The sequence below is a fragment of the Streptomyces sp. NPDC002574 genome (assembly GCF_042889545.1).
In the GTDB taxonomy this organism is placed as follows: domain Bacteria; phylum Actinomycetota; class Actinomycetes; order Streptomycetales; family Streptomycetaceae; genus Actinacidiphila.
In genome coordinates this window covers 584278-641948 of record NZ_JBIARB010000003.1, presented here as the reverse complement: position 1 = coordinate 641948, position 57671 = coordinate 584278, and the positions used below count along the sequence as shown (strand labels likewise).

The window sequence follows — 57671 nt, the reverse complement described above, 5'->3', positions numbered from 1 at the left end:
AGACCCTCGAAGAAGCCCGTGTCGGGCGCGTTGTCGTTGGCCTTGCGCAGCCGGTCGGCGATGCCCCGCGCGTCGGACTGGTGGTGCTCCAGGAGCTCCTCGGCCCGCTTGATGATGCCGTCCAGCTCGTCCTGGGCCTTCTGCAATTCCTTGCCCGCGGTGTCCAGCTCCCTGCCGGCCCGGTCGAGCCGGCCGCTCGCCGCGTCGATCCTCGCCTGTGCGTCGGCGAGTTCGCTCTGCGTCGCGTAGTACTGCCCCGCCAGCCGGAGCGCCGGATCGGACGCCGCCTGGTTGTAGGCCGACGTCGCACGGTCGTAGGCGCCCTGGCCGGTCTTCTCCCGCTCCTTGGCCGCCCTGGCCTCCGCCTCGTACTCCCGCGCCTTCTGCTGGTACTCGGCCAGCCTCGCGCGCCAGGACGCCAGTTGGGTCGCTGCCTCACGCAGCGCGTCACGGCTGTCGCCCACGTACTTCGGCAGGTCGCCGACCTTCTCGGCGAAGGCGCTCGCCGCCTCGCCCTCCCAGGTCTTGCCCCCATGGGTGATGCCGTTCAGCGTCGTGTAGGCGTTGTCCAGGCCCGTCGCGGCGCGCGTGAGCTTGGTGTTGAGGTCGTCGACGCTCTCCAGCTTCCCCGGGGCCGGGTCGAAACCTATGGAGGGGTACTCGGCCACCGTCATCGCGCACCCGCCGTGGGCCGGGCCCCGGGCGACGGCGCGGGCGTGGGCTGCGGCGCGGCACCCTGGGTCATCGCGTCGCGTATCGCCTGCTCGGTGGCCTCGTAGTTGTCCTTCGTGGCCTTGAGCTTGTCCTCGATCTGCTGCGTGCCGTCGGCGATCTTCCCGATCGCGTCGTCCCAGCTGTCGTGGAACTCGTCGCACGCGTTGTCCAGCGCCTCACTGCCCGTGCTCTTCGGACCCACGTCCTTGAGCGCGTTCAGCGCCTTGCGCATGTCGTCCTGACTCTCGTGCAGTTGCTTCAGCAGCCGGTCGAGGTCCTGGACCTCGACCGTGAAGTGATCACCCATGTGCGTCCCCCGCTTGGGTCGCCCGCCGCGTCTTCGACGCCAGGAGCAGTGGTTTCGGCCGACACACCGAGGCTACAGCTCGCCCACCAGCCGCTTCACCCCCAACCGGAAGGTGCGTCACGAGGGGAGCAGGTTGCTCCCAGAACGGAGAACGGCCTGGGCATAGGCGACCCGGACATCCAGGCGCCGTGGATCGAGGTCGTACACCGAGGTGTTGACGCCCCGCCGGTCGAGCGCGGTGCCCGCACCCGCCGTACGCCACCTCGTGCGCTGCGGGCCGTCGAGGTCCACCGGATCCGAGCCGTCGACCAGCGAGTACACCAGTTGCACGAGCCACAGGGGGAACCAGATCGGAGCGAGGAGCAGGTAGAACGTCCACGCGTACCAGGAGCCCGCCTTGCCGACGGCCGCCGGCGACCCGTCGACGGGCCGGATCGTCCACCGGACACGCCGTGGCCAGGGCAGGACGCGCCCGGAACGGCGGATGATCCGTGCGAGCGGGGCGCCCTCGGGGGTGCAGACCTCGTACTCCGCACGGCCGGCCGGGCGCACGACGCCCAGCGGGCCTCCGTCCGCCCCGCCGTGGATCCACAGCGCGGTCGACGGGACCGCGCCCGGGTTCCGGGGCCCTGCGGAGTCGTAGACGTACGCCAGGGCCGCGGTGTCACGTCGGGTCCCCGGCTGCCTGATCGCCAGGACCAGCCGGGATCCCTGCCTCTCCGGGTCGGCGGGACCGGGCGGGGAGACCTGGAACACCTGCCGGGACGCGGGCGCGGGGAACGGTGTCTGATGAGCCGGGGCCGACCACCCCGGGTGACTGTTGCTCACGGCTATCCGAAGGGGTTGAGGGTGTCGACGATCCGACCGGCCGTGGAACGGGCCTGGTCGATACTTTCATGGACCTTGTCCGACGTGTACTGCACGTCCTCGGTCACGTGGCGTACGCCCTCCTTGTAAAGGTCCTTCGCGCCCATGGCGGCCTCGTAGCCGCGTGCCGTCCACGACCGCGGGTCGATGTACTTCCCGACGACGGTGCCCGCATCGTCGACGACCGGCCGGACGGAGTCCGCGAGAGCGGGGATGCGCGACAACGGCGTGCGCTCGATCAGCTCCGGCATGATCTTCCGGAACGGGGCGTCGAGAAGGGACGTCCCCGCCCGGTACAGCGTGGAGTCGCCGAACTCCTTGGCGACGGCGAGCGCGAACCGGTCCGCGAACTTGTCCGCGGTGACGTGGATGGCGTGCGCCTTGTTGCCGAGGGAACTCCAGTTGCGGGCGACCCACTTCTCGGCGTCGTCACCGAACTTGGCGGTTCCGCCGACCGCGTCGATCAGATCGCCGGCGCGTTTCCACGAATCCGCCGCCTTCGCGCCGAAGTCGAGGACGTTCATCGGGATCTTGACGCCCTTGAGCGCGCCCAGGGCGACCTTGCCACCGCGTGCGAAGTCGCCGAACGGCACAAACCCGACGATGTCGAGGCCGATGTCCAACCACGACCCGTCCTTGGCTCCCAGAGCCCAGCCACCGGCGTGGAAGGCGAGCGCTCCGGCGTTCAGGGCCATGCCGATGGCCTCGAAGACCACGGCGCCGACGACGGTCTCCGAGAAGACGACCGCCAGGACGTCGCACGCCGCACTCGCGTAGCCGAGCCAGTCGCCGATCTTGTAGAGCAGGTCCGCGTGGTTCTTCAGCCAGTCCAGGACGTCGGCGGCGAGATCCTTGATTCGGTCGCCCAGGTCCTTCAGGGAATCGAGGAAGCGGTCGAAGAGACCGGGCTCGTCCGGTGCCCGTTCGGCTGCCTTGCGAACCGCCTCGGCCGCGGCACGGGCCGCCGCCTCGTGGTCGCTCAGCAGGTCCTGGGCCTTCTTGATGACGGTGTTCAAGCCGTCCGTGGCCTCGTCGACCTGCTTGACGGCGAAGTCGAGGCGCTTTTGGGCGTCCTGCAGCGCAGCGTCGGTGTCGAAGGTGCGCCCCGCCAGTTGGAGGTCCGGGGCGGACTGCGCCGAGGCAAGAGCCCGGCGGGCCTGCTCGGCCTCCGCCTCGTAGCGGACCGCGAGGGTCTGGAAGTCCGTCAGCTGTGACTGCCACCCGTGCAGGGCGTGAGCAGCGTCGATCAACGAGCCGTACCCGTCGATCAGATATTTCGGCAGTTCGCCGACCTTCTTGGCGAAGCCGTCCGCCGCGTCGCCCTCCCAGATACCGTCGCTCTTGCCCAGCCGGCTCAGCGTGCCGTGCGCCTCGTTCAGCTGATTGCCGACCTTGCTCAGGGTGGTGACGAGCTGGGCCACGGACGCCGGGACCCCGGGCGCCGGGTCAAAACCGAGGGCGTCGTATGTCTGCGTGGTCATGCGTACGCCGTCCTCTCCCGAGTGTTCGCGGCGGCCGCCGACGGAGCCTCGGCGCTGTCACCGGTGCCGTCCTCCGTGCCCGTGAAGGTGAGGGTGTCGGCGATGTCCGCGAGAACCGCCTGGTAGTGGAACAGGTCCTGGGCGTCGGACGTGCTCAGACAGCACAGGAGCAACCGGTCCTCCCGCGGGAACGGCAACCAGAGCTCGATCCGGACGAAGAACCTCTCCTGTTCGCCGTCCGGGAGTGTCCACACGGCGCGCGACCCCGCGACATTCACCACGGCGGGTCCTGCGGGAAGGGCGACGAGCTGGGCCTCGCCCCCGTCGTTGGTGCGCGCGAGCGTCTCCACGATGCCGGCGGCGACAAGCGCGGGATCCGGATTGTCCAACTCCCGCACGCTGATCAACAGCGTGCAACGGCTGACCCGTTCGGGTGCCTGCGTGCCGTCGGCCGTTCCCCCGATGGGGAAGACCCCGAGTGCCTGGTAGACGACACCGTCGGCGGCGAGCTGCTGTGTGTTCGCCGCGTGCACGGCCGTGAACATCCTGCGCAGCGGCTCCCAGTCCTCACGGTCGCCCCAGTAGTCGCGGGCGTACGCCCGCATCCGCTCCGTGAACGTCTCTTCATCCAGCCCGATACCGAGCGGTATCTCGTGGAACTCGGGCTGCACCTGGAACCGGAACGCGGCGCCGCCGTCCTCCGGCCCCCCCTCGGGCGCCGATGTCACGTGGTCTCCCCCTTGCCCGACGGCTTGAAGGAGGCCGCGACCTGCTGCTCCAGGGTCTCGTACACCTTCCGGGTATCGGCCAGGCCCTTGGTGACGCCGCCCGTCGCGTCCGCGATCAGCCCGATCCCGTAGCCCCAGGCGTCCTGGAACTCGTCGCAGGCCGCCTCAAGATCGGCGAAGCCGGAGCCCTTCGGGCCGATGTCCTTCAGGACCTTCATCGCGGAGCGCATCTCCTCGGCGCAGTTCCCCAACTGCGTGCCGAGCTCAGCGAGCGCGTCGAGTTCCACCTTGTAGTAGCCGGCCATGGCCGATGTCTTCTCCCCGTTGAGTGCGTTGACGTGCGACGGCTGTTCCCTACTGGCGCCCCGGCCCCCACGACGGCGGCGGGCTCTGCTGCTGCCCGTCGTACGGGTTCTGCGCGTACGGATTGCCCTGCTGCTGCGGCTGGGGCTGGTACTGCTGCGGAGCCTGCGGCCGGCCGTACTGCGGGTACCCGCCACCGGGCGCACCGGGACCACCCGGGCCGCGACGGTTGTCGTCGCCCTTGTTGCGGCGGGCGACCTTGACGATCACGAAGACGATCAGGGCGAGCACGAGGAGGCCGAGCACGCCGATCACGCTGAACGCGATGACCTGCTTGCGGTCCGCGGCCGCCTGCTCGTCGTCGCTCATCGCGCCGCCGGTGACGTTCGGCGCGGAGGCCGAGGGGGCGTCCGTCGCACCCTGACCGGCGCTGCTCTGCCCGGCCTTGAGCGACTCCGGCACCGCGAGCGGGCCGTACTCCGGCCCCGCCGGGATGTCCCGGGTCAGGGCGGCGAGCGGCTGGATGAAGCCGTAGCCGTAGCGCTTGTCCGGGAGGGCGATGCCCTTGGCCGACGCGGGGAGCCCTGCGGTCTTGGTCAGACGGTTGACGATCTGGCCCGCGGTCAGGTCCGGGAACTTGGCGCGGAGGAGGGCCGCGGCCGCGGAGACGAACGCGCTTGAGTCAGAGGTTCCGGTGCCCGAGCGGTACGCTGCGTTGGCCTTGCCACCAGCGCTCACGATGAACGTTCCGGGTCCCGTAAGCAGCACCTGGAAACCGTAATTCGAGTTCTCCCAGATCTGCCCGTTGTTCTTGACGCCACCTACCGCAACCGCGCCGGGATGGCCTGCCGGGAAACTCACCTCGCCGCCCTCGTTACCCGAGGCCGCGACTACGACGACGTCCTTCTTGAGTGCGTACGCGACGGCATCCGCTTCCGCGTCGACCCTGACCCCGCCTCCCGACGAGACGTTGATCACCGACGCTCCGTGATCAACGGCGTAACGAATCGAATCGGCAAAGCCGCCGTCGCGATGTCCGTCATCGCGGATATCGAGAATTTTGGCCTCGGGAGCAAGCCCCATGACCCCGTCGGCACCACCGGGCCCGTGGCCGTGGCCCGCGATGATCGAGGCCATGGCCGTGCCGTGGTCATCGCCCGGCTCCGGGGCTGTCGAGCCCCCGTCGATGAAGTCCTTGCCTTCGATCACATTGCCGCTGAGGTCGACGTGATCGGCGTTGACACCGGAGTCGATGACCGCGACGGTGACGCCCTTGCCCTTCGAAATCTTCCAGATGGATGCTGCCTCGAAGGCCTTCAGCGGCCACTGGTCTTCTCTCGTCTGGTCCGCTGAAGCAACCGGTGCAGCGGCGAGGATCAGCGCGCCTGCGAGCACAACGCCGCCCACTGTGCGCAGCGTCGGTTTGAAGGCCATTCCATGTCCTCTCATAGGCACTGTGGGGGCTCCGGCTTGGCTGGCCGAGCCCCCACACTGTTCTACAGGCTGCTGTGCGCCGCTACTCGATGACCCGGGGAGCGTTGTTGCGTTCCGGCGTCCAGGTCTCCTCGTCCTCGACCAGGTAGTCGGGACGCTCTCCCTCGCGCCGCTCTTCCTCTTCCGTCCGGTCGGTCGAGCCGCGACCCATCATGCGGTTCGCGCCCTTGCCGGTGTTGCCGCTGCCTGCGCCGGCAGCGCCGCGGCTCTTGTGCAGGCCCGAACCGCCCGGTGTACCGCGCGTGCCCGATCCGGTGCCCTTGGCGGCACCCACGACTCCGCCACCGCGGCGGGCGAGGCTGCCGCCACGTCCGGCGGTCGCACCGCCCCTGCCGCCGGCACCGGCGCCCGTACCGCCGGCGCCGGGCATTCCGCCCCGTCCGCCGGCGCCCGCACGCCCGGCGCCACCTGCACCGGAGCCGCCCGCCCTGCCGCCACGTCCACCGACGCCACCCAACGCGCCCGGTAGACCCGCACCGGCCCCACCGACGCCGGCAGTGCCACCGGCACCGGGGCCACCGACTCCACCGACGCCGCCACCGATGCCCGCGCTGCCGCCGCCGTAGCCACCCGCACCGGTCGTGCCCCCGCCGATGCCGTCGATGGCGGTGCCGACCTGAGGCTTCGTACTGGCGGGCGGCTTCTGCACCCCGCCGGTGATACCGCTCTCCCGGGGCGGCTTCACTTCCCTGACGGTCGGCGACACCGTGCCTGTCGACGTCCGTCCCGTCGGGCGGTTCGACGCGCTCGTGTTGGGCTGTGTGATCTCAGGGGGCACCACGACCGGGACGGGTGCGACACCGCCCGGGTCACCGGGGTAGTCCTCGGAGTCGTCGTAGCGCCCAGGCGTCGGCTTCTTCGTCCACGAACCCATCGCCCTGGACTGCGCGTTGTACCCCGCGCCCAGCTGCTCCATCTTCACGGCCATCTCGAGCTGCGCTTCCTTGCCCGCCGACAGCGACCCGCGGTTGCGGTCCAGCGCGGACTGCGTGTCCATGCCGTTGTTGAGGTCGGTGTGCAGCTGCGCGTCGCTGCGGTCGAAGCCGTCGCCGAGGGCGTCGCCCCAGCTCGACAGCGTGCCGGGCTTCTCCATCGCGTCGACCTGCGGCTTGACCGTCTTGAGGACGGACGCCGCGTTGGTCATCGCCTGCGAGGTGTACTTGGCGTAGGTGGAGCAGTCCGTGATCATCTTGCTGATGATCTTGGCCTGCTCGCGGAACCCCTCCGCCGCGTCACCGTCCCAGTGCTGGGTGATGTGCTCGACCGCGGCGTCGAAGACGAACTTGGCGCTGCCGGACCCGGTGACCAACTGGTCGTGGACCTGCAGCCAGCCCTGGGCACAGGACTCGACCTCCACGTGATCGGCGTTGGCGAGCATGCCCTTCATCTGGTCCATGTCCTTCGCGCCGGCGAAGTTCGTGGTGTGCTCCCCGGCATAACACTGCGTCGGGGCCTGGTACTCGTAGTACGTTCCCTCGTCAGCCATGATTCCTAACCCCCTTGGCGACCGGCACGACGTTCATCGATCCGCGCATGATGTGTTCACTTACCGCTGCCGGACATGCCGCCCTGCGCGTCGTATTCGGCGTCCGAATAGTGACCGTGCACCTTCTTGGTCTTGCCGCCGAAGTCGTTCATGACGCCATGGATGTAGGTCACAACCGACTCGATGTGCGTCTTCATGTCCTCGTGCGCACGGGACAGTTCCTCGGCTTCCGAGAATCCGGATCCGAGCGCGCCGGGCGGCAGGTAAGTGTCGTTCTTGGCGCAGACGTTGGCGACGCCCAATTGGCTGATCACGCCGTTGAGCTTGGTGATCGTGTCCTCCAGCTCACTCAGATCGACCTTGTACTGGTCACTCATCGTGTCGCTTCCCCGTTCCTACTCATGTGGTGATCCCTCGCTTGCGACGCCAGTCGCCGAGGACGACCCCGCCTCCCACCAGCAGGGCGATGCCCGCGGCCGCGCCGCCGACCGTGTAGACGGCGTAGCGCTCGGTGCGTTGCTGGGGGGTCTCGCCGAGGACGACCGTGGCGGCCTCGATCTTCTCGTGGCCACCGGGGTTGACGACCGGGTCGGGCGTCGGGGCGGCCTGGGGGGTGGTCGCGTCGTCGTTCACCGCGGCGACGGGGTCGACGACGCCCCAGCCGACGAAGTCGTCGCGGCCGGGCTTGCCTCTGTCGGCGGTCTGCTCGATCTGGGTGATGACCTGGCGGTAGCCCCAGTCGGGGTGCTTGGCCCGGATGAGGGCGGCGACGCCCGCGACGTACGGCGCGGAGAAGCTGGTGCCCTGATCGATGCAGTGGCCGCCGAAGGGGACGGTGGAGACCATGTCCACGCCGGGGGCCGCGACGCCCACGAACGGGCCCGGCTGGGAGAAGTTGGCGCGGGCGTTGTCGCGGTCGGAGGCGCCGACCGCGAGGACGCCGTCGTAGGAGGCGGGGTAGGTCAGCTTGACCTTGCCGTCGGCGCCGTCGTTGCCCGCGGAGGCGACGATGAGGACGTCGTGGTCCTTGGCGTAGTCGACGGCCTGCTCCAGCGCCGAGTCGGGCGGCATCGTGGACGCGGTGTCCTGCGAGATGTTGATGACCTTGGCGCCGCTGCGCACCGCGTATCGGATCGCCTCGGTCATCGTCCTGACCGTGCCGCCGCCCTGGTTGTCGTTCTGCCGGATGGCGAGGATGGACGCGCGCGGGGCGATGCCGACGAAGCCGGTGTCCGGGGCGGGGCGGGCGGCGATGATGCCGGCGACCTTGGTGCCGTGGCCGACGTCGTCCTTGGTGCCGTCACCGTGGATGTCGAAGAAGTCCTTGCCGGCGCGCGCCTTGTGGGCGCCGCTGCCGACCTCGCGTGCGATGGCCGGGGCGAGTTGCTTGTTCGTGTCGTCGACTCCGGTGTCGATGACGGCGACGATCACACCGAGGCCCTGGGTGTCCTGCCAGAGCTGGTCCAGGACGATGCGCTGCAGCGACCAGGGCGTGCCCGCGATCGGGTCGGACGGGAAGGAGCACTGGGTGTCGTCGATCTGGAAGCGTTCCCCCAGGTCTCCGCCGTCGGCGAGGACGGTCCGTACGCCGTCGCCCGAGGCGTCCGCCCCGGCGGCGGCCCCGGAGACCGGCAGGCCGAAGGCGGTGATCGCCGCGGCTGCGGCGATTGCGGCGGTGCGCCTCACGGCGTGCGATCCCACTGGTGTTCCGTCCTCCCGTTGTGTGCGGTTCGTGGGCCGAACCGCCGATGAGGGCGAGCACGTACGTCGTCCGTACACACCCGCCCTCATCGCGCTTGGCGCGGCCAGGCGCGCAATCAGCCCCAGATCTGCCGGTTCTTGTTCTCGGTGTCCTGGTAGTTCTGCGCCGCGGTGTCGAGCGCGCGGGCGATGGCCTCCAGGGTCTGGTGCATGGAGGCGGCGCGCTGGTCCCACTCGGTCTGCTTGGCGCGGTAGGCCTCCTGCGCGGAGCCCTCCCACGTGGCGGCGATCTTCTTGACGCCGGACTCGAGGTCGTCGAGCTGGCGCTTGATGTTGTTGGCCGTCGTACGGACGTCCGTCGCGGCCTGGGAGATGGTCTGGAAGTTGACCAGGATCTGCCCGGACATGTGGTGTCTCCTCAGATGTTGGATTCGGACGTGGCCGGCATGCGCTGCGTGTGCGGCCGCGCGCTCGCGCCGAGAGGCGGACGGCGGGCACCGGCGCACGGGGCCGGTCATCCGAACGGGTTGCCACCCTGGGACGAGATGTTCTGGATGGACGCGCGCTGCTCCTCCTCGGAGGCGGAGTAGTTCCGGGTGCTCGCGTCGACGGCTTCCTTGATGTCGCCCAGGATCTGGTTGATCTTGTTGGCGTCTTCGTTCACCTGCGTCTGCAGGTTGTTGTACGCCGTGGCAGCGGAGCCCTTCCAGCCCGAGGTGATCGTGTCGATCACGGTCTGGAGGCGGCGAATCTCGCCCTGAATCGAGGAGTTGACCGTGGAGATACGGCTGCTGAACGCAACCATCTCCTCCTCGGTCATGGTGAACTGCTGTCCAGCCATGTGTGGCGTCCCCCATGAGACGTAGAAGATCCGGTATCCGATCGACAACGGTTGGGTGTCGTCGGTCTTCAACTCTAGCCAATACCCGTGACAAGGCGAACAGGTAACCGGTTCCGTATCGGGATCCTGACCGTCATCACCAAACCCTCACGTTACTAACGGCGTTGAGGGGGCGTCGACAGTATTGTTCCGGCCTTGATCAGGAACCCTGTGCCTGCTTGGCGGCGCCTTCGTCGAGCGTCGGACCGGTCGCCAGGAGATCGGACCAGATCTTCGGCACGGGCACCGGGGAGTTCTTCCCATACCCCAATTTGGTCTGCACGACACCGACTTCCGCGTCCTGCTTGGCGGCCCCGCCGGCGTCGCTGTCCCCGGTCGTGGGCACCGAGTAGCGCAGGCCGGTGTCGGTGACCAGGTAGATGGACCCGATGCGCTTGTCGGTGCCGTCGTACGCCTTGTAGAACAGGCCGCTGCCCGGGGAGACGTAGGTGTTGGTACCGCTCTGCGCGACGTCCCGGGGGAACTTGCGGCCGGCCCACATCGTCATCGCCGGCTGCTTGGTGAGCTTGTCGTCCGTGCCGCTGTACACGCTGCAGGAGACCCGGCGGCCGGCCTTCTCGTCCTGGGTGTTGGCCTGGGTGACGGCCTTCTCGGGCCAGCCCAGGTTGTTCAGGTAGGTCTCGCTCGCCTGCGCCGAGGCGACCTCGCCGATGCCGACGGACGCGGGCTCCGGCGAACCGCTGTACAGCGACGCCGCCCGAGGGATGTTGAGCAGCAGCTTCGCCACGAAGTCCGTGACCCGCACGACCCGGTCCTGCTGCACCACGTACTGGTCGCTGTTGGCCTTGAGGACCAGGCCGACCTTCGCGTGCTCGGGGCTCAGGCCGGGGGCGGTGGAGGGGGCGCCGAGGTCCGCGACGGGCGGGAAGTAGAGGGCGCCGTTCCTGCTGTTGAGCGTCGACAGGAAGGCGGCGTCCACCTTCTGCGGCTGCGCGGAGGCGCCGAAGACGACCTGGCGCAGGAGGTTCACCGTGACCGGGTCCTGCTTGCCGTCGGGGTCGCCCAGCAGGTAGGCGTTGCCCTTGTCCGTCACGAGGTACTGCGCGCCGCCGGGCACCTCGATGTACATGGCCTCGTCGGCGCGCAGCTGGTTCCGGCCGCCGACGAGCGCGGCCTCCTTGGGCTTCTGCTGGTTGATGACGAACACCGCGCGCTGCGTGGCGGCGTTGGTGCCGCCGCCCGGTGACTCGCACAGCGCCCAGGTCTTGGCCTTGCCGGCGTCGTCGGCGCCCGGCAGCCGGTCGGGGGCGTACGGGATGCCGATGGTGGTGCCCAGCGTCATGCCGCTGTTGTCCAGCACCGACTCCTTGACCTTGATGACCCCGAACTTCTGCGGGTCCAAAAGCAGCCGGGCGGAGGCGAGGTTCAGCACGGGGTGCAACTGCGCCTCGCCGTTGGTCTTCAGCACCACGTAGCGGGTGGTCGACTCGTCGCCGACGATGACCTTCTCGGCCGGCTTGTTCCAGCCGGTCGGCGCGGCGGGCTTGAGTATCCCCCAGAAGCCGAAGGCGACGACGATCAGCAGGCCCACGACGAGACTCGGGGCGACGGTCTTGAGCGGGCGCGGGGCCGCTTCCTCGGAACCGTGCGGCGAGGGCTGGAGAAACGCGGCCACCGTGCGCTTGCGTGCGAACGAATAGGCGTTCAGCTCATCCCTGCGTGTCGCCATCCTTGCGTCAACTCCCCGTTTTTCGCTGCTGTGTTGTCGTGCCCGGCGCCGGGGCCCGCACCGCCGCGATGACGGCGGGGGCCAATGGGACCCCTACTATGCCGTGTGACGATCGCACCGTACGGTACGGGGTAGGGTGATCGGCCCGCCAGCCGCCGGGAGCGTCCCGCGGGACGACCGCGGCAAAGGCCCCCAGGGCGGACGCGGCCAGGCGGAGCAGGCGTACGAAGCAGACGTACGAACGGCAGCAGAAGGGTTGTACGGGGGATGACCACCGCGACCAGGTCCGGGCGCACGTCCGGGAACCAGCCACCACCCGCGCACTCCGTGCCGCCCGGGACATCCGGCGGCGGCGCCCCCCGCGGCCCGCGGGCCCGGGCAGCGGCCCCGGCGATGACCCGACGGCCGGGCAGCATAGGCCCGGTGCGGGTGCAGCAGCTCGTGCTGATCGAGCTGGCCCTCGCACTTCTGCTGGGCGGTTTCCTGATCCACAAGGTGATGGGCACCGCCGTGGCCGCCGTCGTCGCGCTGCCGCTGGTGCTCTTCGGCCTGCTGCGCAAGCGCGGCCGCCCGATGCCCGAATGGATGTCCGCGGCCCGGGCGCTGAAGGCCCGCCAGCGGCGCAACGCCGCCCCGGTGCCCCCGGGCACCGACCCCGGCTTCGTGCCCGCCGTCGAGTGCGACCCGGCGCTGCGCACCTACGGCTTCACCGACGAGCGCGAGCAGCGCGAGATCGGGATGGTCGGCGACGGCACCTTCCTGACCGCCGTGGTGCAGGTGCAGGCGGTCGACGAACCGCTGCGGCCGGCGCGCGGCACACGCTCGCTGCCGCTCGACCTGCTGCACGACCTGCTGGAGGTGGACGACATCCGCCTGGCGTCCGTGCAGGTCGTCCAGCACACCCAGCCCGCGCCCGCACCGCACCTGCCGCCGCAGGCGGTGGCCGCGCGGTCGTACGCGCCCTTGCAGGCGCAGTCGCGCACCCCGGGGCTCCGGTTGACCTGGGTCGCCCTCAAGCTCGACCCGGAGCTGTGCCCGGAGGCCGTCAAGGCCCGCGGCGGCGGCATCGCCGGCGCCCGCCGGGCGCTGCTGCGCGCCGCCGACCATCTGACGAGCCGGCTGGTCGGTGCCGGACTGCAGGCCCGTGTGCTGACCGAGCCGGAGATCATCGCCGCGGTGTCGACGTCGAGTTGTGTCAATCCGCTGGCCACCACCGGCGGCGCCGCCCTGGACGGCAGCCGCCAGGCGCGCCGCACCTCGGAGAGCCCGCGCGCCTGGCGCTGCGACGACCGCTGGCACACCACGTACTGGGTGAGCCGCTGGCCCCAGCTGGGCGCACAGGCGACCGGACTGCCCGACCTGGTCGGGCTGCTGACCTCCTCTCCCGCGCTGGCGAGCACCTTCTCGCTGGTCGTCACCCCGGGCGGGAGCCGGGCGTCGCTGCTGTCCGGCTACGTGCGGCTGACCGGCCGCAGCGAGAACGAACTCGTCGAGGCCCGCGCCCAGTTGGAGCGCCGGGCGACCGCGTCCAAGGTGGGCCTGGCGCGGCTGGACCGTGAGCAGGTGCCCGGCATCCTCGCCACTCTGCCCCTGGGAGGTACCCGCTGATGTCGGCCCCGACCGTTCCCGCCTTCGGCGGACAGCGCCCCGGCGCCGGCTCCGGGTTCCCCGGTGGCGTCGAACCGCGCCCCTCGCATCTGCCGCTCGGCGCCGACCGCGGCGGCGCGGCGGGCGAGGGCGCCGCGCGGCGCACCCTGCGCGCGGCCTTCGGGCTCCTCGGCCCGCGCCGCGACCGGCACACGATGTCCGCCGAGCAGTTGTCCGGCTTGTCCCTTCCGATCGGTGACGACGGTGTCGTCATCGGCGTCGACGCCGGCAACCAGCCCGCGGTGCTGGCCCTGAGCCGGCCGGCCCGGCTGGACGTCCTGCTCATCGGCAGCATGTGGCTGGCGCAGGTGCTGTCGCTGCGCGCCGCCGCGACCGGGGCACGAGTGGCGGTGGAGACCGCCCGCCCGCAGTCCTGGGCGCCCATGGCACAGGCGGCGGGCGGCGGCCAGCAGTGCGTGACGGTGCACGAGGTCGGCCGGATCGCGCCGCAGGGCCCGTCCGTGCAGAGCCCGGTGGTCATCGTGCGCGACTGCGGCGCCCGCCCGCCGCGCAGCCGGGTCGCCGCGCAGTCCTGGCAGTCCGTCATGACGCTGCTCCCCTACCTCGGCCCGACCGCGCCGCGTCTGCTCAGCAGCGCGGACGTGGTCGGGCTGCAGCGGGTGTCCCCGCAGGAGGCCGAGGTGATCGGCCAGGTGATGGGACTGGCGGACGCCGACGTCGCGGCGCTGCCGACCCTCGGCGACAACGTGACGATGTGGTGCACGCGCAAGCACCGGCAGTTCGTCATGACGCAGCCGACGGACGCGGAATCGGGTCTGCTGGGCCCGGCCCGCCGCGTCGACTAGCCGCGGCCGCACGGTCCCCTGGCCGGGCGGCGGTCCGCCGCCGCCGCTCGTCAACGGCCGGTGACGCGAGCGTTTCCCGGCCCCGGTGGCGGGCATGGGGCACGGGGGCCCGGTGCGCGTACCGGGGCGTCGACTCGCCGGGGGGAGCGCGGCGACCGGACGGGACAAAGCGGTCATCGCGTCATGGTGCGGACCGTCAGGTCAACGGCACTTGCCGTCCGTGCCGGGCGAGTGATTAGGCTCTTCCGGCGAGCCGCGAAAAGCTTGCCGCGGAACTCCGTGACGGGGGAAGCGTGTCCGTTCCCGACGGGCCGGGCGCGTACATCAGTTGACCAGGAGGCACAGTGAGCAGCGATCAGGACGACATCCGCGCGGGCGGGGCCGCCCCGGACGGGGATCAGTCCGACGCGGACCTCACGGGCGAGTTCCAGATCGACTACGCGCCGCCGTCCTGGTACACGCAGCAGGCGGGCGGCGGCTCCACGCCCGCCGCGTCCAGCACTCCGCAGCCGCCGGTGGGACCGCCCGTCGGCCCGCCCGTGACGACTCCCCCGGCCACCGAACCGTCCTGGAACGACGGCCCGCGGCAGGCGCCGCCCGCGCCCCCTGTCCGCGAGGCCGCCGCGGCGGTACCGGCGCAGCCGGCGCGGGAGCAGGCGCCCGCGGACCCCGAGCCGGACGCGGAACCGGCGCCCGAGCAGGGCCAGGAGGCCCGCGAACCCCAGGCGGCCGCCGAGCCCGCACCGCCCGCGGCCGAGCCGTCGGCCCCGACCCCGGCTCCGGCGCCGCAGTCCCACGTACCGCCCCTGCCGCCGGAGTACCAGCCCGCGCAGGCCCAGCCGCAACCCCCGCAGCCCCAGCAGGGTTACGGCTATCCGCAGCCCGCCGAGGGCGCGCCCTGGCCCGGCCCCAACGCTCAGCAGCCCCAACAGCCCCAGCCCCCGTACGGCTACGGCTATCCGCCGCCCGCGCAGGGCGGTTACGGCTATCCGCAGCCCGCCCAGGGGACGCCGTGGGGCGACCCGAACGCGCCCCAGCCGCCGCAGCCCCAGCAGGGCTACGGCTATCCCCAGCCGCCGGCACCGCAGCCGCATCCGCAGCAGATGCCGTACCCGCAGGCCCCCGGCCCGGCTCAGCCCATGCCGCCGCAGGCCGGCCCCAACCCGCCCGCCCCGCAGCAGGGTTACGGCTACCCGCAGCCTCCGGCACCGCAGCCGCACCAGCCGCCGCAGGCCCAGCCGGAGACGGAGGCGCAGCCGCCGCACCCGCAGCCCCCGGTAGATCCGCGGATCGCGGCCGGCTGGGGAGGCCCCGGTCCCGGCCACGACCAGGACCAGCAGCGCGTCATGCACGGCGCCCCGCTCGGTTACAACGCGGCCGTGGAGCTGTCCTCGGACCGCCTGCTGCGCCAGCAGCCCAAGGCACGCAAGAACAACAACCAGCCGTCCCGCTTCAAGATCGGCGCCAAGAAGGAGGAGCAGGAGCGCCAGCGCAAGCTGCACCTCATCCGCACCCCGGTGCTGTCCTGCTACCGCATCGCGGTGATCAGCCTCAAGGGCGGCGTGGGCAAGACGACGACGACCACGGCACTCGGCGCCACGCTCGCCTCCGAGCGGCAGGACAAGATCCTCGCCATCGACGCCAACCCGGACGCCGGCACCCTGGGCCGCCGGGTGCGCCGCGAGACCGGCGCGACCATCCGCGACCTGGTCCAGGCGCTGCCGCACCTCAACAGCTACATGGACATCCGCCGCTTCACCTCGCAGGCGCCCTCCGGTCTGGAGATCATCGCCAACGACGTGGACCCGGCCGTGTCCACGACCTTCAACGACCAGGACTACCGGCGCGCCGTGGGCCTGCTCGGCCAGCAGTACCCGATCATCCTCACCGACTCGGGCACCGGCCTGCTCTACAGCGCCATGCGCGGCGTGCTGGACCTCGCGGACCAGCTGATCATCGTCTCCACCCCGTCCGTGGACGGCGCCAGCAGTGCCAGCACGACGCTGGACTGGCTCTCCGCGCACGGCTACGCCGACCTGGTGCAGCGCAGTCTCACCGTCATCTCGGGGGTCCGCGAGACCGGCAAGATGATCAAGGTGGACGACATCGTGGCGCACTTCGAGACCCGCTGCCGCGGCGTCGCCGTGGTGCCCTTCGACGAGCACCTGGCCGCCGGCGCCGAGGTCGACCTCGACATGATGCGGCCCAAGACCCGCGACGCGTACTTCCACCTGGCGGCCCTGGTCGCCGAGGACTTCATGCGCGCGCAGCAGGCGCAGGGCCTCTACCCGGCCCAGCAGCCGATGCCGCAGCAGGGGGGCTACCCGCCGCCGCAGGCCGGGCAGCCCTACCCGGGCCCGCCGATGCCGCCGCAGCAGCAGGGCGGCTACCCGCCGCCGCACCAGCAGCCGTACGGGCAGCCGGCCCCGCCGCCCCCGCCCGGCCAGGGGGGCATGCCGCAGGGCTGGACCCAGCAGCCGCCCCCGCCGCCGCAGGCCCAGCAGCCCCAGCAGGCGCCGCACCAGCAGCCCGAGGAACCCGAGCAGCCGGGTCAGCAGGGCACGCCGGGGCCGATCCCGCCGGGCTGGACGCACCAGCAGTAGGACGACGAAAGGCCGAGGGCCCGCCCCGCCGTGACGGCGGTGGCGGGCCCTCGGCCTTTCACGCTCCGCTCACTCGGAGCCGTGCGTGTCCACGATCTCCCGGGCGCGCTTGACGTCGTCCGCCATGCGCTCCAGCAGCGCGTCGATGGTGTCGAACTTCTCCATCCCGCGCAGGTACGCGAGGAAGTCCACGGCCACGTGCAGTCCGTACAGGTCCAGGCCGACGCGGTCGATGGCGTACGCCTCGACCGTGCGCGCGGTGCCGTCGAAGGTGGGGTTGGTGCCGACGGAGATCGCGGCGGGCATGGCCTCGTCACCGACGTGCAGCCAGCCCGCGTACACGCCGTCCGCCGGGATCGCGGTGTGCGGCACGGTCTCCACGTTCGCGGTGGGGTAGCCCAGGTCGCGGCCGCGCTGCGCGCCGCGGACCACGACGCCCTCGACACGGTGCGGGCGGCCGAGGATCTCCATGGCGCCGGCCACGTCGCCCTCGGCGATCAGGCGCCGGGTCATCGTGGACGAGAAGGGCTGGCCGTCGCCCGCCGCGCCGGTCAGGTACAGGTCGACGACGTCGACCTCGTAGTCGTACTTCAGGCCCATCGCCGAGAGGAACTCCACGTCCCCGGCCGCCTTGTGCCCGAAACGGAAATTGGGGCCCTCGATGACGGTCCGCGCGTGCAGCGCCTCGACCAGCACCGTACGGATGAAGTCGCCGGGCGAGAGCCGGGAGAACTCGGAGGTGAAGGGGAGGATCAGCAGCGCGTCGACGCCGAGCTCCGCCATCAGCTCGGCGCGGCGGTGGTGGGCCGCCAGCAGCGGCGGGTGGCTGCCGGGCCGCACGACCTCGCTGGGGTGCGGGTCGAAGGTGACGACGACGGAGGCCGCACCGAGCTCCCGGGCGCGCTCCACGGCGCGGCCGATGATCAGCTGGTGCCCACGGTGCACGCCGTCGTAGGAGCCGATGGTGACGACGCTGCGTCCCCAGTCCCCCGGGACGTCCTCCAAGCCTCGCCAGCGCTGCACTGTGACCGCTCCTCGACCGCTGTTGGTTGTCCGTTTGCAGGTCCAAGACTGCCATGCCGGGACCCCCACCGGCGCGGCGCCCCCACGGACGCGGCGGGCCGGACCCGCACCGGCGCCGCCTCGTGCCCTGATCAGAGGACCAGGGCCGTCGCCTCCGGCGCCCGGGCGGGCCGGGTGTCCGCCGCCGGCTGGTCGAAGGCCCGCCGGGCGCTCGGGCCGACGAGCGTGTCCCACACCCCGGCGCCGCCGTCCGCGGTGAGCCAGCCGCGCACCTGCCGGGCGAAGCCCGGATGGGCGGCGGCCAGCTGCACCAGCCGGCGGTCGAAGAGCGTCGCCCCCTCCGGGGACCGGCAGAGCAGGACGCCGACGCGGTGCACCAGATCCCGGGTCATCGGCGCGGGCCGCAGCGCACAGCCCCCGGCGGCCGCCGTGAGCAGGGCGTCGAGGACTCCGTGGTCGCGTTCGCGTTCCAGCAGGGCGTCCAGGAGTTCCTGGCGCAGCGGCCGTGAGCTGTGGCCGCCGGGTGCGGCCAGCACGGGCGCCAGGGCGCGCCGTACCTCGGGCGGGTGCTCCCGCAGCAGCCCCACGGTCAGCGGGAGCAGCACGGCCCGTACGCCGGGACCGTCCTCGAGGCGGCGGTCGAGGTACTCAGCGACGTGCGCGGCGCCCTCGGGACGGTGCTCCAGGTGGTCGCGGACGAGGACGGCGGCGCGGCGGGCCAGTGACTGGTCGCCGATCTCCGCCAGGGCGCGCAGCACCTCGGCGCCGCCCCCGCCCGGCTCGCGCAGGCGGGTGCGGAAGGCGGCGAGGACCGGATCCGGATGGGTGTCCAGGGCGGTGGCCAGCGCGTCGGCGGGCAGCCGGGGGTCACCCGCGGCGAAGCGCTCCAGGGCGGCGGGCAGATGGAAGGACCGGGTGGCCGGATCACGTACCAGGACGGCGAGTGCGGCACCGTGCAGCGTGCAGTCGGCGGGGCGGGCGAGGATCGCCAGCGCCGCGTAGCGCAGCAGGCGGCGGTCGGCGGGCACGGTGACGTACGGGGCCGTGCGCAAGCCGTACGCGGCGGCGGCCACATGGCGTTCCGGCCGGCCGTCGTGGGCCCAGCGGTCGACGGCCCGGCAGACGGCGGCCGGTTCGTCCTCGGCGAGCGCGGCCAGCAGCTCGTCGGCCCGCGGGTGGGCGGCGGCGACCAGGGTCTCGGTGAGATCGTCCACGGCGCGGTGCCGGTGGGTGTGCAGCAGGGCCTGCGCGGCGGTGGCCACGGTCGGGCGCGGTCCGCCGGGGGCCGACTGCAGCGGCCGCTCGTCGGCGAACCAGGCGCGGACGGCGGGCAGCGCCTCGCGGGGCGCCGCGGCCAGCTCCTCCCCCGCGGCGGTCAGGAAGCGCTCCTCGTCCCCGCCCTGCGGCGGCGCGTCGGCGGGGAGCAACTGCCGTAGCAGCGCGAGTCGTTCGTCGAGCGGCAACCGCAGCCGGCGCCAGAACCACGGGCCGAACCGGCCGAGCCCCGGGCCCTCCCGGAATCCCCCGGCCTCGATCGACCGGGCCGTGATCCGCTCGGCCAGCAGTCGCAGCACGCCCCGGTACGGCATCGCGTCCGGCACGCGCAGCAGCGCCTCGCCGAGCAGGTGCGCGGCCCACCACACGGCGTCCGCCCGGCGTGCCCGCTCCCATTCCTCCGGACCGGGCGCCTGACTCGCCCCGCTGCGCTCCCGCGGGCGCGGCACCCCGTCGAGCAACGGTCGCCCGGAGCCGCCGCGTACGGCGGGCGGGGCCGCCCAGCCGTCGAGCGTCAGCACCAACTCCTCCAGCCTGCGGACGAGTTCGGCTGCTCCGGACCGGCGGGCGGTCAGCAGCAGCGACTGCACGACCGGCCCGATGCGGTGCCGGGGTACCGGCAGCGAACGCGGTGCGGACGGCGGCGCCAGCGGCGGCGCGGGCGGCACCGGCGGCATACCGCCCCGTCGCGCGGCGGCCGGGGGCCGCGGCGGCAGACGTACGGGGGCCTCCGCCGTGCCGCCCTGCGGGGCCGCGGCCGACCAGCGGTGCACCAGCGCGTACAGCGCCTGGTCCAGCTCCAGATGCCCGCCCTGGAGCCAGTCCGCGAACTCCTCGTGGGCGAAGCGGTATCCGGCCCCCGCGGGGACCACGAGGCCCTCGGTGAGCACCGCCGAGGCCCAGCCCGTACGCCACGGGAACAGCTCCTCGAACGACTCGCGGTCCAGCTCCCCCTGCCCCGGTCCCAGGCAGCACCGGGCCGCCTCGTGGGCCCGGCCCGCCACGCGCGCCGCGAGGCGCCGCACCGCCGTGCCGCGCGGGTCGCCCTTGCCGTCGGCGGCCAACCGCACCGCGATCCGCAGGCAGACCAGGTCCAGGTACGCCCCGAAGACCTCCGCCCGGTCCGGCCGTCCCCCCGGACCGTCCGCCGGGCCCTCCGGAAGCGCCGCCCGCACCTCCGACAGCAGCCGCAGCGCCAGCGGATGCGCCGCGTCCTCCTCCGCGAGGGCCCCCTCCGGGACGCCGTACCGCTCACGCGCCCGGCCGGCCTGCGGCTCCGGCAGCTCCCCGAGGCGCACGCACGCGGGCAGGGACCGGGTACCGGCGCGCCGCCCCGGATCGTGCAGCACGCCGCGGGCGAAGAGCGCGCCCGCCTGCTCCCAGAACTCCGGGCGGCATGCCACGACCAGCCGCACCCCGGCCGCTCGCAGCCAACTGGCCGTACCCGCAACCCAGTCCTGCAGGCTGTGCGCCAGCACCGGCGGCATCTCCTCGGGCCCGTCCAGCACCACCAGCAGTGCGCGCCCGGCGTCCTCCGCCAAGTGCGCCACCGCGTCCGGTGACGTGTCCGGCACGGCGTCCCCCGGCCCCGCCCCCGCGTGCACGATGCGGCCGGCGGCACGCAACGAACGCTCCACGGCGTCCTTCAACCCTCCGTCGCCCGCCTGGAGTTCGGCCCCGCGCAGCCACAGCGTCGGCGCCGGTTCCGCCCCCGTCGCGCGCCGCACGGCCAGCGCCGCCAGCTCCGTCGTCCGGCCGCAGCCCGGATCCCCCACCAGACCCAGCACCAGCGGCCGTGCTCCCCCGCCGAGGCCGCCTTCCGCGAACTCCCGCAGCACCGCCTCCGTCTCCGGGCGCACGACCGGCTCCCGTCCCCACAGCCCGTGCGGCGCGCCCGCGGAGCCCACGGAGGTGGCGGTCAGTTGCAGCGCCCCCGCGAGGTTCAGGTGCGCCCCGTACACCGGGACCGTCGCCGCGTTCCGCTCCAGCAGCCCGCCCAGCCCCCGCAACGGCACCGCGAACCCGTCCGCCCGGTGGCCGGCGTGCAGCGCGCTCACCACCACGCCCAGCACGGCCCCCGTCCCCGGGTCCAGCACGGGCGTGCCCGACACCTCCGGACCCGGCTCCCACTCCCGTACGGCGAGCTCGTGCACCTCGTCCAGCAGATGGAAGCGGTCCGTCGCCGTGTACGTGACGGACGTCGTGCCGACGATCTCCGCGTCCGTCCACTCCCGGCCCCGCAGCCGCACCTTCCCCGGCCGCACGGCCGCCGCCACCGGCAGCGGCGGCACGCCCTCCAGCCCCTCGACCGCCACGAGCGCCAGCCCGAGCCCGGGCAGCGGCGTGATGGCGTCCACCTCCACGAGGATCGTCTGTTCGCCCCACGCGTGCAGCACGAGGCGCACCAGCCCGTCGACGGCCTCATGACTCGTCACCAGCGTCCCGCACCCACCGGCCGCCTCCGCGAGGAACCCCGTCCCTCGCGGCCGTCCGGCCAGGTCACAGACGCGCACCAACGCACGTTCCACCTCGGCGGACTGCACCGCCATACGCGCACCTCCCCGCCTCAGTGCCCGTTTCGACCGTAGACGTCCGGTGATCGTCCCAACAGATCCCCAGGTGAACGCGCCCCCTAGCGCTCCCTCTCTTCACTCCGAGCGCCTGCCCGTTGGGGTGAATTGATCTTGCGGCCTGGATAGGCACCTCTGCGGGGGGAATCGTGGGGGGCGGGGCGGGGGGGGGGGGGGGCCGCCCCCCCCCCGGGGGGGGGGGGGGGGGGGGGGGCGCCCCCCCCCCCCACGCTGCGCTGAGCTGTCCGGGGTTCCTCCCCGCCCGCCCTCCCCCAACCTTCGGCCGGGGGTGCCCCCACCTCCCCCGCCCCCTCCGTAGTTCCAAGCGCGTGATCCCCGGAGGAGGGTAGAGACGGCACCGTACTCGGGCCACCCATTGGCGCAGCGCCGTCCGCGTGCCCAGCCGTCACCGCCACCCACCCCCCACCGGGGATCAGGCGCGAGAGCTCACCTGAGGGGGCGGGGGTGTTGGGGGCACCCCCGGCCGGAGGCTGGGGGAGGGTGGGTGTTCTGGACTGTGGAGCATATTTGGGTGCACGACCCGGAGTGATCAATCCAGGGTGCTCGAGGCACCTAAATGTGCTGTCCAGAATGCCCAGCCCCGGAGGCCCCGACACCGGCACCCCACGAAACGCGCGCCGGGGCACCTGACTTCACAGGGCACCCGGGAGGGCGGGCGGGGGAACCCCCGACGGAGGGGCGCCCCCGCAAGGCGCGGCTATGCGAAGTTCGCCAGGATGCGGGCCTGGCCCCCGCGCCCCTCGACCAGCGCGAGAAAGCGCCCGTCCGGCCCGAAGACCCCCGTCGGCTCCGCCCCCACCGTGTCGGGCGCGTCCAGCCGGACGCCGTTGCCGAGCAGCCGCGCCGCCCGCTCGTCGACGTCCCAGCGGGGGAACGCAGCCGCCGCAGCCTCCGCGATGGGGAGGACCGCGAAGGACTCGGCCAGTTCCTCCAGCGTGCGGGCGAGGCCTGCCCCGTAGGGCCCGACCCGGGTGCGCCGCAACGCGGTGAGGTGGCCGCCGACGCCCAGTCCCGCGCCCAGGTCCCGCGCGAGAGCGCGGATGTACGTGCCGGAGGAGCACTCGACCGTGACGTCGACGTCCACGAGGTCGTCGCCCTCGCGCCGCACGTCGCGCACCACGAACGAGGACACCGTCACCGGCCGGGCGGCCAGCTCGAAGTCCTCGCCGCCGCGCACGCGCGCGTACGAGCGGACGCCGTTCACCTTGATCGCGCTGACCTTGGACGGCACCTGCATGATGTCGCCCGTCAGCGCGGCGATGCCCGCGTCGACGGCCTCGCGGGAGACCGCGCCCGCGGGGACCGCGGCCGTGATCTCGCCCTCGGCGTCGTCCGTGACGGTGGTCTGGCCGAGCCGGATCGTGGCCTCGTACTCCTTGCGGGTGAGCGCGAGGTGCCCGAGCAGCCGGGTGGCCTTCTCCACGCCGATGACCAGGACACCGGTCGCCATGGGGTCGAGCGTGCCGGCGTGGCCGACCCGCCGGGTCCCGGCGAGCCTGCGCAGCCGGGCCACGACGTCGTGCGAGGTCATACCGCCCGGCTTGTCGACGATGACAAGCCCGTCCTTCATCGGTTCTCGCCCCCGGCGCCCTCGGCGCCGTCCGCGCCGGCGTCGGTGCCGGCACCTTCGCCCGCGTCCTCGCCTTCGCCCGCGTCCTCGCCTTCGTCCCCGTCCTCACCGTCCTCGGCCGGCTTGCGGTAGGGGTCGGCCTCGCCGGCGTACGCGGCGTCGGTGGCGCTCTTGCGCACCTCCTCGTCGGCCGCGCGCGCCTTGGCGAGCAGGTCCTCGATGGTGCGCGCGTTCTCCGGGATCGCGTCGGCGACGAACGTCAGGGAGGGCGTGAAGCGCACGCCCGTCTGCCGTCCGACCTCCGAGCGGAGGACGCCCTTGGCGCTCTCCAGCGCCGCCGCCGAGGCGGCACGCTCCTCGTCGTCCCCGAAGACCGTGTAGAAGACGGTCGCCTCCCGAAGGTCACCGGTGACCCGGGTGTCCGTGATCGTGACGTAGCCCAGCCGCGGGTCCTTGATCCGCCGCTGGAGGGTCTCGGCGACCACGACCCGGATGCGGTCCGCCAGCTTGCGCGCCCGCGCGGTGTCGGTCATGCCTGCTCTTCTCTCTACTCTTCACTCTTCGGTACGTGAGTGTCAGTCGTCGTCCCCGTGGATCTGCTGCCGCGCCGACAGCAGGTCCACCTCGGGACGCGCGACCATCCATCGCTCGCAGCGTCCGAGTACGTCATTGATGTGCCCGAGATCCCCGGACACGACCGCCACGCCGATTTCGGCCCTGCGGTAAAGATCATGGTGGTCGACCTCCGCCACGCTGACCGCGAACTTGCGGTGCAGCTCGGCCACGATGGGCCGGACGACGGAGCGCTTCTCCTTGAGCGACCGGACGTCGCCGAGAAGCAGGTCGAAGGACAGCGTCCCTACAAACATGGGCGTCAGGTCAAGCCGACCTGTGGGGCCTCGTAGCGAACAGTGCGAACACTGCGAACAGTAAGCACCACACTAAAGGCAACGGCCGGGGCCGATCGACGGAATTTCTCTTCCACCGACCGGCCCCGGACACGGCACCAGCGATCAGACGCGCGGCTTCTCGCGCATCTCGTAGGTCGCGATGACGTCGTCGATCTTGATGTCGTTGTAGTTGCCGAGGTTGATACCGCCCTCGTAACCCTCACGAATCTCGGTGACGTCGTCCTTGAAGCGCCGCAGACCCTCGATGTTGAGGTTCTCGGCGACGACCTTGCCGTCGCGCAGGAGGCGCGCCTTGGTGTTGCGCTTGACCTCGCCGGAGCGGATGAGCACACCGGCGATGTTGCCGAGCTTGGAGGAGCGGAAGACCTCGCGGATCTCGGCGGTGCCGAGCTCCACCTCCTCGTACTCCGGCTTGAGCAGACCCTTGAGCGCCGCCTCGATCTCCTCGATGACCTGGTAGATCACCGAGTAGTAGCGGACGTCGACGCCCTCACGCTCGGCCAGCGACGTGGCACGGCCCTCGGCCCGCACGTTGAAGCCGATGATGATCGCGTCGGAGCCCGCCGCCAGGGTGACGTCGGTCTCGGTGACCGCACCGACACCCCGGTGGAGGATGCGCAGGTCCACGTCCTCGCCGACGTCGAGCTGGAGCAGCGAGGACTCCAGGGCCTCGACCGAACCGGACGCGTCGCCCTTGATGATGAGGTTGAGCTGCTGGACCTCGCCGGCCTTGAGCACCTTGTCCAGGTCCTCCAGGCTGACCCGGCGGCGGGACTTGGCGAAGGCCGCGTTCCGCTCGCGGGCGGCGCGCTTCTCGGCGATCTGACGGGCCGTACGGTCCTCGTCGACCACCAGGAAGTTGTCGCCGGCACCCGGCACGTTCGTGAGACCGAGCACCAGGACCGGGGTCGAGGGGCCCGCCTCTTCGAGGGTGTTGCCGGTGTCGTCGAGCATGGCCCGGACACGGCCGTACGCGTCGCCGACCACCATGGTGTCGCCGACCCGCAGGGTGCCGCGCTGGACCAGGACGGTCGCCACGGCGCCGCGGCCGCGGTCGAGGTGGGCCTCGATCGCGATGCCCTGGGCGTCCTGCTCCGGGTTGGCGCGCAGGTCGAGCGCGGCGTCCGCGGTGAGGACCACGGCCTCCAGCAGGCTGTCGATGTTCAGGCCCTGCTTGGCGGAGATGTCGACGAACATGGTGTCGCCGCCGTACTCCTCGGCCACCAGGCCGAACTCGGTCAGCTGACCGCGCACCTTCGTCGGGTCCGCGCCCTCGACGTCGATCTTGTTGACCGCGACCACGATCGGCACCTCGGCCGCCTTGGCGTGGTTCAGGGCCTCGATCGTCTGCGGCATGACGCCGTCGTTCGCCGCCACCACGAGGATCGCGATGTCGGTGGACTTGGCACCACGGGCACGCATGGCGGTGAACGCCTCGTGACCGGGGGTGTCGATGAAGGTGATGGCCCGGTGCTCGCCGTTGACCTCGGTGGCCACCTGGTAGGCACCGATGTGCTGGGTGATGCCGCCGGCCTCGCCCGCGACCACGTTGGTCTTGCGGATCGCGTCGAGCAGGCGGGTCTTTCCGTGGTCGACGTGACCCATGACGGTCACGACCGGCGGACGCGCGACGAGCGCTTCCTCGCCGCCCTCGTCCTCGCCGAACTCGATGTCGAAGGACTCGAGCAGCTCGCGGTCCTCCTCCTCCGGGCTGACGACCTGGAGGGTGTAGTTCATCTCGTCGGCAAGCATCTGCAGCGTGTCGTCGGAGACGGACTGGGTCGCGGTGACCATCTCACCGAGGTTCAGCATCACCTGGACGAGCGACGCCGGGTTGGCGCCGATCTTCTCGGCGAAGTCGGTCAGCGACGCGCCACGGGACAGGCGCACGGTGTCGCCGTTGCCGCGAGGCAGCATCACACCGCCGACGGACGGGGCCTGCATGGCCTCGTACTCCTGGCGCTTCGCACGCTTCGACTTGCGGCCACGGGCCGGACGGCCACCGGGGCCACGGCCGAAGGCACCCTGCGTGCCACCACGGCCACCCGGACCACCGGGACGACCGCCGAAGCCGGGACGGCCACCGCCGCCGGCGAAGCCGCCGCCACCACCGGCACCGGGGGCACCGCCACCGGGGCGCGGGCCGCCGAAGCCGCCGCCGCCACCGGGACGACCAGCGCCACCGCCACCACCGGGACGACCGGCGAAGCCGCCGCCGCCACCGGGACGACCGGCGCCGCCGCCACCACCGGGACGCGGGCCCGGACGGGCACCCGCACCGGCACCGGGACGGCCGGGGCCGCCACCCGTGGAGGCGGGACGCTGCGGCATCATGCCGGGGTTCGGACGAGGACCGCCGCCCTGCGGACGGGGCATCCCGCCCGGGGTCGGACGAGGACCGGACGCGGCACCGCCGCCGGGACGCGGCGCGCCACCCGGACGCGGACCGGCGGCACCCGGGGCGCCACCGGGGCGCGGGCCGGGCTGGCCGGGGGCTCCGCCGCCCGGACGCGGCGCCTGCGGGCGCGGCATGCCGGTCGAGCCGGAGGTGAAGGGGTTGTTGCCCGGACGGGGACCGGCCGGACGTGCGGCACCACCCGGACGCGGCGCCTGGCCGCCCGGACGCGCACCGCCGGGGCCGCCCTGGCCACGGCCGCCGTCACGCTGACCGTCCCGCTGACCGGGACGCGGCGCGCTGCTGGGACGCGGGCCGGGCTGACCGGAACGCGCGGCAGGGCGCTCGGCGCGCTCGGCCGGGGCCGGACGCTCGGCAGCCGGACGCTCGGGGGCCGGGGTCTGCTGCGGAGCCGGCGGGGCGGAGAACTCCGCCTGCGGCACCGGGGTGACCGGCGCGGGCTTGGCCGGAGCCGGCTTGGGGGCCGGCGTCGGGCGCGGACCGGGGGTCGGCGCGGAGCCGGCCGCGGGCCGCGGGGTGGTGGGGGCGGATCCCGTCGCCGGCTTGGGGGCCGGGGCAGCGGGACGGGCCGGCGCGCCCGGAGTGGGTGCGGCCGGCTTTGCGGGCGCTGCCTTGCGCGGCGCCGCGGGCCTGGCGGCGGAGGGCTTGCCCGAGGCGGAACCGCCACCGGGACCCTGCAGTGCGTCAGTCAACTTGCGAACAACCGGCGCCTCGATCGTCGAGGACGCCGAACGGACGAATTCGCCAAGTTCTTGGAGCTTGGCCATGACGACCTTGCTCTCAACTCCGAACTCCTTGGCGAGTTCGTATACCCGGACCTTAGCCACTTCGCTCCTTCATGAGGTCCGGGGTGGTCGTCCGCCGGACCGTCGCTACTTCATGGGCGTACTCATCGCGTGCTCATCGAGTGCTCATCGCAATCTCGACCTACTTCCAACTCGCGGGGTACCTGATCGCACGGTTGCCCGTGCGCTCTCCTTGCTCACTCACAGTGTCGCCTGTTCGACATGATCGCGGAGTTCCGCGGTGTCCAGCGGTCCCTGGGCCCGGAAGGCCCGCAGAAACGCCCGGCGGCGGACCGCCAGGTCGAAACAGACGGTGTCGGGGTGCACATAGGCACCCCGACCGGGCAGCGTACCGCGAAGATCGGGGACACAGGAGCCCCCGACCACCACCACACGCAGCAGATCGTGCTTGGCCGCCCGCTCCCTGCAGCCGATGCATGTGCGCTCCGGGCGTGCTGGGCCGTGCGTCCGGCCAGACATCTTTAGTCTACCTCCCCGCGCCGACCTCACCCCTCTGGGTTATGCGGCGCACGGTTGATCCTCGATTGCCAACGGGTGCTACTGCTCGGCCGGCTCGGTGTCCGGGCGGATGTCGATCCGCCAGCCCGTGAGCCGTGCTGCCAGGCGGGCGTTCTGCCCTTCCTTGCCGATCGCCAACGAGAGTTGGTAGTCCGGCACGGTCACCCGGGCCGAGCGCGCGCCCATGTCGACGATCTCCACCTTGCTCACCCGAGCGGGTGACAAGGCGTTCGCCACCATCTCACCCGGTTCGTCCGACCAGTCGACGATGTCGATCTTCTCGCCGTTCAGTTCGGCCATCACGGCACGCACCCGCGCGCCCATCGGGCCGATGCAGGCGCCCTTGGCGTTCAGCCCCGAACGCGTCGAGCGCACCGCGATCTTCGTGCGGTGGCCGGCCTCGCGGGCGATGGCCGCGATCTCCACGGACCCGTCCGCGATCTCCGGGACCTCCAGCGCGAAAAGCTTCTTCACCAGGCTCGGGTGGGTGCGCGACAGCGTCACGGACGGACCGCGCACACCCTTGGCGACCCGGACGACGTACGAGCGCAGACGCGTGCCGTGCTTGTAGTCCTCGCCGGGGACCTGCTCCTGCACCGGCAGGATGGCCTCCAGCTTGCCGATGTCGACCAGTACGTTCTTCGGGTCCTTGCCCTGCTGGACCACACCGGTGACGATGTCGCCCTCGCGGCCCGCGTACTCGCCGAAGGTGATCTCCTCCTCGGCGTCGCGCAGCCGCTGGAGGATCACCTGCTTGGCGGTGGTCGCCGCGATCCGGCCGAAGCCGCTCGGCGTGTCGTCGAACTCCCGGGGCTCGGCGCCCTCGGGGGTCTCCGCCGCGTCCTCCTTGGCCCACACGGTCACATGGCCGTTGGTGCGGTCCAGCTCCACCCGCGCGTTGCGGCGGCTGCCGGGCTCGCGGTGGTACGCGATGAGGAGCGCCGACTCGATCGCCTCGACCAGCAGTTCGAAGGAGATCTCCTTCTCCCGGACCAGACCCCGCAGGGCACTCATGTCGATGTCCACGGCTACGCCTCCTCAGTGCTCTCGTCGCCGTCGGTGTCGGCATCGGCCGGGTCCTTGCGACTGAATTCGATCTCCACCCGCGCCTTGGCGATCTCGCCGAAGGCGATGCGGGCGGGCTTGGGCTTGCGCCCCTTGACACCCGGGACCTCGAGGTCGAGACCGTCCTCGTCCACCGCCATGATCCGCGCGACCAGCTCGTCGCCGTCGGTCCTGGTCAGCTTCACCAGCCGGCCCTCGTTGCGCCGGAAGTGCCGCGGCTCGGTGAGCGGGCGGTCCACGCCCGGGGAGGAGACCTCCAGCAGGTACGGCGTGCCGCCCATGGCGTCGGCGTCGTCCAGTGCCTGCGAGATCTCCCGGCTGAGCTCGGCGAGGGTGTCCAGCGGAGCGCCCTCGTCGGAGTCCACGATCACCTGGAGCTGGCGCCGGTTCCCGGCCGCCGTCACCTTGATCTCTTCCAGATCCAGCCCCGTCTTCGCGACGAGGGGCTCAAGCAGCCCGCGCAGCCTCTCGCTCTGGGTGGTGCTCATCCGGGTGACTCCTCGGCCGCGTGTGCTGTTGTGGTGGAAGGTCGTGTGTCGGCCCAAAGCCTATCGGTTCGGGTGCCGGAACGACGATTCGGCACTGTGGAGGGCGCCGTCGCGAGGTGCGCCCCCGGCGCCGGTACCCTCTCCGGTGGTGATCACGGGAAGGGGCTTTGTGCCACTCAGGAACATGCCGCGCCGGCGCGCGGTCCGCACCGCTCTCGTCCTGCCCGTCCTGCCGGCCGCGGCCGGGCTGCTCGGCGGCTGCTCCGACCGGCAGGGGCATCGTTCCGGTGCGCCGGGGCCGTCCTCGCCCTCCCCCGACCCGGTCCTGATCCTGCGCGAGCGGGCCGCCCGGGACAGCAGTGCGCTGCTCGCCCGCTACGACGCCACGATCGCCGCCCACCCGCGGCTCGCGACGCGGCTGCGGCCGCTGCGGGCCGAAGTGGCCCGGCACGTAGCGGCGTTCGGGCCGCCGACGCGCCGCGCGCCCGTCTCGTCGCCCTCGCCCACCCCGTCGCCCACCGTCTCCGTGCCCCCGCGCGAGGGTGCGGCACTGGCCGCCCTCGCCACCGCCGAACGGACCCTCGCCGGCGAACGGGCCGGCGCGCTGCTCGACGCCCCGCCCGAACTCGCCCGCCTGCTCGCCTCGGTGGCCGCGTGCGGCGCCGGGCACGTCCTGCTGCTCAAGGAGAACTGACCCGCCCATGGCACAGCAGCAGCCGCTCGCGGCCGTCCAGGCTGCCCTCGCCGCCGAGCACGCCGCCGTCTACGGCTACGGCGTGGTCGGCGCCCGCATCGGTGACGACCCCACGGGGCGGGCCGCCGCCGGCTACGACGCCCACCGCGCCCGCCGCGACTCCCTGCGCCGTACCGTCACCGACCTGGGTGGCGAACCCGTCGCGGCCTCGGCGGCCTACACGCTGCCCTTCCCGGTGCCGGACCGGGCGGCGGCGGTCCGCCTCGCCGCCGAACTGGAGGACCGGGTCGCCGGCGTCTACGCCGACCTCGTCCGCGCCGCCACCGCCGACCTGCGCCGCGAGGCCGCCGACGCGCTCCGCGAGGCCGCGGTGCGTGCCGTGGGCTGGCGCGGCGGGAGCGTAGCCTTCCCGGGTCTGGCCGAGCGCGGCCGGTAGACCCGATCCGCAGGAGGGACGACCCCCCGCATGACCCCGGCACCGCAGCACCTCCAACCGCCCGAGCGGCTGATCCGCACCGTCAGCGCCTGGGAGGGCGACCCGGGCCGCGCCTGGCTCGCCGCGCTCCCCGAGCGCGCCGCGGACCATCTCGCGCGGTGGGACCTGCGACCGGAACGGGTGCTCTCTCCCGGCGGCCAGATCAGCATGGTCGTCCTGGTCCGCCGGGCCGACGACACCCCCGCCACGCTCAAACTCGGCCTCGTCACCGACGAGACCCGGCACGAGCACGCCGCGCTCGCCCGCTGGGACGGACGCGGCGCGGTACGGCTGCTGCGCGCCGACCCCGACGAGGGCGTCCTCCTCATGGAACGCCTCCACGGCGACGTCTCGCTGCGCTCGCTGCCCGAGGCCAAGGCGATGCTGGAAGCTTGCGCCACGCTCCAGCGGCTGTGGGTACCGCCGGGTGACGCCCACCCCTTCACGTCCGTGGCCGACCACACCGCCGGGCTCGCGGCCCGGCTGCGGGAGCGGGCCGCCCACCCGTACGTCGACGTGGAGGCGCGCCCCCTCGTCGACGAGGCCCTCGCGATACGGGACGCCCTGACGGGCGGGTCCCAGCCCGAGGCGATGCTGCTGCACGGCGACTACCACCACGGCAACGTGCTCTCCGCCGACCGCGTCCCCTGGCTCGCCATCGACCCCAAGCCGCTCGTCGGCGACCCCGCGTTCGACCTCGGGTGGCTCGTCCGCGACCGCCTGGAGACGCTGCTGGCCGCCCCGGGCGCGCAGGCGGCCGCGCGGCGGCGGGTCGCCAAACTCTCCGACGCGCTCGAGGTGGACCGGGACCGGGTCCGCGGCTGGGCCCTCTTCCGCGCGGTCGAGGCGGGCGTCTGGGCGTTCTCCGTCGCCGACCGCCCCTCCGGCGAGCTCCTCCTGGAATTCGCGGGCCTCCTCTGACGACGTTTTCCCGCCGCCCGCCCTCCCCCAACCTCCGGCCGGGGTTGCCCCCAGCCCGGCGAGGTCAGGTGCCCCGGCGCGCGTGCGGGGTGGGCCGGGTTCGGGGCCTCCGGGGCTGCACGTCCTGGACTGGCATATTTACGCGCCTTTCCAGCACCTGCTCATCCCATCCCGACCCGGACAGTGCGCACAAATATGCCGCACCGTCCAGAACATCCACCCCTACGACCCCGCCCCCTCCGTCTCGTCATGCGCCTGATCCCCGGAGGAGGGTAGAGACGGCACCGCGCTCGGGCCACCCATTGGCGCAGCGCCGACCAGGTGCCCAGCCGTCACCGCCAACCACCCCCCACCGGGGATCAGGCGCGACAACCCACGGAGGGGGCGGGGTCGTAGGGGTGGGTGTTCTGGACTGTGGAGCATATTTGGGTGCATGACCCGGGGCGATCAAGGAACAGTGCCCGAGGCACCTAAATGTGCTGTCCAGAATGCCCAGCCCCGGAGGCCCCGAACCCGGCACCCCACGAAACGCGCGCCGGGGTCCCTGACTTCACAGGGCACCCGGGAGGGCGGGCGGGGGAACCCCCGACGAAGGGGCGCCCCCGCAAGGCGCGGCTACGCGGAGAGGCGCGCAATCGCGTCCGGCACGGAGAGTTCCTCGCGCTCCCCGGACCGCCGGTCCTTGAGCTCGACGACACCCTCGCCCGCCCCCCGCCCGACCACCAGAATCGTCGGCACCCCGAGCAGCTCCGCGTCCGTGAACTTCACGCCGGGCGAGACCCCCGCACGGTCGTCGACGATGACCCGCACGCCCGCGGCGTTCAGCCTCTCCGCGACCTCGAGCGCCAGCTCGGTCTGCAGGGCCTTGCCCGCCGCGACGATGTGGACGTCGGCCGGGGCGATCTCGCGCGGCCAGCACAGGCCCTGCGCGTCGGCGGTCTGCTCGGCGAGCGCGGCGACGGCGCGGGAGACGCCGATGCCGTAGGAGCCCATGGTGACCCGGACGGGCTTGCCGTTCTGGCCGAGGACGTCGAGCTCGAAGGCGTTGGCGTACTTGCGGCCGAGCTGGAAGATGTGGCCGATCTCGATGGCCCGGTCCAGCTTGAGGCCGGCGCCGCAGCGCGGGCAGGGGTCGCCGGGCTCGACCGTGACCACGTCGAGGTACTCGTCGACCTCGAAGTCGCGGCCCACGACGACGTTGCGGGCGTGCGTGTCGGGCTTGTTGGCGCCGGTGACCCAGGCGGTGCCGGGGGCGACGCGGGGGTCGGCGAGGTAGCGGACGCCGGTCAGGCCCTGCGGGCCGACGTAGCCGCGGACCAGGTCGGGGCGGTCGGCGAAGTCCTCGGCGGTGACGAGTTCGACCTCGGCCGGGGCGAGGTGCTCGCCGAGCTTGCCGAGGTCGACCTCGCGGTCGCCGGGGACGCCGACGGCGACGATCTCGCCGTCGACCTTGACCAGCAGGTTCTTCAGCGTCGCGGAGGCCGGGACACCCAGGTGCGCCGCCAGCGTCTCGATGGTCGGGGTGCCGGGGGTGTCCACCTCCTCCAGGGCCGGGTGGTCCACGCCCTCGACCGGGGGCACCACGGTGGTGACGGCCTCGGTGTTGGCCGCGTAGTCGCACGCGGGGCAGTCCACGAAGGTGTCCTCGCCCGCCGCGGCGGGGGCGAGGAATTCCTCGGAGGCCGAGCCGCCCATGGCGCCGGAGACGGCGGAGACGATCCGGAAGTCGAAGCCGAGGCGGGAGAAGATCTTGATGTACGCCTCGCGGTGCAGGCGGTAGGCCTCGGCCAGGCCCTCGTCGGTGGTGTCGAAGGAGTAGGAGTCCTTCATCTGGAACTCGCGGCCGCGCAGGACGCCGGAGCGGGGCCGGGCCTCGTCGCGGTACTTGGTCTGGATCTGGTAGAGGATCACCGGCAGGTCCTTGTAGGACGCGGCCTGGTCCTTGACCAGCTGGGTGAAGATCTCCTCGTGCGTGGGGCCGAGCACGTAGTCGGCGCCCTTGCGGTCGCGGAGCTGGAAGAGCAGGTCGCCGTACTCGCCGGCGCGGCCCGTCACCTCGTAGTTGTCGCGCGGGAGCAGTGCGGGCAGGAGGACCTCCTGGCCGCCGATGGCGTCCATCTCCTCACGGACGACACGCGAGACGTTCTCCAGGACCCGCTTGCCGAGCGGCAGCCAGGTCCACACCCCCGCCGAGGAGCGGCGGACGTATCCGGCCCGGACCAGGAGCTTGTGGCTCGCGGTCTCGGCGTCGGCCGGGTCGTCGCGCAGCGTCTTGAGCAGCAGCCGGGACATGCGCAGGACCATGGGGCTCTCCAGGGGGTTTCGTGCCGTTGCGGCGAGGATATCGACCCACCGGGCACGGCCGGAAACGCGTTTACCGCAGGAGCGGCAGCCAGGCGCCCATGACGGCGTACGGCTTGGTGGCGCTGGGGAAGTGCACCGGCCGCGCGAGGTCGGTGTAGCCGAGGGTGCGGTAGAGGCGCCGGGCCCGGCTCTCGGTGTCGATGGCGGACAGGATGCTGCGCGGCTGGGCGGCGGCGTCGGTGATGGCGGTGATCAGCGCGCGCCCGATGCCGCGGCACTGGAAGTCGGGGTGGACGTGCAGCTCGGTGATGGTGAAGGCGTCGTCGAGCCAGTCGTCGGTGCCGGTGCGGCGCAGGTAGGGCTCGACGACGGTGGACCACCAGTGCGTGCGGTGGTTGGGCATGCCGTAGACGAAGCCCGCCAGCCGTCCGTCCGGGGCGAGGGCGCCGAGCGCGCGGACACCGGGGAAGCCGAGGTGGCGCAGCACGATCTGGTGGCGGATGGCGACCTCTTCCGCGCCCAGCCCGAAGGCGACCGCCTGGACGGCCAGTGCCTCGTCCACCCGCGCCGCCAGGTCGATCGGCTCGACCGCCACGTCATCCATGGGCGGCGACACTACTAGAACAGGACGCTCATGAAAGCGCCGACCTCGGTGAACCCGACGCGCCGGTAGGCGGCCCGGGCAGGCGCGTTGAAGTCGTTGACGTAGAGGCTGGCCACGGGCGCGACGTCACGCAGCGCGTAGTTGAGCACGGCCGCCATGCCGGTCTCGGAGAGCCCCTGGCCGCGGTAGTCGGGGTCGACCCAGACGCCCTGGATCTGGCAGGCGTGCCGGGTGACGGCGCCGATCTCGGCCTTGAAGACCACCCGGCCGTCCTCGATGCGGGCGAACGAGCGCCCGGTGGAGACGAGTTCGGCGACCCGCGCCTGGTAGATCAGGCCGCCGTCGCCGGCGAGCGGGGAGACGCCGACCTCCTCGGTGAACATGGCCACGCACGCGGGCATGATCAGGTCCAGCTCGTCGCGCCGCACCCGGCGCACGCCGGGGTCGGGTTCGACGTCGGCGGGCAGGGCCCGGGTGACCATCAGCGGCTGGCGGGCCCGGATCTCACGGGCCGGTCCCCAGCTCCGTTCGAGCAGCGACCACAGGGCGGCGGTGGAATCGGCGGGGCCGACGATCGACGAGCAGCGGCGGCCCGAGCGCAGCGCCCGGTCGGCGAAGGCGCGCACGGCCTCGGGGCCGGCGCAGATGGGGACGAGGTTGGCGCCCGCGTAGCACAGGGCCTCCAGCCGGCCGCCGAAGTACCAGCCCCACAACTCGCCGCCGAGCCGCCACGGGTCGAGCCCGGCGACGGCGACCCGGGAGGCGACGAAGGCGTTGGCCACCGGGTCCCGGTCGAGTACCGCGAGGACGGCGTCGAGTTCTCCGGGTTCCAGAACCTTGGTCGTCGTGGTCGTCAACACGTGGGCGCCTCACCGTACGGGCCTCGGTGGTCGGGGAAGTCCCCGAACTTTACCCCGCCGCAGCGCGTTCCGCCCTTGCCGCCCGCATCCCGGGACGGGAGCGGCGGCAGGGGCGGGACGGTGCGCATGCGGGAGGAGGGTCAGCTGACGGAGACGGAGGGCTCACCGGAGGCGATGCCGTCGGCCTCCATCTGCTCGGCGAGCTTCATGGCCTCCTCGATGAGGGTCTCCACGATCTTCGACTCCGGCACGGTCTTGATGACCTCGCCCTTCACGAAGATCTGCCCCTTGCCGTTGCCCGAGGCCACCCCCAGGTCCGCCTCACGCGCCTCACCCGGGCCGTTGACGACACAGCCCATCACCGCGACCCGCAGCGGGACCTCCATGCCCTCCAGACCCGCCGTCACCTCATCGGCCAGCTTGTACACATCCACCTGCGCCCGCCCGCACGACGGGCACGACACGATCTCCAGCCGCCGCTGCCGCAGGTTCAGCGACTCCAGAATCTGGATACCGACCTTGACCTCCTCCGCCGGAGGAGCCGACAGCGACACCCGGATCGTGTCCCCGATGCCCTCGCTCAGCAGCGCGCCGAACGCCACCGCCGACTTGATCGTGCCCTGGAACGCCGGGCCCGCCTCGGTGACCCCCAGGTGCAGCGGATAGTCGCACTGCTGCGCCAGCAACCGGTAGGCGTTGACCATCACGACCGGGTCGTTGTGCTTCACCGAGATCTTGATGTCACGGAAGCCGTGCTCCTCGAACAGCGAGCACTCCCACAGCGCCGACTCCACCAGCGCCTCGGGCGTGGCCTTGCCGTACTTCTCCAGCAGGCGCCTGTCCAGGGAACCGGCGTTCACGCCGATCCGGATCGGGGTGCCGGCGTCGGAGGCCGCCTTGGCGATCTCCTTCACCTTGTCGTCGAACTGCCGGATGTTGCCCGGGTTCACCCGCACCGCCGCACAGCCCGCGTCGATCGCCGCGAACACGTACTTCGGCTGGAAGTGGATGTCCGCGATCACCGGGATCTGCGACTTCCTGGCGATGGTGGCGAGGGCGTCGGCGTCGTCCTGCGAGGGGCAGGCGACCCGCACGATCTGGCAACCGGAGGCGGTGAGCTCGGCGATCTGCTGCAGCGTGGCGCCGATGTCCGCGGTGACGGTGGTGGTCATGGACTGGACGGAGACCGGTGCGTCGCCGCCGACGGCCACGGATCCGACCTGGATCTGGCGGCTCTTGCGGCGGTCGGCGAGCTTGATCGGAACGGACGGCATCCCGAGCGAAATCGCGGTCATGTGCGTGGCATCCCCAAAGTACGCGGATCGAGGTCCCGGCGGCATGGGCGGGCTCCGTTGAACGAGACTACGTCACCCCACCCACGCCGAGGACATCGCGCCTAGGTCAAACGCACCGGATTGATGAGATCCGCGGCCATGACCAGGGCCGTGAAGCAGATGAAGACGCCGGCGATCACGTAGGCGACCGGCATCAGCTTCGCCACGTCGAACGGGCCCGGGTCGGGGCGCCGGAAGACACGGGCGAGGTTGCGCCGCAGCGACTCCCACAGGGCGCCCGCGATGTGGCCGCCGTCCAGCGGGAGCAGCGGCAGCATGTTGAACAGGAAGAGGGCCAGGTTGACCCCGGCGAGCAGGTTCACCATCAGGGCGATCTTCTGCGTGGCCGGCAGGGGCAGCGAGAAGACGTCGCCGCCCAGGCGGGCCGCGCCGATCATGCCGACCGGGGAGTCGGGCTGGCGCTCGGCGCCGTTGAAGACCGAGTTCCACAGGGCGGGGATCTTGCCGGGAAGCGCTCCGAGCGACCGGACGCCGTCCTCCGCCGTCGTGGCCATGTGGTCGACCGACTCGCCGAAGCCCAGCCGCACCACGCCGTTGGCGGGCGTGAAGCCGAGGAACCCGGCCTGGACGTACTGGTCCTTGACGACGAGGCCCTGGCTGTCGGTCTTGACGACCTTGTTGGCGATCAGGTTCGCGTGCAGGTCGACGGTCTTCCCGTCGCGCACCACGGTGATGGTGGCGGGGCCGATCGTCTTGCGGATCTCCTGCTGCAGCACCGACCACTGGCTGTCGTCGACCTTGACCCCGTTCAGGGCCACGATCTTGTCGCGCTTCTGCAGTCCGGCCGCCTTGGCGGGCGCCGCCGGGTACTTGCCCTGCGCACAGGGGTCCTTGGCGTCCAGGGCCTTGGTGTCGGACGCGGGGATGACGCAGTCGGAGACCGAGCCGACCGTCGTGGTCTGGGTCTGGAGGCCGAAGACCATGAACAGCATCAGGAAGAGCCCGAAGGCCAGGATCAGGTTCATGAAGGGCCCGGCGAACATCACGATCACGCGCTTCCACGGCTTGCGCGTGTAGAACATCCGGGTCTCGTCGCCCGGCTTCAGTTCCTCGTACGCCGCCGACCGGGCGTCCTCGATCATCCCGCGGAAGGGCGAGGTGGACCGGGCGGTGATCCGGCCGTCGTCACCGGGCGGGAACATGCCGATCATGCGGATGTAGCCGCCGAGCGGGACGGCCTTGACGCCGTACTCGGTCTCGCCCTTGTGCCGCGACCAGATGGTCGGCCCGAAGCCGACCATGTACTGGGGAACGCGGATCTTGAAGAGCTTGGCGGTGGAGAGGTGGCCGAGTTCGTGCCAGGCGATGGAGACCAGCAGACCCACGAAAAACACCGCGAGCCCCAGGACCCACATGAGTGCCGTCATACGCGTGCCGCCTCCGTTGTCGCCTGCTCCGCTTGTTCCGCAGCCAGTTCCCGGGCACGGGCCCGTGCCCAGCTCTCCGCTTCGAGGACGTCCTCGACCGTGAGAGAAGTTCCCGCCGCGGGGGTGCCGTGTTCCTCCACCACCCGCGCGACAGTGTCCACGATGCCGGTGAAGGGCAGCGTGCCCGCGAGGAACGCGGCCACGCACTCCTCGTTGGCCGCGTTGAACACCGCGGGGGCGGTACCCCCGAGGCTACCGACGCGGCGCGCGAGCGCCACCGCCGGGAACGCCTCGTCGTCGAGCGGGAAGAAGGTCCAGGTCGCGGCCTTCGTCCAGTCGCACCCCGGCGCGGCGTCGGGCACCCGCTCGGGCCAGCCGAGGCCCAGCGAGATCGGCATCCGCATGTCCGGCGGGCTGGCCTGGGCCAGTGTCGAACCGTCCGTGAACTCCACCATCGAGTGGACATACGACTGCGGGTGGACGACGACCTCAATGCGGTCGAAGGGAATGTCGAAGAGCAGGTGGGCCTCGATGACCTCCAGGCCCTTGTTGACCAGGGTGGCGGAGTTGATGGTCACCACCGGTCCCATGTCCCAGGTGGGGTGGGCCAGCGCCTGCTGCGGGGTGACCCCGGCCAGCTCCTCCTTGGTCCGCCCCCGGAAGGGGCCGCCGGAGGCCGTGACGACGAGCTTGCGGACCTCGGAGCGGGCGCCGCCCATCAGGGCCTGGAAGAGCGCGGAGTGCTCGGAGTCCACGGGCACGATCTGGCCGGGCTTGGCCAGCGCCTTCACCAGGGGGCCGCCGACGATCAGCGACTCCTTGTTGGCGAGGATCAGCACGCGGCCCGCCTCCAGGGCGGCCAGCGTCGGGCGCAGCCCGATCGAGCCGGTGATGCCGTTCAGCACCGAGTGGCACGGCCGGCGGGCCAGCTCGGTCGCCGCGTCCGGGCCCACGAGCACCTCGGGCAGCGGCTCGCTCCCGTACCGCTCGGCGAGGGCCTCGCGGAGCGGGCCCTCGGCCTGCTCGTCGGCGACGGCGACCGCCTCGACGCCCAGCTGCAGCGCCTGGTCGGCGAGCAGCCCGACCCGGCCGCCGGCCGCGGACAGCGCGACCACGCGGAAGCGGTCGGGGTTGCGCAGCACGACGTCGATGGCCTGGGTGCCGATCGATCCGGTCGAGCCGAGGATCACGATGTCGCGGGGACCGTCGTGGGCGGCGGTGGCCGTGTCCGGTCCGGTCGGCCGCAGGTGCGGGTCGGCGAGAGAGTCGGTCATCCCCCTATTGTGTCGGGTCCGCGGCACGCCGAGGGCACCGCCTCCGGGAAGCGGTGCCCTCGGCTGCGGCCGGCCGTTCAGCGGATCGGCCGGTGGACGTTCTCCTTGCCGGAGGGTCCGGGGTCGGTCGCGGCGATCCACGGGCCGTCGCCCGAGGGATCGACGATGCCGGATTCGAGCCAGGTGTAGGCGCCGCCGAGCACGCCGGTGACCACCTTGCGGTCGATGGTGTCGGTGTTGGCCCACAGGCGCCCGAACAGCTCCTCCACCCGCAGCCGCGACTGGCGGCAGAAGGCGTCGGCGAGCTGGTAGGCCTCGCGCCCGTTCTCGCCGCGGGTGCGCAGCATCTCGGCGCGGACGCAGGCCGCGCTCATCGCGAACAGCTCGGCACCGATGTCCACCACACGGCCGAGGAAGCCCTGTTTGGTCTCCATCCGGCCCTGCCAGCGGGACATCGCGTAGAAGGTCGAGCGGGCGAGCTTGCGCGCGCTGCGCTCCACGTACCGCAGGTGCACGGCGAGGTCGGGGTGGCCCGACGGGTGGAAGGAGCCGTACGACACCGGCAGCTGGCCCGGGCCCGCGACGAGCCTGGGCAGCCAGCGGGCGTAGAAGCCGCCGGCCTTCATGCCCGCCTTGGCCTTGTCGCCGAGGGCCTTGTCGGGGTCGATGAGGTCGCCGGCCACCGACAGGTGGGCGTCGACGGCCTCGCGGGCGATCAGCAGGTGCATGATCTCCGTCGAGCCCTCGAAGATCCGGTTGATGCGCAGGTCGCGCAGCAACTGCTCGGCCGGCACGGCGCGTTCGCCGCGCGCGGCGAGCGATTCGGCGGTCTCGAAGCCGCGACCGCCGCGGATCTGGACGAGTTCGTCGGCCATGACCCAGCCCATCTCGGACGCGAAGAGCTTGGCGAGCGCGCCCTCGATGCGGATGTCGTTGCGGTTCTCGTCGGCCATCTGGCTGGAGAGCTCCATGACGGCCTCGAGGGCGAACGTCGTCGCCGCGATGAAGGCGATCTTCGATCCGACGGCCTCGTGCTCGGCGATCGGCTTGCCCCACTGCTCACGGGCCACCGACCACTCGCGGGCGGTCTTCAGGCACCATTTGCCGGCCGCGACGCAGGACGCGGGCAGCGACAGGCGGCCGGTGTTGAGGGTGGTCAGGGCGATCTTCAGGCCGGAGCCCTCGGGGCCGATGCGGTTCTCGGCGGGGACCCGCACCCGGTGGAAGCGGGTGACGCCGTTCTCGATACCGCGCAGACCCATGAAGGAGTTGCGGTTCTCGACGGTGATGCCCTCCGAGCCCGCCTCGACCACGAAGGCGGTGATGCCGCCCTTGTGGCCCTCGCTCCTCGGCACCCGGGCCATGACGACCAGCAGATCGGCCACGACGCCGTTGGTGGTCCACAGCTTGACGCCGTCGAGAACGTAGGAGTCCCCGTCCGGAACCGCCGTGGTGGCCAGGCGCGCCGGGTCGGAGCCCACGTCGGGCTCGGTGAGCAGGAAGGCGGAGATGTCGGTCCGGGCGCAGCGCGGCAGGAACCGCTCCTTCTGCTCCGGGGTGCCGAACATCTTCAGCGGCTGGGGCACGCCGATCGACTGGTGGGCGGAGAGCAGCACGCCGACGGCGGGACTGGCGGACCCGACCAGGGCCAGCGCCTTGTTGTAGTAGACCTGCGTGAGACCGAGGCCGCCGTACTTGGGGTCGATCTTCATGCCGAGGGCGCCGAGCTCCTTGAGCCCGGTGATGACCTCGTCGGGGATGCGCGCCTCGCGTTCGATCAGCGCGCCGTCCACCTTCGTCTCGACGAAGTCGCGGAGCTTGGCCAGGAACTCCTCGCCACGCTGGACCTGTTCGGTCGACGGTGTGGGGTGGGGGTGGATCAGGTCGAGCCGGAAGCGTCCCAGGAACAGTTCCTTGGCGAAGCTGGGCTTGCGCCATTCCTGTTCCCGGGCTGCCTCGGCGACCTGGCGTGCTTCGCGTTCCGAGACGGTGGGGCGGGCTGAACTTGCGGACATGGGGGCATCACCTCGCGTCGTTACCGACCGGTGCTACGTGTTCGTTAGTACCCCGGTTCCGGCATGGTCACCAGCCCTCGCGCACGACGGGCCGGACCCGCGGTGCCCGGCGGCCGTCCCGGGCAGCACGGCGGCCGGACGCACCGGGCGTCGGCGGCGAGCACCGTGGGAGCAGGAGCGGGGCGGCACACCGAACGTGACTGACGCAGCGTCAGCAGGGCCTCCGCGGAGTGTTCTTCGAGGTCCGGGCAGCTGTGAGGGTCCCCGGGGGGACCTGTCCGCGAGACCGTCCGGCACCTCCCGCGCGGCGGCGGAGCGGAGGCGCCCCGGGGCAGCCGCACCGGCCCCAGGGGATTCGCCCCGGCGCCCGGCTCCACCCGGGTGAACGCGCGGGCCGCCCCGCCGGCCGGACTCCAAGGGCCAGCGCCTCACGGAGAGTCGGGGAGAACGGCGCGGCCGGGGCGCACCGCACATGCGCCCCGGCCGCTGGAGGGATGGTCTAGAGGGCGAGCCCGGTCAGCACGAGCACGCGCTCATAGGTGTAGTCGTCCATCGCGTACTTGACGCCCTCACGCCCGACGCCCGAGTCCTTGACGCCGCCGTAGGGCATCTGGTCGGCGCGGTAGGAGGGCGCGTCGCCGATGATGACCCCGCCGACCTCCAGCTCCCGGTGGGCGCGGAAGGCGGTCTGCAGGTCGTGCGTGAAGACGCCGCTCTGCAGGCCGAACTTGGAGTCGTTGACCACGGCGAACGCCTCGTCGGTGCCGTCGACCCTGTGCAGCGACAGCACCGGGCCGAAGACCTCCTCGGTGGCGATGATCGCGTCGGCGGGCAGGTCGGCCAGCACGGTCGGCTCGTAGGCGGCACCGTCGCGCCCCCCGCCGGTCAGCAGCTTGGCACCCTTGGCCACGGCATCCTCGACCCAGGACTCGACGCGCCGGGCGGCGTTCTCGTCGATCAGCGGGCCGACGTCGGTCGCCTCGTCCGACGGGTCCCCGGAGACCTGGGCCCTGACCTTGGCCACGACCTTCTCCACCAGCCGGTCGTACACCGCCGCGTCCGCGACGACCCGCTGCACGGAGATGCAGGACTGGCCGCCCTGGTAGTTGGCGAACGTCGCGATGCGGCTCGCCGCCCACTCCAGGTCCTCCTCGGAGGACCAGTCCGCTAGGACGACGGCGGCGGCGTTGCCGCCGAGCTCCAAGGTGGTGTGCTTGCGCGGCACCGAGTCCATGATCTGGTAGCCGACCCGGTCGGAGCCGGTGAAGGAGATGACGGGCAGGCGCTCGTCCTGGACCAGCGCGGGCATCCGGTCGTTGGGAACCGTCAGCACGCTCCAGGAACCGGCCGGCAGGTCGGTCTCGGCGAGGATCTCGCCCAGCACGAGGGCCGAGAGCGGCGTGGACGGCGCCGGCTTGAGGATGATCGGCGTGCCCACGGCGATCGCCGGGGCGACCTTGTGCGCCACCAGGTTGAGCGGGAAGTTGAAGGGCGCGATGCCGAGCACACTGCCGCGCGGGAACCGGCGGGTCAGCGCGAGACGGCCCACACCGCCCGCGTCGGTGTCCAGACGCTGCGCCTCACCGCTGTTGAAGCGGCGCGCCTCCTCCGCGGCCCAGCGGAACACCGAGACGGCGCGGCCGACCTCGCCGCGCGCCCACTTGAGCGGCTTGCCGTTCTCGGCGGTGATCAGGCGCGCGATCTCCTCGGTGCGCTCGGCCAGCCGCTTGGACACGTGGTCCAGCGCGGCGGCGCGCACGTGCGCGGGCGTGCCGGCGAACTCCGCCTCGACCGCCTTGGCGGCCGCGACCGCCTCCTCGACCTGGTCCTCGGTCGGCACGCCGACCGAGGCGACGACGCTGCCGTCGTACGGGTTCACGACATCGAAGCTGTCCTCGCCGGTGACCGGGCGGCCGGCGAGCCAGAAGGCGGTGGAGGTGCTCATGCGGACACGGTAGGACGGGCGGCGCCCGGACGGGCTTGTCCACCGCGGAGTGCAAACCCGGCGCGATGCGCCGTTTCGGCACGCGCCGTCAGCGGCCGGCGGCCTTCAGTGCGAGCCACAGCTCCATCCGCACGTCCGGGTCGTCCAGCGAGCGGCCCAGGATCTCCTCCACGCGCCGCATCCGGTACCGCAGCGTGTGCCGGTGCACCCCGAGGTCGGCCGCGGCGGCGTCCCACTGGCCGTGCCGGGACAGCCACGCGTGCAGTGAGGCCACGAGGTCGCCGCGGGCGGTGGCGTCGTGCTCCCGCAGCGGGCGCAGCAACCCGTCCGAGAACGCCCGTACGGCGTCCTCGCTCAGCAGCGGCAGCACCGAACCCGAGCCGACCTCGTCGTGCTCGACCAGGCTGCGGCCACGGCGGCGCGCGACCGCCAGCGCCCGCCCGGCCTGCTCGTGGGCGGCGGGCACGGCCGCGGAACCGACCGCGGCCGACAGCCCCGCCACGAGGTCGTCGTCGCTGTCCAGCGCCGCCAGGGCCGCGGCGAGCACCGCGCCGTCGGCCGAGGCCAGGACCGTCAGCCGGTTGCCGTCGCGCACCGCCAGCACCGGCTCGGCGGAGCGCAGCGAGGCCGCCTCCACCCGCTCGGCCAGCAGGCCCACGGCCTCGACGGCGGTCTCCGCGGGCTCGGCCACCAGGACACGCACGGGCGCCTCCAGCAGCCCGCCGTACAGCCGGCCCGCCACCGTACGGGCGTGCTCGGCCTCCCCCACGAGCAGCATCCGCAGCAGCGCGCCGCCGAGCCGCTGCTCGGTGTCCTGCAACGTGCGGGACTGCTCCAGGGACAGCGTCAGCAGGGCCACGGCCGCGTGCACGATGTAGCGGGCGGAGGTGTCCAGGCGCTCCTCCGTCCCCACCGCGAGGAAACCGCGCGGGCGGCGGCCCGTGCCGAGCGACTGCAACTGCACCCGGTCCTCCGTGCCCGCCGGGCCCGCCACGGCCGCGCTCGCCGGTGCCGGCTTCCCGCGCAGCCGGTCCACCTCGCCGGCCAGCCGTGCGGCGCGACGGCCGGCCCAGTCCGGGGCGGCGGCCACCACGGCGCCGGACGCGTCGTACAGCGCCGCCCAGCCGTTCAGGTGCGCCGCGAGCCGGGCCAGCAGCGCGCTCGTCCCGTCCGGCGCCAGCGCGGCCCGGGTCAGCTCCCGCTGCGCCTCGAAGCCGGCCGTCACCGCCTGGTACTGCTCCGCGGCTATCGCCGCCGACACGGCCTTGCTGATGGCGATGAACGGCGTCTTGCGCGGCACCTCCAGCAGCGGCAGCCCGTGCGCCTCCGCCGCCTCCACGAGCGCCTCCGGCACGGTCTCGTGGCTCAGCCCCACGCCGAAGCCGAGCCCCACGACGCCGGCCCGCGCCAGCCGGGTCACGTACTGCGCGAGCGCGTCCGGCGAGCCCATGTCCAGCTTCAGGCCGGTGGTCAGCAGCAGCTCCCCGCCCTCCAGGTACGGCGCGGGGTCGTCCAGCTCGCTGGTGTGCACCCAGCGGACGGTCGCCGCGTCCGCGTGGTCGCCTCCGGCGAGGGCGGTCAGCTTCAGGGCGGGGTTCCGCAGAAGCGAGGCGAGGGTTGGCGGCACGGTCTTTTTCTCCATCGCGGAGTACGGTCTCTTCCGATTCTGCCTCACCGTATACCTGCGGCGCCGCCAGGTTTTTTCCCCGCCCGCCCTCCCGTGCGCCCTGTGAAGTCAGTTACCCCGACGCGCGTGTGTTCCTGGGCCGGGTTCGGGGCCTCCGGGGCTGGCCATTCTGGACAGCACATTTAGGTGCCTCCGGTGCTGTCCATCGCTTACCCCGGGTGCCGCACCCAAATATGCTCCACAGTCCAGAACACCCACCCCTGCACCCCCGCCCCCTCCGTAGGTTGTCGCGCCTGATCCCCGGAGGGGGGTGGTTGGCAGTGACGGCTGGGCACCTGGACAGCGCCGCGCCAACGAATGGCCCGAGCACGGTGCCGTCTCCACCCACCCTCCGGGGATCAGGCGCATGGAACTACGGAGGGGGCGGGGCCGTAGGGTGGGCGTTCTGGACTGTGGAGCATATTTGGGTGCACGACCCGGGGTGACCGATCCAGGGTGCTCGAGGCACCGAAATGTGCTGTCCAGAATGGCCAGCCCGGAGGCCCCGAACCCGGCACCCCCACGAAACGCGCGCCGGGGTCCCTGACTTCACAGGGCACCCGGGAGGGCGGGCGGGGGATGCCCGGCGCGGGCGGGCAGGACGCGCGGCCCTACGACCGCAGGTCGACAAGCACGGGGGAGGCGTGCTCGCCGTCGACCGCTGTCAGCGACAGTACCGCGTGCCCCGCAGGGACGACGTGGGCCAGGTCCGACGCGGACCACCGCTCACGTTCGACCTTGCGCACGGTGATGGACTCCGCCGTGACCGCCTTGCCCGTGACGAGCCGCCGCACGGTGTGCAGCACCCGCGTGAGGGGCTCGTCCGCGATGATCTGGCGGTTGGTGACGTCCTGGACGTCGACCCATTCCTTGCCCCAGACCTCCGCGAAGCGGGCCCCGTCCCAGGCGGTGACCCCGGAGAGCGCGGCGCGGCAGCCCACCGCGCCGAGGAGGGCGGCGCGCAGGGGCTCGGGGACGTCGTCGAGGGTGCGGAGGGTGAGGACGGCCCCGGCGTTGGCGGACCGCATGCGCTGGAGGCCGCGCACCGACTCGGCGGTGACGGTGTGGGAGGCGTCGTCGAGGACGAGGCAGGCGAAGAGGGAACGGTCCTGCCGGGCCACGGCGCACTCCGCGAACTGGGCGAGGACGAGCCGCGCGAGGATGCGGGAGACCTCGGCGTGGCCGCGTTCGGGGAGGTCGATGCGGACCCGGAGGGGGTGTTCCAGGCCGCGCAGGGAGAAGGGGTGGCTGCCGCCGGTGGTGTCGAAGAAGCCGGCGAACGCGGGGCGGTCGAGGAGTGCGATGCGGTCGGCGAGCAGCGGTCCCGCGTCGCCGGGGCGGGCGGACTGGCGTTCGCGGGCGTCGAGTTCGCGCAGTTGGGCCTGGGCGACGGGGCCGCGGTCCTGCAGCGCGGCGCGCAGCGCGGCCAGCGCCGCGGGGGTGCCGTCGAGGAGTTCGCGCAGTTCGGGGACGGAGGGGAAGCGGCCGTGGGCGGCGTGGAAGGGGCCGAGCAGCTGGGCGAGCGCGGTGGCGGCGCGCCGGCTGTCACCGCCGGGGAGGGCGGCGGCGAGGTCGCCGACCAGGGCTTCGGCGAGGAAGCCCGCGGCCTCGTCGGGGTCGCCGGCGCCGCCGTACAGGTCGAGGTCGTAGGCGGAGTCGGGGCGGCCGATCTTGACGACGACGTCGAAGGACTCGTCCGGGGCGAGCCGTGCCCCGTCCGTGCCGACGGCGACGACGGCCGCCCGCCCGGCGAGCGCCTGCAGGCACATGAACTCCAGGACCGGCCGCACGATGCGCACGGTCTTGCCGGAGCCGGGCGGTCCCACGGCGAGCAGGGAGGTGCCGAGCACGGAGGTGTCGAGGGCGAACCCGGCGCCGCGGTGGGTGCGGGGGTTGCGCTCGTCCTCGGAGGCGGTGCCGATGCGGACCTGCCCGGCGAACAGGTCGTGCCGGGCGGCGCGGACCGGCAGGTCGCGGGCGCCGCTGGGGTGGGCGCAGGCGGCGGCGCCGTAGCGGAGCACGGTGTCGGTGAAGGCGGGGAGCCGGCCGGGCTCGGACCGCACCGACTGCCACGCGCGGGTGAGCCGGGCGAAGTCGACGTCGTTCATCCGTCCGTCGCGCGCGTCACCGGCGAGCCGGTCGGCGGCGTCGGCGGCGCCGCCGTCGCGCAGTGCGGGGAATTCCGCCGGGTCCTGCCGCGGGTCGGCGGGCGGCCGGGCGGAGGAGGCCGGGTCCTCCTCGCGGGCCCGCTGGAGGGGGGCGGTGATGTAGCGGCGCCACATCTCGGGCCAGCGGCCGAGCCGGGCGAAGAAGATCAGCAGGGCGCCGCCGATGAGCGCGTAGTAGAGGTACGAGGCCCAGGCGTAGGCGGTCTGGTTGCCGCCGGCATGCCGCCAGGAGTCGGGGGTGACGGCGAGCAGGGGCCACAGCCAGTAGCTGCCGAGGTAGCCGTTCCACAGCAGGGACCACAGGAGCCAGCCGCCGAGGAAGGCGATGACGGCGCCGCTGACCAGCTGGCGGCCCGGCACGGCCTCGGGGTCGTCCGCGGGCCGCGGACGGTGGCCGTTGCGCCACACGCCGGGCTCGGCGGTGGGGCGCGGTGCGCGCAGCCAGGCGACGAAGCCGGCGCCGTCGGGGCCCGCAGGCGCGGTGGCGTCCGGGGGCGCGGGCCAGGTGCCGGGGGCCGGGCGGGCACCGGGGGCGGAGGTGGGCGGCGGGGGCGTGCCGGGGCGCCCCTTGCGTCCGGTGCCCGCCGCGGGGTCGCCGTCGGTGTCCTGGGCGGCGGCCGGGGCCCGTCCGCCGGGGTCGCCGGGTCCGGGCCGCGCGCCGGGGACCGGGGGCGGTCCCGCGGGTACGGGTGGGACGCCCGGCACCGGCCGGGCGCCCGGAACAGGCGGTGTGCCCGGGCCCGTACCGCCGGGCGGAGGCGCCGCAGGCCTCCCGTGCGTACCGTCGATGTCCATCGCGTGTGCCACCCCTCGCAGGTCCGCACTCAATGTAGTCGAGCGGCCACCCGGGTCCGAAGGATCTTGGCACGCTCATGTCCGTCACGTCGAAGAGTCCTCGTACAGTGCGCCCATGCGGAGTGTGCGGGGTACCGCCGTACGGGCTTAGCCTGCGGGAAAGGACACCGGTTCGAAGGAGTACGCCCGACATGACCGATCTGGCCCAGGAGCGCCGCCTCGTCACCCCGATCCCCGGCCCCAAGTCGCAGGAGCTGCTGGCGCGCAAGGCTGCTGCGGTCGCGAACGGCGTCGGTGTGACCCTGCCCGTCTTCGTCACCCGGGCCGGCGGCGCCGTGCTGGAGGACGTGGACGGCAACTCGCTGATCGACTTCGGTTCCGGCATCGCGGTGACCTCGGTCGGCAACAGCGCGGAGGCGGTCGTGCGCCGCGCCTCGGCGCAGCTCGCCGACTTCACCCACACCTGCTTCATGGTGACGCCGTACGAGGGCTACGTGGAGGTCGCCGAGGCCCTCAACGAGCTGACCCCGGGCGACCACGAGAAGCGCACCGCGCTGTTCAACTCCGGTGCCGAGGCCGTCGAGAACGCGGTGAAGATCGCCCGCGCGTACACCAAGCGCCAGGCCGTCGTCGTCTTCGACCACGGCTATCACGGGCGCACCAACCTGACGATGGCGCTGACGGCGAAGAACATGCCGTACAAGCACTCGTTCGGCCCCTTCGCGCCCGAGGTCTACCGGGTTCCGCTGGCCTACCCGTTCCGCTGGCTGACCGGCCCGGAGAACTGTGCGGAGGAGGCGGCCGCCCAGGTGATCGACATGATCACCAAGCAGGTCGGCGCGGAGAACGTCGCCGCGATCGTGATCGAGCCGATCCAGGGCGAGGGCGGCTTCATCGAGCCCGCCAAGGGCTTCCTGCCGAAGATCGTGGAGTTCGCGCGCGAGAACGGCATCGTCTTCGTCGCGGACGAGATCCAGACCGGCTTCTGCCGCACCGGCGAGTGGTTCGCCTGCGAGGACGAGGGCATCGTCCCGGACCTGATCACCACCGCCAAGGGCATCGCCGGCGGTCTGCCGCTGGCCGCCGTGACGGGCCGCGCGGAGATCATGGACGCCGCGCACTCGGGCGGCCTCGGCGGCACCTACGGCGGCAACCCGGTGGCGTGCGCGGCCGCGCTCGGCGCCATCGAGACGATGAAGGAGTTCGATCTCAACGCCAAGGCCCGCCGCATCGGCGAGGTCATGCTGGGACGGCTGCGCGGCATGCAGGAGAAGTTCGAGGTCATCGGCGAGGTCCGGGGCCGCGGCGCCATGATCGCGGTGGAGTTGGTGGAGCCCGGGACCAAGAACCCGAACGCCGCCGCGACCGCCGCGCTGGCCAAGGCGTGCCACGCCGAGGGCCTGGTGGTCCTGACCTGTGGCACCTACGGCAACGTGCTGCGCTTCCTGCCTCCGCTGGTGATCGGCGAGGACCTCCTGAGCGAGGGCCTGGACATCATCGAGAGTGCGTTCACCCGCCTGTGACCAGGCGTTTCCTGGGTGCCGGAGCGCTCCCGGCACACACGGTGAAGAAGGTGTGCGGGCCTGATGGCGGGAGGGTGCAACCCCTGTCTGACGTCTCGCCCGTGACGTACGGTTTCCGCAGATGGAAGAAACACCCCGTCTGCGGAGGTCCGCGGGCGACACTTTGCCGGTGACTCCCCATCACCGGTACAGCAGTGCCCTCGCGCACACCGCCGAAGCCGCAGGCTCCGGCAATCCTCGCCGATCGGTCGGCCGCTTGCCCCAAACCCCCCGGGGCGGGCGGTACGGCGATCGTTCTGGCCGCCCCGGAACTCTCCCCCCTGTTCCGGGGCGGCCAACTTCTCTGCTGATCGTCGTGTGCATGGCGCTCTTCGGACTGCTGACCTGGCAGGAGGCGGTTCGCGGGCGCCTGCTGGCGTTGGACGGGCCGGTGCGCTCCGCGATCGCGGGTCCCTCCGTACGCCCCGCCGGGGCGGCTTCGCCCGTTGCGCAGTTCCTCGCCGACCTGGGCAACGCACCCGTCGCCGTACCGGTGCTGACGACTGCAATGGTCTATACCATGTGGCGGCTCCGGCGGACCGGGGTGTCCCGCTGGTGGCTGCCGGCGCTCGCGTACGGCCTGGCGATGGCCGCGGTACCCGGGCTGGTGAGCCTGCTCAAGCCGCTGATCGGCCGCGCCGGCCCCGGCTCGCTCACCCTCTCCCCCGGCTATCCGGGGCTCTATCCCTCCGGCCACGGCGCGACCGCCGCCGTCGCGTACGGGGGCGCGGCGCTGCTGCTGGCGCACCTCTCCCTGCGCACGGCAGCACGGCGGCTGCTGGGGGCGGCCGCCGTGCTGCTGAACGTCGCGGTGGGGATCTCCCTGGTCCGGTGCGGCTACCACTGGCCGCTGGACGTCGTGGGGAGCTGGCTGCTGTGCGGCGCCCTGCTGGCGGGTGCCGCCCTCGCGGTCAGTTGTTGGTCGGGAAACCGAGGTTGATGCCGCCGTGGCTCGGGTCGAGCCACCGCTGCGTGACCGCCTTGCCGCGGGTGAAGAAGTGGACGCCGTCCGGGCCGTAGGCGTGGGTGTCGCCGAACAGCGAGGCCTTCCAGCCACCGAAGGAGTAGTAGGCGACCGGCACCGGGATCGGCACGTTGATGCCGACCATGCCGACCTCGACGTCGTGCTGGAAGCGGCGGGCGGCGCCGCCGTCGTTGGTGAAGATGGCCGTGCCGTTGCCGTACGGGTTGGAGTTGATCAGCTCCAGGCCCTCGTCGTACGAGCCCACGCGCACCACGGACAGGACCGGGCCGAAGATCTCGTCGTTGTAGACGGACATGCCGGGCTTCACGTCGTCGAAGAGGGTCGGGCCGAGCCAGAAGCCGTTATCGGTGTCGTCGCCGCTGACCGCGTGCGCGCGGCCGTCCACGGCGAGGGTCGCGCCGTCGGCGAGGCCCGCGTCGAGGTAGGACGTCACCTTGTCGCGGTGGGCGCCGGTGACCAGGGGGCCCATCTCGGACGTGGCGTTGCAGCCGGGGCCGACGGTGAGCGTGGCCATCCGCTCCTTGATCTTCCCGACCAGCTCGTCGCCGATCGGGTCGACGGCCACCAGGACGGAGACGGCCATGCAGCGCTCGCCGGCCGCGCCGAAGCCGGCGTTGACGGCGGCGTCGGCGGCCAGGTCGAGGTCCGCGTCGGGCAGCACCAGCATGTGGTTCTTGGCGCCGCCGAGTGCCTGGACGCGCTTGCCGTAGCGGGTGCCGGTCTCGTAGACGTAGCGGGCGATGGGGGTGGAACCGACGAAGGAGACCGACTTGATGTCCGGGTGCTCCAGGAGGCGGTCGACGGCGACCTTGTCACCGTGCACGACGTTGAAGACACCGTCGGGCAGCCCGGCGCGCTTCCACAGCTCCGCGAGGAAGTTGGCGGCGGACGGGTCCTTCTCGGAGGGCTTGACGACGACCGTGTTGCCCGCGGCGATGGCGATCGGGAAGAACCACATCGGCACCATGGCCGGGAAGTTGAACGGCGAGATGATCGCGACCGGGCCGAGCGGCTGGCGGATCGAGTAGACGTCGATGCCGGTCGAGGCCTGCTCGGTGAAACCGCCCTTGATCAACTGCGGGATGCCGCAGGCGTACTCGACGACCTCGATGCCGCGGGCGATCTCGCCGAGGGCGTCGGAGTGCACCTTGCCGTGCTCGGAGACGATGATCGCGGCCAGCTCGTCGCGCTGGGCGTTCAGCAGCTCCCGGAAGGCGAACAGCACCGAGGTGCGCTTGGCGACCGAGGCGTTGCGCCACTCCTTGAACGCGGCGGCGGCCGCGCCGACGGCCTGGTCGACCTCGGCGTTCGCCGCGAAGTCGACCCGCCCGGTGACGGCGCCGGTCGCCGGGTCGTACACGTCGCCGTGGCGCTCCGCGGTACCGGCCCACGCCTGCCCGGCGATCCAGTGCGTGATGTGCTTGTCGGTCACGGCTGTTCTCCCTGTCGGTCCCACACGTCCTCTCCCGCCAGTGTCACCAGTGCGGGAGGCGGCCCTCAAGCACCAATGTGTCGGCGGCCAGGACTTTGTCTTTACATGTCGTACAGATCGTCGGGGTGCTCCATGCCCTCCATGAGGTCGAGCCGGATGTCCTGGGCCCACGCGAAGGCCCAGCGCTTGAGCTCGGCGACCTCCCCGGGCTCCAGTCCGCGGGCGGCGTAGGCGCGGTCGTCGGCCCCGACCAGCTTGTCCAGCCGGTCGGCGAGCGCGCCGGGCTCGAAGTCCTCGTCGCGGCGCACGGCCATGGACAGCAGCTCGCCGGGGGCGAACCACGCGGCCATGGCCCGGACGTCGACGAGGTCGCCCGGCAGGGCGCGGTCGACGAGCGCGGCCACCTTCAGCGCGGCGCAGTCCTCCAGCGCGACGACCGGCACCGGCCGGGACAGGCCCAGGCCGAGCAGCACCGGTGGGTGCGACAGCGGTTCCTTGGCGATGTGGACGGTGTAGGCGAGCGCGCCGGGGAGCGCCGCGGTGAACTGCGCGGACAGCGGGGTGCGGGGCAGGTCGGCGACCTCGTAGCCGGCGGCGGTGCACGCGGCCTCCAGCGCCGCCGCGATCCGCCCGACGGAGGTGGAGCTGAAGGTCACCAGGTCCAGGTGGCGGGAGGGAGCGCCGCGCAGCCCGTGGGCGTGGACCGCGTGACTGCCGGCGAACACCAGACCGTGCGGCTCGCAGACGGGCAGCACGGTCTCGACGAACGCGGCGTGGCCGGGCGCGAGTCCCACGTCAGACCGCCGCCGTCGGGTATGCGGAACGGGCCGTGGCCCGGTCGCGTTCCGTCGGGATCATGGAACCAGTGTCGCGCACCGGGGCCCGCGGCCGGCTGGTTCACTCTTCCGTGTCGCGGGGACGGCGCACCGCGAGCTGGGCGGCCGCCTCGTGCATGGCGAGTTCGAGGACGCCGGGATCGGTGAGGTGGCCGGTGCCGTCCGGCGGGACGAGCCAGCGCACGCCGCCGGTGGCACGGCCGGGATAGGGCACGACGATCCACGTGCCGTTGCCCGCGGTGCGCACCCCGGTGCCGATCCAGCGGGCGGCGGTGCCGGGCGGCACGAGGAAACCCATGCGGGAGTCGCCGAAGTCGGCCAGCACGGGTCCCGGCCGGTCGACGAGCCGGTTCAGCACGTCGAGGGTGGGGTAGCCGAGCTCCCCGGTGAGGATGAGGACGTCCCAGAGCCGCCCGGCGGGCAGGAGCGTGACCCCGAGGGGGTTGCGCTCCCATTCCCACCGCGTGGTCTCGGGGTCGGGTGCCACGGAAACCAGCCATTCGACCGCGCCGCGCGCGCCGGTGCCCACCATGCCGGTTCCTCCGTTCCGTGTGTGTGCGTTCATATCTGTCACACGGTGAGAGGGGCGCGGGGGCCGATCATTACGCGAGTTTTCACGATCTTTCGCCGGTGATTGCCGTCACAGGCGCCGGAAGGGCCCCGGGAAGGGCTGATTCGTCCCCTCGGCCTCAGCTGTCGAAGCCGAGTCCGAGCCGGTCCATGGTCTTCAGCCACAGGTTGCGCCGGCCCGCGTTGCGGTCGGCGCGGCCCAGCGACCACTTGGTCAGCCCGATCCCGGCCCAGGCCAGCGGCTCGGGCGGGAAGGGCATCGGCTTGCTGCGCACCATCTCCAGCGCGGTGCGTTCGGTGGACTCCCCGGCCAGCAGGTCGAGCATCACGTCGGCGCCGAAACGGGTCGCGCCGACGCCGAGACCGGTGTAGCCGGCGGCGTAGGAGACCCGTCCGTCGTGGGCGGTGCCGAAGAAGGCGGAGAAGCGCGAGCAGGTGTCGATCGCGCCGCCCCAGGCGTGCGTGAAGCGGACGCCCTCCAACTGCGGGAAGCAGTGGAAGAAGTGCCGGGCGAGCTTGAGGTAGGTCTCCGGGCGCTCGTCGCGCGCGGCGTCCAGGCGCCCGCCGTAGGGGTAGATGGCGTCGTAGCCGCCCCACAGGATGCGGTGGTCCGCCGTCAGCCGGAAGTAGTGGAACCGGTTGGCGCTGTCGCCGAGTCCCTGGCGCTTCTTCCAGCCGATCGCGCCGAGTTGCCCGGCGCTGAGCGGCTCGGTCATCAGGGCGTAGTCGTAGACCGGGACGACGTAGTGGCGCACGCGTTTGACCAGCGAGGGGAAGACGTTGGTGCCGAGCGCGACGTGCCGGGCGAAGATCCGTCCGTACGGAGTGCGGACGGCCATGCCGGAGCCGTTGCGGGCGAGCCCGGTGGCGCGGGTGTGCTCGTACACCCGCACGCCCAGTTCCTGGCAGGCGCGCTTGAGGCCCCAGGCCAGCTTGGCCGGGTGGAGCATGGCGACACCGGTGCGGTCCCACAGGCCGCCGACGAAGGTGGGCGAGTCGACCTCGGCGCGCACCTGGTCGCGGTCGAGCACCTCCAGTTCGACGCCGTGCCGGGCGGCCTCCTCGGCGGCGGCGCGCAGGGCGTCGAACTGGTAGGGCTCGGTGGCGACGTCGATCTCGCCGGTGCGCTCGAAGTCGCAGTCGATGGAGTAGCGGGCCACCGCCTCCTCGATGCCGTCGAGGTTGCGGTTGCCGAGTTCCTCCAGCGCGGCGAACTCGCCCGGCCAGCGGGCGAGTCCGTTGGCCAGGCCGTGGGTGAGGCTGGCCGCGCAGAAGCCGCCGTTGCGGCCGGACGCCGCCCAGCCCACCTCCTTGCCCTCGACGAGCACGACGTCGCGCTTCGGGTCGCGCTCCTTGGCCAGCAGCGCGGTCCACAGCCCCGTGTAACCGCCGCCGACCACCAGCAGGTCGCAGTGCTCGTCGCCGACGAGCGCCGATCCGGCCCGCGGCCTGCCGGGATCCTCCAGCCAGTACGGTGTCGGCTGCGCGTCGGCGAGCGAACGGGCTGGATCCATGGGTTCTCACACCTTTGGTGATGCGGGGTCGGGGCCGTCCGGTGTCACGTCCGGTCTACGTACGGGCTTTCCTGCGCCGCCCGAGCAGTTGTCCGACGACGACGCAGAGCACGGCCACCACGAACATCAGCGTGCCGATGACGTTGACCTGGACGGGCAGTCCCTTCTGGGCGGCACCCCAGACGAACATCGGGAAGGTGACCGTGGTGGGCCCCGCGTTGAACTGCGTGATGATGAAGTCGTCGATGGAGATGGCGAAGCTCAGCAGGGCGCCGGCCGCGATGCCGGGCGCGGCGATCGGGAAGGTGATCCGCCAGAACGTGGACCACGGTGTGGCGTAGAGGTCCTGGGCGGCCTGCTCCAGTCGGGGGTCCATGCTCATCACGCGCGCCTTGACCGCCGTCACCACGAAACTGAGGCAGAACATGATGTGCGCGATGAGGATGGTCCAGAAGCCGAACTGGATGCGCATGTTGAGGAAGAGGGTGCCGAGCGAGGCGCCCATGACGATCTCGGGCATCGCCATCGGCAGCCAGATCAGCCCGGTGACCGGTCCGCGGCCGCGGAAGCGGTGGCGGGCGAGCGCGAAGGCGACCATGGTGCCCAGCACCGTGGCGCCGATCGTGGCGAGGACGGCGATCTCCAGGGACAGCGAGACCGAGTCGCACATGTCGCCGACGCCGCAGGGGTTCTGCCAGGCGTCGAGCGAGAAGTGGTTCCAGGAGTAGTTGAAGCGGCCCTTGGGCTGGTTGAAGGAGAAGATCAGGACGACGACGTTGGGGAGCGTCATGTACGCCAGCGCGGCGACGCCCGCGAAGACGACCAGGTGGCGGCGCACCCAGGTGAGAACGGGCATCAGACCAGCTCCTCCGTTCCCGCCTTGCGGATGTACACCGAGACGATCACCAGGATCACGGCCATGAGCATGAACGACAGCGCGGCGGCGGTCGGGTAGTCGAGCACCGTCAGGAACTTCGACTGGATGACGTTGCCGATCATCTGCTCACTCGGGCTGCCCAGCAGTTCGGCGTTGATGTAGTCGCCGGAGGCCGGGATGAAGGTGAGCAGCGTGCCGGCCACGACGCCGGGCAGCGAGATCGGGAACGTCACCTTGCGGAAGGTGGTGAAGGGGCGGGCGTACAGGTCGCCGGCCGCCTCGTGCAGCCGCGGGTCGATGCGCTCCAGCGACGTGTACAGCGGCAGGATCATGAAGGGCAGGAAGTTGTACGTCAGACCGCACACCACGGCCAGCGGCGTGGCGAGCACGCGGTCGTCGGCGGTGAGGCCGAGCGCGGCGGTGGCGTTCAGGATGTGCAGCTTGTCCAGCGCCGAGACCACGATGCCGTCGTCGGCCAGGATCGTCTTCCACGCCAGGGTGCGGATCAGGAAACTGGTGAAGAAGGGCGCGATGACCATCACCAGCAGCACGTTGCGCCAGCGGCCGGCCTTGAAGGCGATGGTGTAGGCGAGCGGGTAGCCGATCGCCAGGCACAGCACGGTGGCGATGGCCGCGTAGATCAGCGACCGCAGGTAGAAGACGTCGTATTCCTTGAAGGCGTCCCAGTAGGTCGCGAAGTGCCAGGTGACCCGGTAGCCGGCCTCCAGGGAGCCGGTCTGCACGGAGGTCGAGGCCTGGTAGACCATCGGGGCGACGAAGAAGACCAGCAGCCACAGGATGCCGGGCAGCAGCAGCCAGTACGGGACGAGCTTGCGGCGTCCGGCCGCCGCGCCGGGCGGTGCCGGCGGTGTCTGCGCGGGCGCGCCCGCGGGCGCCGGGGAGAGGGCGGCCATTACGCGCTGACCTCCCCGGCCTCGATGTCCTGGGCGGCGTCGAGGCCGAAGGTGTGGGCCGGGCTCCAGTGCAGGACGACGTCGGCGCCGGGCACCAGGCGGCCGTCGCGCTCCACGTTCTGTGCGAAGACGGCGAGTTCGGGGCACCAGGGGCTGTTCACGACGTACTGGGTGGAGACCCCGATGAAGCTCGCGTCCACGATCCGGCCGGTCATCGAGTTGCGGCCGTCGGGGATGTCGCCGGCGTCGTCGGCGTGCACGATGGTGATCTTCTCGGGCCGCACCCCGGCGAGGACCTTGTCGCCGGTCTGCGCGCTCTTGGCGGCGCAGCGCGCGGCGGGCATGACCAGCCGACGGTCGCCGACGCTCAGCAGCAGGTCGTCGCCACTGGTGCCGGAGACCTGGGCCTCGATCAGGTTGGACTGGCCGAGGAAGTTGGCGACGAAGGTGGTGCGCGGGTTCTCGTACAGGTCGGTGGGGGCGCCGAGTTGCTCGATGCGGCCGGCGTTCATCACCGCGATGGTGTCGGCCATGGTCATGGCCTCCTCCTGGTCGTGCGTGACGTGCACGAAGGTGATGCCGACCTCGGTCTGGATGCGCTTGAGCTCCAGCTGCATCTGGCGGCGCAGCTTCAGGTCCAGGGCGCCCAGCGGCTCGTCGAGCAGCAGCACCTTGGGGTGGTTGATCAGGGCGCGGGCGACGGCGACGCGCTGCTGCTGGCCGCCGGAGAGCTGGTGCGGCTTGCGGCGGGCGAGGTGTCCGAGCTCGACCAGGTCGAGCATGTCCTCGACCTGGCCCTTGACGGACTTGATGCCGCGGCGGCGCAGGCCGAAGGCGACGTTCTCGTAGATGTCCAGGTGCGGGAAGAGCGCGTAGTTCTGGAAGACGGTGTTCACCGGGCGCTTGTAGGGCGGCAGTCCGGTGACGTCCTGGTCGCCGATGCGGACGGTGCCCGAGGTCGGGTCCTCCAGTCCGGCGACCATGCGCAAGGTGGTGGTCTTGCCGCAGCCGGAGGCGCCGAGGAGGGCGAAGAATGAGCCTTCGGGGATGGTCAGGTCGAGCGGGTGGACGGCGGTGAAGTCGCCGTAGGTCTTGCCGAGGCCGGTCAGTGTGACGGCCCCGCCGGCGGGGCTGCCGGCACCGGCCGGTCCGTCGGTGAGCGGTGCGGTCTGCTGGGTCATGTCGTCA

At 72.4% G+C, this 57671-nt stretch carries 47 protein-coding genes (1 of these 47 running past the window's edge); 8 read left to right on the top strand and 39 right to left on the bottom strand.

Translation table 11 applies throughout. The features are described from left to right. From ACFYXS_RS09805 to eccB, 13 genes are all read right to left on the bottom strand, one after another. On the bottom strand, positions 1–674 hold the 5' portion of the coding sequence (locus ACFYXS_RS09805) for a putative T7SS-secreted protein (RefSeq protein ID WP_389245738.1). It extends 613 nt beyond the left edge of the window; the window shows 674 of its 1287 coding nt (coding positions 1–674); the start codon lies at positions 672–674; the stop codon falls past the left edge of the window. After that, positions 671–1021 (bottom strand): hypothetical protein, encoded by a 351-nt coding sequence (locus tag ACFYXS_RS09800; RefSeq protein WP_389245736.1) that lies wholly within the window; start codon positions 1019–1021, stop codon positions 671–673. Before ACFYXS_RS09800 ends, ACFYXS_RS09805 begins: the two co-directional genes overlap by 4 nt. Before the next feature lie 117 nt (positions 1022–1138). After that, positions 1139–1849, bottom strand: coding sequence for a hypothetical protein (locus ACFYXS_RS09795; protein WP_389245734.1), 711 nt, complete (start codon positions 1847–1849; stop codon positions 1139–1141). A gap of 2 nt (positions 1850–1851) precedes the next feature. After that, positions 1852–3369 carry a putative T7SS-secreted protein gene (locus tag ACFYXS_RS09790; RefSeq protein WP_389245732.1) on the bottom strand — a complete coding sequence of 506 codons (1518 nt, stop codon included), beginning with the start codon at positions 3367–3369 and terminating at the stop codon, positions 1852–1854. Beyond that, on the bottom strand, positions 3366–4097 hold the full coding sequence (locus ACFYXS_RS09785; RefSeq protein ID WP_389245730.1) for a hypothetical protein: 732 nt from the start codon (positions 4095–4097) through the stop codon (positions 3366–3368). Before ACFYXS_RS09785 ends, ACFYXS_RS09790 begins: the two co-directional genes overlap by 4 nt. After that, the gene (locus ACFYXS_RS09780) at positions 4094–4402 is read right to left on the bottom strand and encodes a hypothetical protein (protein WP_389245728.1); all 309 of its coding nucleotides are present in this window, start codon (positions 4400–4402) and stop codon (positions 4094–4096) included. Before ACFYXS_RS09780 ends, ACFYXS_RS09785 begins: the two co-directional genes overlap by 4 nt. 49 nt (positions 4403–4451) lie before the next feature. After that, positions 4452–5834 carry a S8 family serine peptidase gene (locus tag ACFYXS_RS09775; RefSeq protein WP_389245726.1) on the bottom strand — a complete coding sequence of 461 codons (1383 nt, stop codon included), beginning with the start codon at positions 5832–5834 and terminating at the stop codon, positions 4452–4454. Between the two features lie 82 nt (positions 5835–5916). Further along, positions 5917–7380: a hypothetical protein gene (locus ACFYXS_RS09770; protein WP_389245724.1), complete on the bottom strand. Its 1464-nt coding sequence runs from the start codon at positions 7378–7380 to the stop codon at positions 5917–5919. A gap of 56 nt (positions 7381–7436) precedes the next feature. Beyond that, on the bottom strand, positions 7437–7757 hold the full coding sequence (locus ACFYXS_RS09765; RefSeq protein WP_389245722.1) for a hypothetical protein: 321 nt from the start codon (positions 7755–7757) through the stop codon (positions 7437–7439). Positions 7758–7779: 22 nt separating this feature from the next. Beyond that, positions 7780–9081, bottom strand: a complete 1302-nt coding sequence (gene mycP, locus ACFYXS_RS09760) for a type VII secretion-associated serine protease mycosin (protein ID WP_389245719.1) — start codon at positions 9079–9081, stop codon at positions 7780–7782. Positions 9082–9197: 116 nt separating this feature from the next. Continuing rightward, positions 9198–9488, bottom strand: a complete 291-nt coding sequence (locus ACFYXS_RS09755) for a WXG100 family type VII secretion target (RefSeq protein WP_319665357.1) — start codon at positions 9486–9488, stop codon at positions 9198–9200. A gap of 107 nt (positions 9489–9595) precedes the next feature. Beyond that, a complete protein-coding gene (locus tag ACFYXS_RS09750) occupies positions 9596–9922 on the bottom strand; it encodes a WXG100 family type VII secretion target (RefSeq protein WP_389245717.1) in 327 nt (108 codons plus the stop codon). 199 nt (positions 9923–10121) lie between these two features. Then, positions 10122–11651 (bottom strand): type VII secretion protein EccB, encoded by a 1530-nt coding sequence (gene eccB, locus ACFYXS_RS09745; RefSeq protein ID WP_389245715.1) that lies wholly within the window; start codon positions 11649–11651, stop codon positions 10122–10124. 267 nt (positions 11652–11918) lie between these two features. Between eccB and eccE the strand changes: the two genes are divergently transcribed. From eccE to ACFYXS_RS09730, 3 genes are all read left to right on the top strand, one after another. Next, positions 11919–13259, top strand: coding sequence for a type VII secretion protein EccE (gene eccE / locus ACFYXS_RS09740; RefSeq protein ID WP_389245713.1), 1341 nt, complete (start codon positions 11919–11921; stop codon positions 13257–13259). Then, entirely contained in the window at positions 13259–14104 is an 846-nt protein-coding gene (locus tag ACFYXS_RS09735; protein ID WP_389245711.1) for a hypothetical protein, read from the top strand. The genes eccE and ACFYXS_RS09735 overlap by 1 nt, the downstream gene beginning before the upstream one ends. A 344-nt stretch (positions 14105–14448) precedes the next feature. Then, positions 14449–16707, top strand: coding sequence for an SCO5717 family growth-regulating ATPase (locus ACFYXS_RS09730; protein ID WP_389245709.1), 2259 nt, complete (start codon positions 14449–14451; stop codon positions 16705–16707). A 69-nt stretch (positions 16708–16776) separates the two neighbouring features. On the opposite strand, the gene ACFYXS_RS09725 is transcribed toward ACFYXS_RS09730, so the two are convergent. From ACFYXS_RS09725 to rimP, 9 genes are all read right to left on the bottom strand, one after another. Beyond that, the gene (locus ACFYXS_RS09725) at positions 16777–17730 is read right to left on the bottom strand and encodes a bifunctional riboflavin kinase/FAD synthetase (protein WP_389245707.1); all 954 of its coding nucleotides are present in this window, start codon (positions 17728–17730) and stop codon (positions 16777–16779) included. Between the two features lie 131 nt (positions 17731–17861). Next, positions 17862–21554 (bottom strand): serine protease, encoded by a 3693-nt coding sequence (locus ACFYXS_RS09720; protein WP_389245705.1) that lies wholly within the window; start codon positions 21552–21554, stop codon positions 17862–17864. Positions 21555–22293: 739 nt separating this feature from the next. Beyond that, complete coding sequence (gene truB / locus ACFYXS_RS09715) at positions 22294–23166, bottom strand: tRNA pseudouridine(55) synthase TruB (RefSeq protein WP_389245703.1); 873 nt, start codon at positions 23164–23166, stop codon at positions 22294–22296. Further along, positions 23163–23699, bottom strand: coding sequence for a 30S ribosome-binding factor RbfA (rbfA, locus tag ACFYXS_RS09710; protein ID WP_389245701.1), 537 nt, complete (start codon positions 23697–23699; stop codon positions 23163–23165). The genes truB and rbfA overlap by 4 nt, the downstream gene beginning before the upstream one ends. Before the next feature lie 42 nt (positions 23700–23741). Then, positions 23742–24035, bottom strand: a complete 294-nt coding sequence (locus tag ACFYXS_RS09705) for a DUF503 domain-containing protein (protein ID WP_319665367.1) — start codon at positions 24033–24035, stop codon at positions 23742–23744. Positions 24036–24179: 144 nt separating this feature from the next. Further along, positions 24180–27320, bottom strand: coding sequence for a translation initiation factor IF-2 (infB, locus tag ACFYXS_RS09700; RefSeq protein ID WP_389245699.1), 3141 nt, complete (start codon positions 27318–27320; stop codon positions 24180–24182). 159 nt (positions 27321–27479) lie between these two features. Continuing rightward, complete coding sequence (locus tag ACFYXS_RS09695; protein ID WP_389245696.1) at positions 27480–27758, bottom strand: YlxR family protein; 279 nt, start codon at positions 27756–27758, stop codon at positions 27480–27482. Between the two features lie 78 nt (positions 27759–27836). Then, positions 27837–28823 (bottom strand): transcription termination factor NusA, encoded by a 987-nt coding sequence (gene nusA / locus ACFYXS_RS09690; protein WP_319665370.1) that lies wholly within the window; start codon positions 28821–28823, stop codon positions 27837–27839. Between the two features lie 2 nt (positions 28824–28825). Next, positions 28826–29350, bottom strand: a complete 525-nt coding sequence (gene rimP / locus ACFYXS_RS09685) for a ribosome maturation factor RimP (RefSeq protein ID WP_319665371.1) — start codon at positions 29348–29350, stop codon at positions 28826–28828. A 184-nt stretch (positions 29351–29534) separates the two neighbouring features. On the opposite strand from rimP, the gene ACFYXS_RS09680 reads away from it, so the two are divergent. Genes ACFYXS_RS09680 through ACFYXS_RS09670 form a run of 3 tightly spaced genes read left to right on the top strand, consistent with a single transcriptional unit; the run spans position 29535 to position 31440 of the window. Further along, entirely contained in the window at positions 29535–30044 is a 510-nt protein-coding gene (locus ACFYXS_RS09680; RefSeq protein WP_389245693.1) for a hypothetical protein, read from the top strand. Positions 30045–30051: 7 nt separating this feature from the next. After that, positions 30052–30480, top strand: a complete 429-nt coding sequence (locus tag ACFYXS_RS09675) for a ferritin-like domain-containing protein (RefSeq protein ID WP_389245691.1) — start codon at positions 30052–30054, stop codon at positions 30478–30480. Between the two features lie 30 nt (positions 30481–30510). Then, positions 30511–31440: an aminoglycoside phosphotransferase family protein gene (locus tag ACFYXS_RS09670; protein WP_389245689.1), complete on the top strand. Its 930-nt coding sequence runs from the start codon at positions 30511–30513 to the stop codon at positions 31438–31440. A gap of 615 nt (positions 31441–32055) precedes the next feature. Here the strand turns inward: ACFYXS_RS09670 and ACFYXS_RS09665 are convergent. The 10 genes from ACFYXS_RS09665 to ACFYXS_RS09620 form a co-directional block, all read right to left on the bottom strand. Next, on the bottom strand, positions 32056–33744 hold the full coding sequence (locus tag ACFYXS_RS09665) for a proline--tRNA ligase (RefSeq protein ID WP_389245687.1): 1689 nt from the start codon (positions 33742–33744) through the stop codon (positions 32056–32058). 70 nt (positions 33745–33814) lie between these two features. Next, on the bottom strand, positions 33815–34348 hold the full coding sequence (locus ACFYXS_RS09660) for a GNAT family N-acetyltransferase (RefSeq protein WP_389245685.1): 534 nt from the start codon (positions 34346–34348) through the stop codon (positions 33815–33817). A 14-nt stretch (positions 34349–34362) separates the two neighbouring features. Continuing rightward, positions 34363–35208, bottom strand: coding sequence for a GNAT family N-acetyltransferase (locus ACFYXS_RS09655; RefSeq protein ID WP_389245683.1), 846 nt, complete (start codon positions 35206–35208; stop codon positions 34363–34365). 140 nt (positions 35209–35348) lie between these two features. Continuing rightward, entirely contained in the window at positions 35349–36503 is a 1155-nt protein-coding gene (ispG, locus tag ACFYXS_RS09650; protein ID WP_389245681.1) for a flavodoxin-dependent (E)-4-hydroxy-3-methylbut-2-enyl-diphosphate synthase, read from the bottom strand. A 101-nt stretch (positions 36504–36604) separates the two neighbouring features. Then, complete coding sequence (locus tag ACFYXS_RS09645) at positions 36605–37930, bottom strand: M50 family metallopeptidase (protein WP_389245679.1); 1326 nt, start codon at positions 37928–37930, stop codon at positions 36605–36607. Then, on the bottom strand, positions 37927–39204 hold the full coding sequence (gene dxr, locus ACFYXS_RS09640) for a 1-deoxy-D-xylulose-5-phosphate reductoisomerase (RefSeq protein WP_389245677.1): 1278 nt from the start codon (positions 39202–39204) through the stop codon (positions 37927–37929). The genes ACFYXS_RS09645 and dxr overlap by 4 nt, the downstream gene beginning before the upstream one ends. Before the next feature lie 77 nt (positions 39205–39281). Then, on the bottom strand, positions 39282–41219 hold the full coding sequence (locus ACFYXS_RS09635; RefSeq protein WP_389245675.1) for an acyl-CoA dehydrogenase family protein: 1938 nt from the start codon (positions 41217–41219) through the stop codon (positions 39282–39284). A gap of 499 nt (positions 41220–41718) precedes the next feature. Then, positions 41719–43164, bottom strand: coding sequence for an aldehyde dehydrogenase family protein (locus tag ACFYXS_RS09630; protein WP_389245673.1), 1446 nt, complete (start codon positions 43162–43164; stop codon positions 41719–41721). A gap of 88 nt (positions 43165–43252) precedes the next feature. Continuing rightward, positions 43253–44791 carry a PucR family transcriptional regulator gene (locus ACFYXS_RS09625; RefSeq protein WP_389245848.1) on the bottom strand — a complete coding sequence of 513 codons (1539 nt, stop codon included), beginning with the start codon at positions 44789–44791 and terminating at the stop codon, positions 43253–43255. 650 nt (positions 44792–45441) lie between these two features. Then, on the bottom strand, positions 45442–47793 hold the full coding sequence (locus tag ACFYXS_RS09620; RefSeq protein WP_389245671.1) for an ATP-binding protein: 2352 nt from the start codon (positions 47791–47793) through the stop codon (positions 45442–45444). Positions 47794–47984: 191 nt separating this feature from the next. On the opposite strand from ACFYXS_RS09620, the gene gabT reads away from it, so the two are divergent. Both gabT and ACFYXS_RS09610 read left to right on the top strand, forming a co-directional pair. Continuing rightward, the gene (gene gabT, locus ACFYXS_RS09615; RefSeq protein ID WP_389245668.1) at positions 47985–49316 is read left to right on the top strand and encodes a 4-aminobutyrate--2-oxoglutarate transaminase; all 1332 of its coding nucleotides are present in this window, start codon (positions 47985–47987) and stop codon (positions 49314–49316) included. A gap of 361 nt (positions 49317–49677) precedes the next feature. Next, a complete protein-coding gene (locus ACFYXS_RS09610) occupies positions 49678–50295 on the top strand; it encodes a phosphatase PAP2 family protein (RefSeq protein ID WP_389245666.1) in 618 nt (205 codons plus the stop codon). Here ACFYXS_RS09610 and ACFYXS_RS09605 read toward each other — a convergent pair. From ACFYXS_RS09605 to ACFYXS_RS09575, 7 genes are all read right to left on the bottom strand, one after another. Continuing rightward, the gene (locus ACFYXS_RS09605) at positions 50267–51772 is read right to left on the bottom strand and encodes a CoA-acylating methylmalonate-semialdehyde dehydrogenase (RefSeq protein WP_389245664.1); all 1506 of its coding nucleotides are present in this window, start codon (positions 51770–51772) and stop codon (positions 50267–50269) included. The genes ACFYXS_RS09610 and ACFYXS_RS09605 overlap by 29 nt on opposite strands. A gap of 101 nt (positions 51773–51873) precedes the next feature. After that, a complete protein-coding gene (locus tag ACFYXS_RS09600; protein WP_389245662.1) occupies positions 51874–52566 on the bottom strand; it encodes a nucleotidyl transferase AbiEii/AbiGii toxin family protein in 693 nt (230 codons plus the stop codon). Between the two features lie 103 nt (positions 52567–52669). Next, on the bottom strand, positions 52670–53140 hold the full coding sequence (locus ACFYXS_RS09595; protein ID WP_389245660.1) for a hypothetical protein: 471 nt from the start codon (positions 53138–53140) through the stop codon (positions 52670–52672). 157 nt (positions 53141–53297) lie between these two features. Beyond that, positions 53298–54692 (bottom strand): NAD(P)/FAD-dependent oxidoreductase, encoded by a 1395-nt coding sequence (locus ACFYXS_RS09590; RefSeq protein WP_389245658.1) that lies wholly within the window; start codon positions 54690–54692, stop codon positions 53298–53300. 55 nt (positions 54693–54747) lie between these two features. Continuing rightward, entirely contained in the window at positions 54748–55548 is an 801-nt protein-coding gene (locus ACFYXS_RS09585; protein WP_389245656.1) for an ABC transporter permease, read from the bottom strand. Beyond that, on the bottom strand, positions 55548–56483 hold the full coding sequence (locus tag ACFYXS_RS09580) for an ABC transporter permease (RefSeq protein ID WP_389245654.1): 936 nt from the start codon (positions 56481–56483) through the stop codon (positions 55548–55550). The genes ACFYXS_RS09585 and ACFYXS_RS09580 overlap by 1 nt, the downstream gene beginning before the upstream one ends. Continuing rightward, entirely contained in the window at positions 56483–57664 is a 1182-nt protein-coding gene (locus ACFYXS_RS09575; RefSeq protein ID WP_389245652.1) for an ABC transporter ATP-binding protein, read from the bottom strand. Before ACFYXS_RS09575 ends, ACFYXS_RS09580 begins: the two co-directional genes overlap by 1 nt. Between the last annotated feature and the right edge of the window lie 7 nt (positions 57665–57671).

Coding starts and splice junctions, on each gene's coding strand:
- eccE (WP_389245713.1), top strand. CDS start 11,919: ATGACCACCGCGACCAGGTCCGGGCGCACGTCCGGGAACCAGCCACCA.
- ACFYXS_RS09595 (WP_389245660.1), bottom strand. CDS start 53,140: ATGGTGGGCACCGGCGCGCGCGGCGCGGTCGAATGGCTGGTTTCCGTG.
- gabT (WP_389245668.1), top strand. CDS start 47,985: ATGACCGATCTGGCCCAGGAGCGCCGCCTCGTCACCCCGATCCCCGGC.
- truB (WP_389245703.1), bottom strand. CDS start 23,166: ATGAAGGACGGGCTTGTCATCGTCGACAAGCCGGGCGGTATGACCTCG.
- ACFYXS_RS09575 (WP_389245652.1), bottom strand. CDS start 57,664: ATGACCCAGCAGACCGCACCGCTCACCGACGGACCGGCCGGTGCCGGC.
- ACFYXS_RS09750 (WP_389245717.1), bottom strand. CDS start 9,922: ATGGCTGGACAGCAGTTCACCATGACCGAGGAGGAGATGGTTGCGTTC.
- ACFYXS_RS09705 (WP_319665367.1), bottom strand. CDS start 24,035: ATGTTTGTAGGGACGCTGTCCTTCGACCTGCTTCTCGGCGACGTCCGG.
- rbfA (WP_389245701.1), bottom strand. CDS start 23,699: ATGACCGACACCGCGCGGGCGCGCAAGCTGGCGGACCGCATCCGGGTC.
- ACFYXS_RS09790 (WP_389245732.1), bottom strand. CDS start 3,369: ATGACCACGCAGACATACGACGCCCTCGGTTTTGACCCGGCGCCCGGG.
- ACFYXS_RS09665 (WP_389245687.1), bottom strand. CDS start 33,744: ATGGTCCTGCGCATGTCCCGGCTGCTGCTCAAGACGCTGCGCGACGAC.
- ACFYXS_RS09620 (WP_389245671.1), bottom strand. CDS start 47,793: ATGGACATCGACGGTACGCACGGGAGGCCTGCGGCGCCTCCGCCCGGC.
- ACFYXS_RS09590 (WP_389245658.1), bottom strand. CDS start 54,692: ATGGATCCAGCCCGTTCGCTCGCCGACGCGCAGCCGACACCGTACTGG.
- ACFYXS_RS09695 (WP_389245696.1), bottom strand. CDS start 27,758: ATGTCTGGCCGGACGCACGGCCCAGCACGCCCGGAGCGCACATGCATC.
- ACFYXS_RS09580 (WP_389245654.1), bottom strand. CDS start 56,483: ATGGCCGCCCTCTCCCCGGCGCCCGCGGGCGCGCCCGCGCAGACACCG.
- ACFYXS_RS09720 (WP_389245705.1), bottom strand. CDS start 21,554: ATGGCGGTGCAGTCCGCCGAGGTGGAACGTGCGTTGGTGCGCGTCTGT.
- ACFYXS_RS09765 (WP_389245722.1), bottom strand. CDS start 7,757: ATGAGTGACCAGTACAAGGTCGATCTGAGTGAGCTGGAGGACACGATC.
- ACFYXS_RS09635 (WP_389245675.1), bottom strand. CDS start 41,219: ATGTCCGCAAGTTCAGCCCGCCCCACCGTCTCGGAACGCGAAGCACGC.
- ACFYXS_RS09680 (WP_389245693.1), top strand. CDS start 29,535: ATGCCGCGCCGGCGCGCGGTCCGCACCGCTCTCGTCCTGCCCGTCCTG.
- ACFYXS_RS09800 (WP_389245736.1), bottom strand. CDS start 1,021: ATGGGTGATCACTTCACGGTCGAGGTCCAGGACCTCGACCGGCTGCTG.
- dxr (WP_389245677.1), bottom strand. CDS start 39,204: ATGACCGACTCTCTCGCCGACCCGCACCTGCGGCCGACCGGACCGGAC.
- ispG (WP_389245681.1), bottom strand. CDS start 36,503: ATGACCGCGATTTCGCTCGGGATGCCGTCCGTTCCGATCAAGCTCGCC.
- ACFYXS_RS09770 (WP_389245724.1), bottom strand. CDS start 7,380: ATGGCTGACGAGGGAACGTACTACGAGTACCAGGCCCCGACGCAGTGT.
- ACFYXS_RS09610 (WP_389245666.1), top strand. CDS start 49,678: ATGGCGCTCTTCGGACTGCTGACCTGGCAGGAGGCGGTTCGCGGGCGC.
- rimP (WP_319665371.1), bottom strand. CDS start 29,350: ATGAGCACCACCCAGAGCGAGAGGCTGCGCGGGCTGCTTGAGCCCCTC.
- ACFYXS_RS09645 (WP_389245679.1), bottom strand. CDS start 37,930: ATGACGGCACTCATGTGGGTCCTGGGGCTCGCGGTGTTTTTCGTGGGT.
- eccB (WP_389245715.1), bottom strand. CDS start 11,651: ATGGCGACACGCAGGGATGAGCTGAACGCCTATTCGTTCGCACGCAAG.
- ACFYXS_RS09660 (WP_389245685.1), bottom strand. CDS start 34,348: ATGGATGACGTGGCGGTCGAGCCGATCGACCTGGCGGCGCGGGTGGAC.
- ACFYXS_RS09775 (WP_389245726.1), bottom strand. CDS start 5,834: ATGGCCTTCAAACCGACGCTGCGCACAGTGGGCGGCGTTGTGCTCGCA.
- ACFYXS_RS09585 (WP_389245656.1), bottom strand. CDS start 55,548: ATGCCCGTTCTCACCTGGGTGCGCCGCCACCTGGTCGTCTTCGCGGGC.
- ACFYXS_RS09735 (WP_389245711.1), top strand. CDS start 13,259: ATGTCGGCCCCGACCGTTCCCGCCTTCGGCGGACAGCGCCCCGGCGCC.
- ACFYXS_RS09630 (WP_389245673.1), bottom strand. CDS start 43,164: ATGAGCACCTCCACCGCCTTCTGGCTCGCCGGCCGCCCGGTCACCGGC.
- ACFYXS_RS09780 (WP_389245728.1), bottom strand. CDS start 4,402: ATGGCCGGCTACTACAAGGTGGAACTCGACGCGCTCGCTGAGCTCGGC.
- ACFYXS_RS09675 (WP_389245691.1), top strand. CDS start 30,052: ATGGCACAGCAGCAGCCGCTCGCGGCCGTCCAGGCTGCCCTCGCCGCC.
- ACFYXS_RS09755 (WP_319665357.1), bottom strand. CDS start 9,488: ATGTCCGGGCAGATCCTGGTCAACTTCCAGACCATCTCCCAGGCCGCG.
- ACFYXS_RS09670 (WP_389245689.1), top strand. CDS start 30,511: ATGACCCCGGCACCGCAGCACCTCCAACCGCCCGAGCGGCTGATCCGC.